Origin of the sequence: Paraburkholderia sp. EB58 (genome assembly GCF_050436665.1) — a bacterium.
In the GTDB taxonomy this organism is placed as follows: Bacteria; Pseudomonadota; Gammaproteobacteria; order Burkholderiales; family Burkholderiaceae; genus Paraburkholderia.
In genome coordinates this window covers 167,632-224,860 of sequence record NZ_JBNDMQ010000009.1, presented here as the reverse complement: position 1 = coordinate 224,860, position 57,229 = coordinate 167,632, and the positions used below count along the sequence as shown (strand labels likewise).

The following is a 57,229-nucleotide window of genomic DNA, read 5'->3' as shown; positions in this document are numbered from 1 at the left end:
CTCCAGACGCTCTACTCTTCGGTCACCGAGCGCGCAAGCACGCAGGCGCTCGTGCCGCTGCATTCGCCCGGCTCCGCCGCCAAAAAGACCGTCGACGGGAAAACATACACCTACTGGAGGGTGTATCTGGCGTCGGGAAAACACAAGGAAACCTCGCTGGGCCGCGCCGGAGAACCGGCTACCGAGGCTGCGCTCGAAGCGAAACTGCTCGAAAGCGCGGAGATGCGCACCTTGGGCGCGGATGTGCAGGTTCTGCGCAAGGCAGGTTTCGCGGCTGCCGACAATTCTTCGGCGCTCACCATCGCCACGCTCTTCAACGCTGGGATCTTCGGCCACGGCGGCGTGCTGGTCGGTTCCCATGCGTTTGGCTCGCTGCTGAATAGCCTCGGTGTCCGGCTACCTGCGAACTACCGCACAGAGGACATCGACATCGGCAGCGCGGGCACTATTTCCGTGGCAATCCCGGAAGAGCGCAGCTTTCTGGATATCCTGCGTGAGAGCAGCCTGCCCTTTCTCGAAGTACCGGAACTGGACTCGCGTAAGCCCTCCACCTCATTCAAGGCGCGTGGACAGCCCCTCAAGGTGGACTTGCTCGTGCCGGGCACGGAGGCGTACGAGACGAAGGCGCTGCCCCACTTGCGCGCTTATGCAACCGGGTTACCGCACTTCAGGTATTTAATGTCGAACCCTGCACCCGGCTTTGTGCTTGGCAAGGAACACGCGATCCCGGTGATGTTGCCAGACCCAGCGAGATTCGCCCTTCACAAGCTGATCGTCAGCACCCTGCGTACGGCGTCGCACGCGCTCAAGGCGGACAAGGACCGCCGGCAGGCCGCCGTGTTGATCGACGCGCTCGTCGAGAAGTTTCCGGAGTGGTTGTCGTCCGCTGTCGACGGACTGGAGAAGTCCGCGCGTCCGCGGGTCGCGATGGCCGCCACCCACGCGCTGAACTTGGTGCCCGACTTGTCGGAACGGGCTCAGGACTTCTTGGCGGATCTGGGCGCGGGCGCGTAGCCTGGGGCGAAATTCAAGTGCTTCACGTGGATGACGTGGGGCGCTCACGGCTCGCGGGTATCGCCCTTCCTCACTCCGCAAACGGCAACGTTTCCTGCCCTTGCGCCCGCATATCGAACACATTCAGCGTCATGGCGACGAGCGCGTAATAGCCGAGCAAGCCGACCAGATTGATGGTGACCTCATGCCCGAAGCGCGTCACGGCGGCCGCATAAGTCGCATCGGACACGCGCTTCGTGTCATATAGCTCGCTAGCAAAAGCGTAGATCAGCGCATCGTCGGAATTGGCGAAAGACGGCTGCCGCCCCAGACGAATTGCCTCGGCGTCAACCTGCGCGACACCCGCTTCGAGCGCGATCGGATAGTGGATATACCACTCGGCCTGGGCCTGCCAGCGCGCCGCCGTCACCAGAATCGCCAGTTCCGACAGGCGCAGCGGCAAGCCCGTGCGGTAGCGGCAGAACGCACCCAGTCGTTGGGCCTGCTGCGCAAGCTCGGGACTGTGAATCCAGCCCAGGAACGGGCCGTTGAGGTTGCCACGCGGACCGGACAGGATCTCGTCGAGTACGGCCTTCTGCTCTGGCGTGGCATTCGATGCGTCGAAACGCGGCGAACGGTCAGTCATGAAAACTCCCGCAAATAATGAAGCGCCCGTCGGCGATTACGCTGCAGCGCGCACGCCGGTTGAAACCAGCGCACCGTCGATCGCGTCGGTGAGACGGCTGACGATATTGTCGATATCGTGCGCCGTGCAGATAAACGGCGGCGCGAGCAAAACATGATCGCCGCTCTTGCCGTCGACCGTGCCGCCCATCGGATATACCATCAGGCCACGCGCAAACGCCTCACGCTTGATTGCGGCATGCAGTTTGAGCTTCGCATCGAATGGGATCTTGGACGCACGATCCTGAACCAGTTCAACGCCGACGAACAAACCACGCCCGCGCACATCGCCGATATACGGATGCTGCGCATAGTGCTCGCGAAGTTGTGCACGCAACTGTTCGCCACGCGCCTGAACGTTGTCCAGCAGCTTGTCTTCGGCAATCACGCGCTGCACTTCGAGTGCGGCGGCGCACGCCGTTGCATGCCCGATATACGTATGACCATGCTGGAAAAAGCCCGAGCCGCCGACGATCGTGTCGAAAACGCGCTTGCTGACCAGCGTCGCGCCAATCGGCTGATAACCGGCTCCAAGACCCTTGGCGATGGTCAGCAGATCGGGGGCCACGCCATCCTCTTCGCATGCGTACAGATAGCCGGTGCGCCCCATTCCCGACATGATCTCGTCGAGAATCAATAGCACACCATAGCGGTCGCAGACCGCGCGAATCTTGCGAAAATACTCGCGTACCGGCGGCACGGCGCCGGCGGTTGCGCCCACCACCGTCTCCGCGACGAAGGCCGCCACCGTGTCGGCGCCGAGTTCGAGGATCTTCTCTTCCAACTCATCGGCAAGCCGTTGCGCAAAGGCCTCTTCGGTTTCATCAGCGCGCTGTTCGCGATACGCGTAGCACGGGCTCACATGATGCGCTTCGATCAGGATGGGCAGGAACGGCTCGCGGCGCCATGCATTGCCGCCAATCGCCAGCGCACCCAACGTATTGCCGTGATAGCTCTGACGCCGCGCGATGAAATGACGGCGCTGCGGTTCACCCTTCTCGACGAAATACTGGCGCGCCAGCTTCAGCGCCGCCTCAATCGCCTCCGAGCCGCCCGACACAAAATACACGTGATCCAGGCCCTGCGGCGCGCTCGCCACCAGCCGGTCCGCGAGTTCTTCCGCCACTTGCGTCGTAAAGAACGAGGTGTGCGCGTAAGGCAATTGCTGGGACTGGCGCTTGATCGCATCGATCACGCGCTGGTTACTATGGCCGAGGCACGAGACCGCGGCCCCGCCGGATGCATCGATATAGCGCTTGCCGGTGGAATCGATAATTTCGATGCCGTCGCCCGCTACGGCGACCGGCAGTGTTTGCTTCGGTGCACGGTGAAACACGGTAGACATAGGATTCCTTATCGCGTGATCGCGGTCAAAAGGCGGCGTTCGAATGCGTCGCCAAGGGAATAAAAGTGTCGAAGGCACAATGCCCTTGGCGATAGACCTGCATCGCCACACCGTCTGTTTCGATGCGAAACAGTGCTGTGGCCAAGGTGTTTTCGTCGTCGGGATCGCGTGGATCGTCACGGTAAATAGGCAGGCCAGTGGGCGCCCGGTCTTGCAGTACGCGTAGCAACGCGTCATCTGCAACCGGCGTGCGAAGCGCCGGCAGCAGAGCGTCGACGCGTGTCTGGCGATCGCGCGACGAGTCGGTCACGATTTGCGCTTCGCTGTCGCAACCGTCGTGAATCAGGTGATTCGCGTGACCGAACCGCGGCGTATCGGCGACCAACGAGCAGCGTCGCACGGTTGCTTCGATACTCAACAGGCGGGTGTCGCCCACGCACCCGAGCGTGTGATGAAAGCCGCTGGCACGCGGCGCGTCGCTCAGCAGCTTGACGGCTTCGTCGAGTGAACGCGTGTCGAGCACGGCGCGTGCGAGGATCATGCGCGGCACACCCGCAGCAGGTGTGCGGATGCGCAGATTGTTGATAGCCTGCACGAGGCCGGCGCGGTTGGCGGCAAAAGTATGTCCGGGCAGCGAGCCCGGATAATAGAAACTCACGAAGCCTGGCTTGCCGACAGGCTGAACGTCCACGAGGAAGCACCGTTCGCGCAGATACGGATCGCCGTCTTCATTGTGCGCGATGAAACGTGCGTTGCCCGAAACCGCCGCGAGCGTCGTGCAGCCGTCCGGTGCGTTGTGGATCAGCTCGCCACGGCAATTCCACAGAAACACGTCTTCCATTGGCCATCCGAGGCCTGCCGCCATGCCCTCGAGTTCAGCGACCATCGCGGGGAAGTGCACTTCAGCCGCACGGCGCAGCGCCTCAACAAACGGGTGGCCGCGCCACCGGCTAACCCGTTGCCATGCGGCGCTTTGCTGCATGTACGGCGCCATGATTGGCCGCGCCAGCTCCCCCAACCTGTATCCGATGTCATCCGGACGGCCGGTGACACGAAAAAGACTCCATTCCTGCATTGACGGTTATGCCTCGCTAAAACCCTGTTTGTCCTCGCGCCGCATTGGCGTGCCAACCACAACCGCTCGCCTGTGCAGCAAAGTGAATGGATGCCGTCAGTACTCGTGGCATCCATTCACCATTCCATTCGAATATATACCTCTCAACAACATATGTTGTCAACCGACTTAAAAATGCATCGAATGAAGCGGAAGAGTTGGCGTTGGTGAGATTGGTGAGCATAGTGGGCCAGTCGCGGCAACTTGCGTGTGCTTACGGGTGGCCCGTGGTTTAGTCGAGCCTCCACCGCGCGGTGCCCCTCCGCAATTTGCGCCTAGCCGGTGTGCGCTGCGCTCATCCGTGACAGGTCTGCGCTGTGCGAGCGCAGCCACGCGTACCACGCGTCCATCCCCTCACCGGTCTGCGCCGACACCTGCAGGATTTCAATCGCCGGATTGACGCGGCGTGCGTATTCGATGCAACGTGCCACGTCGAAATTCAGATGCGGCAGCAGATCGATCTTGTTCAACAACAGCAGTCCACTGGCGCGGAACATGTGTGGATACTTCACCGGCTTATCCTCGCCCTCCGTCACCGAAAGAATCAGCACTTTCTGTTGCTCGCCGAGATCGAACAACGCCGGACACACCAGATTGCCCACGTTCTCGATCATCACAACCGAGCGTAGCGGCGGGTCAAGTTGAGTGAGGGCGCGGGACACCATCCCGGCGTCCAGATGACAGCCCGTGCCGGTGTTGATCTGGACTACCCGGGTCCCCGTCGCACGAATACGCTCGGCGTCGTTGAGCGTGGCCTGATCGCCTTCGATCACCGTCAGCGGCAGCGTATCGCCCAGGTCGCGGATTGTGCGTTCGAGCAGCGTGGTTTTGCCGGCACCGGGCGAACTCACGAGATTCAAGGCGAGGATCGAGCGTCCCGCGAGCCAGCCCCGATTGCGTTCGGCCAGCAACTGGTTTTTCGCCAGAATGTCCTGTTCCAGCGTGACCGAAGTTCCGTGTTCACGGGCATGGGCGTGGGCGGGTTCTAGTGCAAGTGCTTCGCTGGACGGGTGTGGGTGTGTATGCGGATGTTCGTGCTCGTGTATGTGGTCGTGTGTGTGCTGATGGTCGCGGGAGTGGGCATGGTCGTGCGTATTTTGGTGGTCATGAGCATGCTCATGGGGATGCGCATGATCGTGCATATGTTCATGGCCGTGCGAGTGTTCATGAATATGTTCGTGCTCGTGGACTTTGTCGTGCCCCTGTTCGTGCTCGTGGTCATGCGGATGAGCGTGCTCTGCATCCTGCTGCTGTTCGGCCACATCCGCTGGCCTTACCCGCCCCTGCTCCCGCTCGTCCAGATCGGTCACAGTCGCAGCTTGCGTCTCATTGCATCCACATGTCGTACACATCACATTACCTCCATCTGCCTGATCTTCAGTTGCTGCCCCGAAATCAGCTCGAGGTCGACACTGCCGCATTCGCACTGGCCGAACGGCTCCGCGAGGGCCAGCGTCGCGCCGCAAGCAAGACAACGCGCCTGCCCCGGTGTTTCGATAATCTCCAGCGTCGCACCTTCCACCAGCGTATCGCGTGCACACACGTCAAAGCAGAAGCGGATCGCATCGGGCATCACCGCCGACAGTTGGCCGATTTCAAGTGTCACGCGCATCACACGCGCGCCCTTCGCCTGTTCGGCGCAGATTTCGACGACGCTGCTGGCAATGCTCATCTCATGCACAACGCGCCTCCTCGAAGCCGCACTCGTGCGCGTTGGTGAATACCTCCAGACGCTAACAGATGCGCGGCAACTGCTCGCCAACCAGCATATCGACAATGCGCTGCCCACCGAACACCGTGTGCAACACGACCAGGCCGCCTGGCCCCTCTTCAACTTCACCGATCGCCGCTGCCTCGCGGCCCAGCGGATGCGTGCGCATTGCGGCCAGAACCCTGGCGGCAGCATGTGACGGCACGACCGCGACCAGTTTCCCTTCATTGGCAAGATAAAGCGGATCGAGCCCGAGAATCTCGCAAGCACCTTTCACTTCTTCGCGCAGCGGCACATCTGCCTCGCGAATCCGGATAGTCACGTTCGAACTCTGCGCGAATTCGTTGAGCACTGTCGCCACCCCGCCCCGTGTAGCATCGCGCAGGCAGTGGATCTGGGGGCAAGCATTCAGCATCACGGTAATCAGCCCGTTGAGCGGAGCGCAATCGCTTTCTACATCGGATTCGAGTGCAAGCTGCTGGCGCGCCACCAGAATCGCCGCACCATGATCGCCGAGATAGCCGTTGACGATCACGACGTCGCCGGGCCGCGCATAGCGCGCGGAGACCGACACGTCACGACGCACCACACCGATACCAGCGGTGTTGATAAAAAGCTTGTCCGCGCAACCACGCTCCACGACCTTGGTATCCCCCGTCACGACGGCGACGCCCGCGACGAGCGCAACGCGCTGCATACTGGCCGCGACCCGCCGCAAGCTTTCGACGGCAAAGCCCTCCTCGATCACCACGCTGCAGGACAGGAAAAGCGGCGTCGCGCCGGACACCGCGAGGTCATTGACCGTGCCGGACACCGCCAGCGTGCCGATATCGCCGCCCGGAAAAAACAGCGGATCGACGACGTAACTGTCGGTCGTGAAAGCGAGGCGGTCGCCGTATGCGGCGAGCTGCGCCAGCGGCACCACCGCCTGATCTTCCAGCGCCGCGAGCATAGGATTGTCGAAGGTCGAGACGAACACGTCCTCGATCAGATCGCGCATCGCCCGGCCGCCGCTGCCGTGGGCAAGATTGACCGATGCGTCGCGGATATGCGCGACGCGACGTGGCGTTGACACGGCGCCATCTGCAGATGCTGCGGGCGCGCTCGCAGGCGCAGTAGCATCGATAGCGTTGGTGGCACGTTCGTTCATCAACGGCCACCTCGTTCCATGGTTTCGGGCACCACCACGCTTGCGTGCGCGGCCGCGCCACGTCCCCCGCCCTTGCGCTCGAGCCGTGAGGTATCGATACGTCCATAGTTGTAATACGCGGCACAGGCACCCTCGCTCGACACCATCAACGAGCCGAGCGGCGATTCCGGCGTACAGGCAGTACCGAAGACCTTGCACTGATGCGGTTTGATCACACCCTTCAGCACCTCGCCACATTGGCAAGCCTTAGGATCGGCGATCTTGATGTTCGGTACATCGAACTTGCGTTCCGCATCGAAGGCCGCAAACGTATCGCGGATCCGCACACCGGAATGATCGATCGATCCTAGCCCACGCCACTCGAAAAATTCACGCAATTCAAAGACCTGCTGGATCGCCGACAGCGCCTGCGCATTGCCGTGCTCCGAGACGATGCGGCCGTACTGGTTCTCCACCTCGCAACGCCCTTCGGCAATCTGCCGCAGCACCATCCACATCGACTGCAGCACATCGAGCGGCTCGAAGCCCGCTACCGTAATCGGCTTGCGGTAGTGTTGCGCGATAAAGTCATATGGGCGTGTGCCGATGACCATACTCACGTGGCCTGGACCCAGGAACCCGTCGAGATGCAGGTCGGGCGAATCGAGAATCGCCTTGACGGTCGGGATGATCGTAATGTGATTGCAGAACAGCGAAAAATTCTTGAGGTTCTGCGCCTTCGCCTGCAATATGGTCATCGCCGTGCTGGGCATTGTGGTCTCGAAGCCGAGGCCGAAAAAAATCACCTCGCTCGCTGGATTGCTCTGTGCAATTTTCAACGCATCGAGCGGCGAGTACACCATGCGCACGTCTGCGCCATCCGCTTTGGCCTTCAGCAGGCTTTTCTTCGAACCCGGCACGCGCATCGCATCGCCGAAGGTGGTAAAGATCACCCCCGGGTGTTCGGCGAGCGCTACGCAATCGTCGACGCGGCCCATCGGCAGCACGCAAACGGGACAACCAGGCCCATGAACGAACTCCACGGCATCGGGCAAAAGCTGCTGGATGCCATAACGAAAAATCGTATGCGTGTGGCCGCCGCATACTTCCATGATTTGCAGCGGCCGCTGTTTGGCGCGCTCGATCCGCGCCACAATTGCGCGAATTTCCTTCGCCAACGCCTGAGCCTTATGCGGATCACGGAATTCGTCGACGTATTTCATCGCTGTGCTCCTTGCGCCAGACCACCGCGCTCGTCGGCCAGCAGCGTATGCACCAGGTCCCATAGGATGTGGTAAATCGCGACGTGCGTTTCCTGTACGCGATGGATGCTATCGCTCGGCACTACCAGGCAATGATCGAGGTCGGGGCTTGCGGCCATCTTCCCGCCATCATGTCCCGAGAGGCCAATCGTCAGCAGCCCCATTACGCGTGCCTTGGTAAAGGCCGCCAGCAGATTTTCGGAGTTGCCGCTCGTCGACACGCCGATCAGCGCATCGCCACGCCGCGCCTGCGCCACCAGTTGCCGGACGAAAATGTGCGAGAAGCCGACGTCGTTGCCCACTGCCGTCATCATCGCCGTATCTGCGACAAGATTGATCGCGGTCAGTGCCACCCGGCCCGTGGTGACAGGGTGCAGAAACTCGACGGCAATATGCGCGGCGTCGCAACTCGACCCGCCGTTGCCCATCGTAAAGAGCCGCCCGTCATGCCGATAAACGCTGGCGATTGCATGCGCCACCGCGACCACGGCGGGCCCGTTCGCCTCAAAAAAGCGCCGTTTGGTGTCGACGCTGTCCTGCGCCTTCAGATGGACCGATTCCAGCAGCGCAGCTTCGAGCTTGTCCGCGTCCTGCCTGCCTCCATGCAGGAAAGGATAGAGCCCTTGTAGTGATTCATGTTCGGGCATGATGTATCTCCGTGACTTGCTCCTCGTGCCTCCGAATGCTCTCAGCCTCTGCTGCGCCCGCCGCTCTTTTCCGTACTTACTGCGCATTCCTTCCAGGCTGTAGCTTCAAGACGCGCGCGCACACGGCTAAGCCACGCCGCGTAACTCATCGAATTCGGCTTGGGCCACGCCCAATTCATGCAGCAATGCCAGCGTGCGGGCCGCTTCATCTTCGTCAAGCCGGCTCATTGCGAAACCGACATGCACCAACACCCATTCGCCGACACACGCCTCCGCATCTCGCTCCTCATCGACGATAAACGCAATATTGATGACGCGCCGCACACCGCCGACATTGACAAGCGCCAGAAGGTTCGCAGCATCGGTAATCTCGACGATTTGTCCGGGAATGCCCAGGCACATGTTGCTCTCCATTGAGACTGCGTTGATCGCTGGGCTATCGCGCAAGCCGTCGTGCCGCAGCGACGACGGCCTGTCCGAGCGACAAACCGCCATCGTTGGGCGGCACCTGACGGTGAGACAGCACGCGCAAACCCACGGCGGCCAGCCGTCCGGCAACCTGCTCGAGCAAAATGCGGTTCTGGAACACGCCCCCAGATAGCGCGACCGCCGGGGCCGCAGCACGCACGCTCAGATGCGTGAAGGGAGCGTTATCGCCCTCGCTGCCGTGATCGATCAACTCGTCCGCCAGCAACTCGATCATCTGCACAATCGCGATTGCCAACCCCTTATGAAAGCGCGCAGCGATCACAGAAACCGGCGTGTCGCGCAGCAGGTCGTCAAGCAGGCCCTCCCACATTTGTTGCGGGTCGACGCAACGCAGACCCGCCTCCCCAGCATGCGCCAGTCCGAACGAATACGCCAGCGCGTCATCCTCCTCGCGTAACGTGCTTTCGTCGACGAGCGCCTCGAATTCCACTGCGGCCTGTCCTTCATACAGCACGCGCTCCCGGCACAGCCCTGCCGCAGCGGCCACCGCATCGAATAGCCTGCCCACGGAGCTCGCCAGTGGGCTATTGACGCCTTGTGCAATCATCGTGTCGAGCATGTCGCGCGGACGAGCGGCGAGAAAGCGCTGCAATTCCAACGTGGCATAGCGCTGTGCGAACTCATCCCAGCCGAACGCCGCCACCAGATGCGCATAGGTATTGCGCCACGGCTCATAGATTGCCCGCGCGCCACCTGGCATCGCCACAGGTTTGAACATTCCCAGCCGGATAAACTCGCGATAGCCCGCCAACATGAATTCGCCGCCCCAAAGCGTGCCGTCTGCGCCGTAGCCGAGGCCATCGAGCGCGACACCCAGCACCGGGCGCGCGTCGAGCGGAATACCGTTCTCCGCCATGCACGAGGCAATATGCGCGTGGTGATGCTGTACCTCTTCAAGCGGCCAATCTCGTGCTTCCGCCAGATCGAAGCCAATCTTGCGTGACAGATATTCGGGGTGCAGATCGAGTGCCACCGCGCGTGGCTCATGCTCGAACAGTGTCAGATATTGAGCGACGGAGCGACGGTAGTCGGCATACGTCAATGCATCTTCGAGATCGCCCATGTGGTGCGAGACGATTGCCTGACCATCGCGGCTCAGGCAAAAGGTGTTCTTCAGTTCGCCACCCATCGCGAGGATCGCCGGTGTTTCCTCGAAGCCCGGCGGCAAAACCAGTGGCGCGGGTGCATAACCTCGCGCACGGCGCAGCACACGCGGCGCACCGAGCACCACGCGCGTCACGGAATCGTCAACCCGCCGTGCAACATCGCGGTTGTGCATCAGGAAGACGTCGGCAATACGCCCAAGGCGTGCCCTCGCATCGGCATTGTCGATACATTGTGGTTCGTCGCTGGTGTTGCCGCTCGTCAGCACGAGGGGCCGGTCGAATGACGCAATCAGCAGATGATGCAAAGGCGTGGACGGCAGCATAAAACCGAGCGTGTTCACACCGGGCGCTACGCTGGGGGCGATATGGCAAGAAGCCTCGCCCATGGGCAGAACCACAATCGGTCCCGCGGCACTTTGCAGTAACGCGCGCTCGACATCATTCACCGCGCAATAGCGGCGAATCATCTCGAGATCCTGCGCCAGCAGCGCAAACGGCTTGCGTTCGCGGCGCTTCAGGCGCCGCAGACGCACAACGGCCGGCTCATTGCTGGCGTCGCAGGCAAGCTGAAACCCGCCTAGCCCTTTGATCGCCACAATCGAGCCAAGCTGCAAAGCAAGACTCGCGGCAGCACACGCATCGGATGGCGACTCCAGCACTGAACCATCCGGCGCCTCGAGCCACGCCCGAGGTCCGCATACGTCACATGCCACCGGCTGCGCATGAAAACGCCGGTCCGCCGGATTCTCGTATTCGCTACGGCAGGCTTCGCACATCGCGAATGCCGCCATCGTCGTATTCGCGCGATCGTAGGGGACCGCGTCGATAATCGACAGCCTCGGGCCGCAGTGCGTGCAATTCGTAAACGGATAGCGATAACGCCGGTTCGCCGGATCGACAATCTCCGCGAGGCAGTCCGCGCAAGTCACGGCATCGGCCACCACGCCCGTCTGCACCGGACCGCCAACGCTTGGCACGATACGGAAATCGTCAACTTCGGCAACCGACACCCATTCATGGCGCTCGATCGCATCGATCCGTGCAAGCGGCGGGCATTCGGCGCGCAAGCGGGCCAAAAACTGCTCCACCGTCCAGACATCGCCACAGGCGTGGATCAGCACGCCATCGCTGTCGTTACGGACATCGCCGCGCAACCCGCAGTCATGCGCGAGCCGCCACACTGTGGGCCGGAAGCCGACACCCTGTACCAGTCCGCGCACGCGGATCTCCTCACCAACCGGACGCACTGGGCCAGACCGGCCGCCAGACGGATGTACGCTAGTGCTCATCACGCTCTCCCCGTCGCAAGCCGCTACATGCTGCGGATGCGCAAATAACGCTTGATATCTTTCGCGTTAGCCAGCAAACCCAGCACAAGAGCCGGCAACACGAGATACTTCAGGAATCCTTTCATCACGCCTCCCTGATACGACACTGCGGCCAAACTTCGACAATACTGCGAAACACCGCAAAACACGGTACTCCGCCGTACAAGCCCCTAAGCCGTGCGCAAGCTCAGCCGCTCCATCGTTTGCGCGATCAGCGTTTCGACCATATCGGCCGCCTGATCGACAACCGCCCCAACCGCAGGGCTAAGGCCCATGCGGCCCTCCTCGCCATTATCGAAACCAAAATCGGCCGGCTCGCAGCCGAGCACCAGAATGTCTTCGCAACCACCACCCAGCATCCGCACCGTTTGCAGCACCTTGGCCGGATCCATTTCGTGAGGTGACATCAGGACCGGCGGTGCGTACGGATCGGCCGCCTCAGCGGTCCCGTCGTCATCTCTCGAAGGTTCGATCAGATAAAGCGTGCCCGGAACGCCGCCGCGCTGCGTTGCATCGATCAGGATCGCGGCATCCACGCCGTCGAGCAGCGCATAACACAGGTCGATCCCACGAATACCGAAGTCCACGATACGTACCTGCACCGCCAATTCGGGCTGCACCTGTACGCCCCCTCTTGCTTCGAGACGCCGCACCACTTCCACGCCGAAGCCGTCGTCGCCGAAAAACACGTTGCCGATACCGGCGACCAGAATGCCGCTCATGCGCGCCTCCCGCCGTCCTTCAAAGGCTCGATCTCGTCCGGTCCAAAGAAGAAGCGATGGCCGGGCATGCGCGCCATGCCGAGGTCCTTGCCGGGATCGTCGTCGATGGTCACGGCCACATGCACGCGATCGTCGAAATCGCGCTCGATCGATTCGATGGTCGCCACCATGCCGCTTAGCGCGATATCGAAGATGTCCGCCCGACACCGCGGATGCAGGCGCACCTGGTCGCCCACCTGAATTTCGACGCCAGCGACGCGCACGCAAGCGAGATGCGGACGCGCATCCAGTTCGGCCCACGGCGAAACCGGTTCGTAGTGCTCGTCCTGAACCGACGCCGCAAAAACATCCCGCCCGTCGACCGGACGGATCTGGCGCATGGTGCCGTGCAATTTCTGCATCTGCTGCGCGTCAAGGCTCTCGGTGCGCGCGAGCAAAGCCCGGGCGCGCTCGTCGGTGCCGACCATCTCGCGCTTTTCGTCGTCTGTCATGGTGAGAATGCGCAACGTCAGAATTTCGTCGATCTCGGTCGAGTCGAACAACTCGCCGGTACTTTCAGGCGCAATCTGCGGGTAGTCGTAGAGAATGATCGGCGACGCGAGCATCGTGTCGGGCCGCACTTCGTCGCCCACCAGCACCGGCCATGCACCGATGTTCTTGCATAAGGCGGCGGCGGCTTCGAGGCCGGCAGGCGGATCGATCGAGGACACGCACTCGCCACCCTTAACCGTCAAGACCGTATGACAGGACACCAACGCATACAGCGAAGCCGCATCGCGTTTGAGCGTTTTCGCCTCGCTCAGCGGGGTTTCGTTCAGGATGCGGTTCGTCACGCGATACACGCCTTCGACCACCCGCTCCGCGGCCAATTCGACCCGCCCCGTGAGTTGGCAGTGCGTGCGCCGTAGCGCGCCGCGTACGGCGCCAGTCTGATCGGTGAGGGTCTCGAGCTCACTGCCAGCGTCGAACGAGAACGCAGTCTCGCGCGGCGCACCAAGCAGTTCGCCAAGCACGATTTCCGGAATGCGGATATGCCGCTCGGCGGCTTCCTGCCAGGGATAATAGCGACGGTCGTCAATATCGAGCCTCAGCACCTCGCGTGAGATCTGCCCAACGGGCGCCGGCGCCCCGTCGTACGAGGCAACCGGCGCCTCCAGCACGACTCGTTCAATCACCTGAAGAAAACCCGGCCGCACGCCAATGCGGGTGCGCGCGTCGCCACGAATCAGAAACTCGCTCTGCATGAGCCAGGGATCGCTACCTGAGGCCTGCGAATAAGCCCTTGGATACACACCGCCAAAGGTCCAGCGCTGGCGGTTCTTCACCGAAGACGGCCGGTAGGGATACAGCATGTACCCCTCGTACAGCACGGCCTGTACCACACTCTCGACCGGAGTCATGAGATATCCTCCTCGATGCCATCGAGCAACCCCGCCACGGCCTGCTCCCAGCTCGCGAAGCCGCGTTGCGATTTGTAGCGCGCAAGCCGGTCGAACACATCTCGTTGCAGACACAACCACACGCCATTCGGGTAGTAGCGCTCCATCATGTCGCGCCATAGCGAGACCGGCAAACGGAACGGTGCTTCCTTGTGCCACGGGATCGGCGCGACCTGCAAGGCATCGTCGGCGTCGCGATAGAACACCGTGCCGCTGAACTGGAGCATCAGCGGAATCTCGCCTTCCTCCAGCGCGTAGAAATACTTGCTCACGGCGACGTTCAGATCGTAGCTGCACGGCACCGGCAGATCGATCGTGCATTCACTGTCGAATGGTGGCACGACGATAGTCGTGTGGGTCCATAGCATCGTGCGCAGAGTATCGCCCCAACGCTCAGGTGTGCCGAACAGATCCTGCAGGCCATCCTGCTCGGGCGCGGTATAGCGGCGTCGGGCTGCCTCGATCTGAATCTGGCATTGCAGCGTGATACTGGCAACCGCTTCGCTTGCGGGCGTCGTAGCCGCTTGGGTCGCCGTGGCCGTGGCCGTCGCCGTGGAAGCGGCAGAGGCAATATGCAGCTTGAACAACAGCAACGGCGCGGCGGCAAACGGCGCGACTTCGGCACGCTCGACAGTGAACGTGAGATCAGGCATGGAGCAAGCCCTCCGGCACACGGCCATGGCGTTTAAGCGCCGTAAAGAAGCCGCGGATTGCCTCCCATACCTGTGCGCCACCCGAAAGGCCACGCCACCGCGCACGGATGAGTCCGGTCAACGCATAGCACTGATCGATCGGCACCCGGTAATACTCGCGAGCGCCTTCGGTACGATTGACCAGCAACGCTTCGACGTCCGGCTGCAATTGCCCGAGCACCGGATTGTCGGCGACGAGTTCGTCCCATGCGGACAGATCGAGCGCCGACTGCGTACCGCCAGCAGGACCTGGGTAGAGGGCCACGACCCGCTTCGCGTCGCTGTCGTGAAAGAAGAACGCAATATCGATTGGAATGGCCAGCGCATCCCACTGCAGGTCCGTCATGCGAAAGCCATCCAGATAGCAGCTGTCTCGCGGTACGGGTCGGTAGTGCGCCCCTTGCTGACTGCCGAACAGCAGCGCGCACGCCCGGCAGCAGCAATACAACTGACGTTTGCTGACTTCGAACAGATGGGGATGATCGGGAAGGATCGGCAAGGCGCACAATCCGCACCGCACCTCCGGCGTTTGGCGCACGAATTGGCGCAACCGCGCCACCCAGCCACTCCCGGTAGCGCCGGCGGGATTCATCGCGCGCCGGCCTCAGTCCGGCTCGTTACATCGGAATGGTTCGGAACAAAGCGCAGCTCATGCACGTTCACCTCGGGCAACCCTGCAATCTCGATGCGCATCGCCTCAGGCGCGGCCTCGAAGATCGCGCGCTCGATTTCCTGCTGCAATTCCGCCACTGTGTTGTGCTTGCCCTGCAAGCGCCCGGACACCTGCACCGCCACCGCCTCTTCGGCGGCGTCGATCAGTTCGATCTGAATGCCTTGCGCACCGAGTAGCGGTCGCATCTTTTCGACGGCGCGCGCCACGCGGGTGGGCAAGTCCTGCGGGTGCAAGCCATGCAAAAGCAGCAGCGCCGACACCTGCGGATCCCGCTCCAGCGCCTCGACCAGCGCGTCATCCAGCGCGCCCGAACTCGCCACAATCTCCATCAACCGCGACAAGCCATTCGTATGCAGATCGAGCACCACCTGCAGCAGCTCTTTGGCGGGTTCCCTTGCGTGCGGATCGTCGAGCGTCTCCAGCGCCGCAATCAACTCTTCGATGCGGCGCTGTTGCGCTTCGCTCGTCCGGGCATCGCTCACTTGTGCGCTCCCTGCATGACGCCGAAGGTCGGCGAATGCGAGGTGTCGATCGTCTTGCCGTTACCGACATACATATGCACGCCGCACGGCAGGCAGGGATCGAAACTGCGCACCGCACGCATGATGTCGATTCCCTTGAACTTGTCCGGACCGTTCTCTTCGAAAATCGGCGTATTCTGCACCGCGTCCTCGTAGGGCCCAGGCGTGCCATAGATATCGCGCGGATTCGCATTCCACGGTGTGGGTGGATACGGGTGATAGTTGGCAATCTTGCCGTCACGAATCACCAGATGATGTGAGAGCACACCGCGCACCGCTTCATGGAAGCCGCAGCCAATCGCTTCCTGCGGCACATTAAACGGCGTGAACGTGCGAGTGCGGCCCGCGTGCAACTCGGCCAGCGCCTGCTCTGCGAAATACAGCGCGGCCGCCGCCGCATAGGCCTGAAAATAGGTGCGTGCGCGATCGCGTTCAATCGCGTTGCTCCACTTCGGAATCTTCCACTCGAACTCCACTTCGGGCTTCAACGCGGTCTTCGGCAAGTAGATCTTGACGCTGTGACCGGTGGCCTTGATATAGCCAATGTCGACCAGGCCCGCCAACGCCGTGGCCCACAGCCTTGCAATTGGACCGCCGCCGGTATCGAGCGCGAGGTGATCGCCGGTGCGTTTGTCGAGCCAGCGTGGCGACATCACCCAGGTGTAATTGCCGTCGAACTTGCGCTTCTGCGGACGCGGCAACGTTGTCTGGTTCCACGGGTGCTTGCGGTCTACCGGATTGCCAAGCGGGTCTGTCTTGACGAAGGTTTCTTCGTGGTCCCAATCGTCGTAATACGAACTGCCCAACAGGATGCGTATATTCAGGTTGATGTCCACCAGATCGGTAGTCACCAGTTCGCCGTCCACTACCACGCCTGGGGTGACGAACATACCGCGGCCCCATTGCGTCATCGTGTTGTAGTTGTAGTCGCACACATTCGGGTCCTGGAACGAACCCCAGCACCCTAGCAAAATGCGGCGGCGCCCCACTTCTTCGTAACCCGGCAGTGCCTCGTAGAAAAAGTCGAACAGGTCGTCGTGCAGCGGCACCACCTTCTTCATGAACTCGACATATTTCATCAGCCGGGTGATGTAATCGGTGAACAACTGAATGGTCGGCACCGTGCCCACGCCACCCGGATAAAGCGTCGATGGGTGAACGTGGCGCCCTTCCATCAGGCAGAACATCTCGCGCGTATAACGGCTCACCATCAGCGTTTCGCGGTAGAACTCGCCGGTAAACGGGTTGAGCGCCCGCATGATGTCGGCAATGGTTTTATAGCCATGTTCAGACGCGTGCGGCGCGGCGGTTTTCTGCGCTTTGTCCCATACGCTGGGGTTGGTCTCCTTGACCATCTGCTCGCAGAAATCCACACCCACCAGGTTGTCCTGGAAGATGTTGTGGTCGAACATATATTCGGCCGCTTCGCCGAGATTGACGATCCATTCGGCAATCACCGGCGGCTTCACGCCATACGCCATGTTTTGCGCGTATACAGAGCAGGTCGCGTGATTGTCGCCACAGATGCCGCAAATGCGGCTCGTAATAAAGTGCGCATCTCGTGGGTCTTTGCCCTTCATAAAGATGCTGTAGCCGCGAAAGATCGACGAGGTGCTGTAACACTCGGCCACCCGCCGGTTCGCAAAATCGATCTTGGTGTAAATACCCAGACTGCCGACAATCCGTGTAATCGGATCCCAATTCATCTCGACCAGTTTGCCCGGCGCCGCCTGGGTGCTCGCCGTGGCTTCGGGTGCGGTAATAGTGGCCATAAATTTCTCCCTGCTGACAAGTCGCATCCCGCCATTCAACGACGGTAACCGGTGGTGAGTTCCGAGCGGTTGTGCCGCCATTTCGGTTCGACGTTGAGCGTGTTGTTGGTCAACTTGCGCAAACTGCGAATCAGCGGACCATAGCTCTTGATCAGATTCGACGAGAGCACTGCCCCGGGAGGCTCGTCCATGAACGGCATGAACTTGTCGGGAAAGCCTGGCATGGTGCAGCCGATACAGATGCCGCCCACATTCGGGCAACCGCCTATACCGGCCATCCAGCCGCGCTTGGGGACATTACATTGCACCACCGGCCCCCAGCAGCCGAGCTTGACAATGCAATTCGGGCTGCCGTATTCGGTCGCGAAAACCGCCTGTTCGTAGGAGCCTGCGCGATCGCAGCCATCATGCACGGTACGTGTAAACAACCACTTGGGCCGTAGCGCATCGTCAAGCGGGATCATCGGCGCGAGACCCGCAAGCTGATACAGCAGATACAGCAGCGTCTCCATGAAGTTGTCCGGCTGCACGGGGCAGCCCGGCACGTTCACGATCGGCAAACCGGCTTTCGACTTCCATTTCCAGCCGAGATAATCGGCCAACCCCATGCAGCCGGTAGGATTGCCTTCCATCGCATGAATACCGCCGTAAGTTGCGCACGTGCCTGCGCCGACCACCGCCAGCGCGCGCGGCGCGAGACGGTCGAGCCATTGGGGAATGGTGATCGGTTCATGCGTATCCGGGTCAGTACCCAAGGCGGCCCAATATCCCTCACGATTAATACGTTCGTTTGGAATCGAGCCTTCCATTACCAGTACGAAGTTCTCCAGTTCACCGCGAGCGGCCTGATGAAAGGGCACGAGAAACTCGTCGCCGTTTTCATACGCCAGCACGGGATTGTGCAGATGAACCTTCGGCAAACCGGGAATCGCACCGAGAATGACATCCTCAATGCTGGGCTGGGTCGCGGCGGTAATGGAAACCGAATCACCGTCGCAGCCGAGGCCCGCGGTAATCCAGATAATGTGAACTTCCTTTAGAGCAGGCGCGTGCTGAGTCTTGCGCCCATACGGAACGCCATCTGCTTCTGCCATGATCGAGCCTCCACTCCTTACCGCGTATTTTTAGGCCGGCAAAGATACGTGGCGGTAACGCACGGAAGTCACGTGTCCAGCAATGGCGCGATTCTCCGCATCAAGCAGATTAAAAGGATCGCTTTTGCTGCATGTATTTTCTGAATTTTGCCCACCGTGATGGGCCGAAAAATCTTTTTCGAGTATAGGTCAGGGATGCCAAATAACCTATGAGGGGATTCGGAGGTAAAACGATGGCCCTGATTACAGGGTAATTGGTGCGGCGCGCCATTGCGGCGCCGAGGCTTGCTGCGCTCAGACATTGCGAGGTGCGCCGGCACCTCGCCCACCTTGCACGCCTCGCTCAAGGCACGTATGTGCCTTTTGCGTGCATTGAGCGCTCGGAAATCTCAAGTTGCTCGACCGCATCGGCACCCTCGAGCGCCAGCAGATGGGCCACCAGAGATTCCGCAATTGCCGTGGCCGCGACCAGCGACGGAAAGAACGAAGGGCTTTCGTGTGAAAAAATGAGTACCTTGTCGGCATTGAGCGCGATCGGCGACACAGCGCTGTCCGTAATGGCGATGAGCTTGCTGCCCTTCTCCAGGGCCGCTTCAGCGACGCGTGCGGCCTCCACCGAATAAGGCGCGAAGCTGATGACGACGGTCGCGCTATCGCGTTCGATGGTGCGCAGTTGCATTTCCAGCGTGCCAGCCTCACCCGTCAACAGCGACACCGATGAGCGGAACAACCGGTACCCGTAGACGAGACCGAACGCCACCGCATAGCACGAGCGAAAACCGGCCACATGGACATGCGGAGCGCGGCGCAACAGGCGTGCCGTTTCGACGATCGCACGCGCGCTGTGAGCGGCGGTGACGTCGAGATTATGTTGTTGAGCGACCAGCAGATCGTGCGCCAGCGCGTCTTTGGCGTTGGCCTTCACGAGCGAACGGGCGCGGCTCGCGAGCGGCTCCGGCCGCGTGCGCACGCGCGCTACAAACAGATTGCGTAGTTCGTTCCAGCCGGGAAAACCGAGTTGTTGCGAAAGCCGCACGAGCGATGCCGGTTGCACCTGGGCCCGTTCGGCGACCTTGCGCATCGAGGAAACGGCGACTTCGTCGGGATGATCCAGCAGGAAGGCGGCGCCCATCTGGAATTGCGGACTCAGTTCTGAGAAGCGCGCCCGGATCAGGGCGGCGAGCTGGTCGAAACTGTCGGGCATGCGGTGGACCGGGGAGTGAGTTGACAACAAATGTTACCACCCGGCACCACGCATGCCACGGACTTCTACAGCAAGGCGACAACCCGCACGTCACCCTGTTCGGCCGACGCGACCACCTTGCCCGCGACCCGCCGGAAAGTGATCGTCACCGTGGAATCGCCGACGCGCATATCGCCGATTTCGAGCCAATCGATGCCTTCAGGCAGCATCGGCTGTTCGATCAGCACTTCGCGCTTCGCTGCGTCGATAGTCACGCCCAGACACGCTTCCAGCATCATGAACGGCGAACCCGCCGCCCACGCCTGCGGCAGGCACGCCACCGGATAAGCGGTAGGCGGTTCACCGCGCCGCCGCGGGAAGCCGCAGAAGAGCTCCGGGAGACGCATGTCGAAATTGACCGCGGCCTGGAACAGCGCCTGCAGCAACTTCACAGCCGTTGCCTTACCGCCGTAGCGCGCCACGCCTCGTGCGCACAGCGCGTTGTCATGCGGCCAGACGGAACCGTTGTGATACGCCATCGGATTGAAGCGCGCCTGCCCTGCAGCCAGCGTGCGCACACCCCAACCGGTATGGAACAGCGTCGACTCCAGACCTCGCACGACCGCTTCGCCGCGCTCGCGCGACGGCAGGCCGAAGGCGAGCAGGTGGCCGGCATTCGAGGCCAGCACACGGCACAGTTCGCCATGGCCGTCGAGGGCGATGCCGTAGAAGCCCGAATCTTCCATCCAGTACTTCTCTTCCACGCATTCGCGGATGGCCTTGGCACGCTTGCTATAGGCGGCAGCATCGTCGGACAGACCGCGCAGCTCAGAAAAGTGCGCCATGGTGTCGAACGCGGCGCTCGCGTAAGCCTGCACTTCGACCAGCGCAATCGGGCCGTCGGGAAAGCGACCGTCGGCGTGAAAGACAGAATCGTGACTGTCCTTCCAGCCCTGATTCGCCAGCCCGCCGTCCGATTCGCGCTGATAGTCAAGCAGACCGAAGCGGTTCTTGTCGCACACGCCCGAGACCCAGGCCGCCGCGCGCTTGAGCGCCGGCCACAACTCGTCGATCAGGCTCACGTCGCCGGTACGCGCCACATAGGCGCCGGCCAGCACGATAAACAGCGGCGTGCTATCGACGCCGCCGTAATACAGCGCGAACGGCACTTCGCCGGTGGCGGCCATTTCGCCCTTGCGCATTTCATGCATGATCTTGCCAACCGCGGCGTCGCGGAAGGCCGAGTTCTCGAGCGCCTGATGCTCGGCAAGAAAGCGTAGAACCCCGCGCGCGAGGCCCGGCTGCAACCACAACGTCTGCAAGGACGTAATTAACGCATCGCGGCCAAAGGGGGTCGAAAACCATGGGATGCCGGCGTACGGATAGGGGCCGGTTTCCAGATCGGTGGTCAGCAGGCCGAGGTCGGCAAGCGAACGGTCGATCCACGCGTTAAAGAGCGGATTGCTCGAGCGCACCCGCGCGGTGGCACGACGCCGGTCGCGCATCACCAGGTGAGCCTCCACCAGCGCGGCGCGCACGGCCGCACGGCCGACTCGCGGACGCTCCGCATGGATCTGCGACAGATGCGCCTCGCTCTGCGTCTGGACCGGCATTGAGACGCCGGCGCTGACGACCGGCTTCTCGGCCCGTACCTTCACCGCCACAGCGAGATAGATCGACACGCACGCCTGCGCAGGCAGTTCCACCGTATAGTCGGCGCGATTGGCAAACAGCTTGTCCGGCGTCGGCGAAAAGGCGATCTGCACGTCACGTTCGACGTCATCGAGCCCCACGTAGCCCAACAGCACTTCGCCGTTCTCGACACGCGCCGGTTCGACGTTGCCCTTCTTGTCGCGTTTCAGGCCGCGCACTTCGAACATGTCGCGGAAGTCGCTGGCGAAAGAAATGGAAAGTGGCACGACTGCGTCTTTCGTGCCGTAGTTGGTCAATTCGATCGCTTCGTTGAGCACAGTGCCTGACAAGACACGCACGCGCTCGACGTGGATCACGCCTTCGGGCGTGCTGTCGCCACCGAGCGGCGGCAACGGACGGTTGGTCAGATGCGCCGTGAACGCCGCATTGTCGCTGCTGACGCTGCCCGATAGCAGCGACGGCGCGCGACCGCCGAAGGTCAGGCGCAGTTGCGACAACACGCGCGTATCGTTGACGAAGAGGCCATCATCGTGGCCGGTGATGTCGCCAAGCGCGTCGTTGACGATAAAGGTATCGCCCGACTTCAATACATACTGGTTGGCGCTGGCGACGTTGAGGTTTTCTGGAGGGATGAACGCGGTGTCCGCTTCATGTTCCGCGCGGTCCGCACCGCCTTTGTGCGTCAGTCCACCGAGTGCTTCTGGATCCTGCATCAGCTTGCTCCTGTGCTATGGGCTTCGTTCCGATTGTAGAGGGTCTGCGCCCGTCGAACGAACTTAACACAGGTGTGTGGTGGATTTGCGCACGCGTGCCTCGTCGAAGGCGTAACAAAACGCTACGGCGGCGTCCCCGCGCCCATGTGCGTATGCAATTGGCACGCGTCATGCAGTTTGTAAACAGACCGCGGGCGCTGCCCCCATAACAGGAGCAGCGCCCGCTTGCCTGTGCCCGGGCGAAGCTCAAGCACAAGTCACACTCATCGAGTGATCAAATCACCGTTGCGCGATCGGCTTCGCTTCACGTGCAGTAGCGCCGACGAACAACTGACGCGGACGGCCAATCTTCTGCTCCGGATCCGCAATCATTTCGTTCCACTGTGCAATCCAGCCGACCGTACGCGCCATCGCGAAGATACACGTGAACATGGCCGTCGGGATGCCCAGCGCGCGCTGCACGATGCCCGAGTAGAAGTCGACGTTCGGGTACAGCTTGCGCGACACGAAATAATCGTCTTCCAGCGCGATCTTTTCCAGTGCCATGGCCAGCTTGAACAGCGGGTCGTCATGCAGGCCCAGTTCTTCCAGCACTTCGTGGCAGGTTTCGCGCATCAGCTTCGCACGCGGATCGTAGTTCTTGTACACGCGGTGACCGAAGCCCATCAGCTTCACGCCCGAGTTCTTGTCCTTCACCTGCTTGATGAACTCAGGAATGTTGTCGACCGAGCCGATCTCTTCCAGCATGTTCAGTGCGGCTTCGTTCGCGCCGCCGTGTGCCGGGCCCCACAGGCAGGCGATACCGGCTGCGATACACGCAAACGGGTTCGCACCCGACGAACCGGCCAGACGCACCGTCGAAGTGGAAGCGTTCTGTTCGTGGTCCGCGTGCAGGATCAGGATACGGTCGAGGGCGCGCACCAGCACGTCGTTGACCTTGTACTCTTCTGCCGGATTCGCAAACATCATGCGCATGAAATTCGCGCTGTACGACAGGTCGTTCTTCGGATACACGAACGGCTGACCGACCGTGTACTTGTACGCCATGGCCACCAGCGTCGGCAGCTTCGCGATCATGCGAATGGCCGAGACTTCGCGGTGCTCAGGGTTATTGATGTCGAGCGAGTCGTGATAGAACGCCGATAGCGCGCCGACTGCCGCGACCAGAATTGCCATCGGGTGCGCGTCGCGACGGAAGCCGCGAAAGAAGAAGTGCATCTGCTCGTGCACCATCGTGTGCTGCGTGACGGTTTCGACGAATTCCTTCTTCTGCGCTGCGTTCGGCAGTTCGCCCTTCAGCAGCAGATAGCAGGATTCGAGAAAATCGGCATTCTGCGCGAGGTTGTCGATCGGATAGCCGCGATACAGCAGCTCACCCTTGTCACCGTCGATGTAGGTGATGGCCGAGTTACACGCCGCCGTCGACATAAAGCCTGGGTCGTACGTGAACTTGCCGGTCTGGCCGTACAACTTGCGGATGTCGATCACGTCAGGGCCAAGCGTGCCCTTGTAGATCGGCAGATCAATGGTCTGGTCGCTGTCAGAAAACTTCAGCGTTGCGTGTGTCTTAGAGTCGTTCATCTACGCTTTCCTTTTACTATCGCATGGCACACGTGCCGGACTACGAGTGCCTTAAAAGACCAGATTAATGGCGGGACCGCTGCTTTATGCGCTTATGACTCGCAACTGTGATCTGCAATTCCGGTCCAGCCATCCTGTCGTTGCTCGCCATGCTCCGGCTCAGGCGTGCATTTTACGGCTCCAGCGTCAATTGATTGCGACGATTGACCGCAACAATCCATCTCTACCTCAGCAACATTCGTTGTGAATTATTTTAAAACCCATTGCCTTGAAACCATTGCACGGCACACGCATATTGGTCAGATAGAACCCGCCAGCCAAATGAAAGACAGCGTTGAGAACGCAACAATGTATTGCAGTCAGCATGCAGCACAACGGCGCGTCCTCTGAGATACTCGTTGCGTGTGTTGCTTCCCCTGCAAAACACATCGCTGTTTTTGGCCCGCCGTTCGCGGCGGGCCTTTTTATCCAGTCAGAAGAACAGGACCATCAGATGAACGCCTCGCTCGAAACGCTGTTTCCGGACCTCAACCACACCGAAGACAGCATCGTCACCGCACTGAACCATCAGGACATCGTGGTGGCGTTGTCGGCGGCACTGAAGACGCAAAACGTCGCTGTGCTGCATATGTTGTATCCGCGTACCGACGCGCGCACGCACGCCAGCCTCGACGCCCTCGTTTCCAAGCTGCAAAGCCATGGCCTGCACAAAGTCGCCGGACTGGTTGCCAATGAAGCGCACTACCTGGTGTTCAAGGAACCGGTGAAGGCATGGAAAGCCTTCCAGGAAATCCGCAACGACTCGCTCGCGATCGGCGTGCACCTGTACTACCACGGCCTCGTCGGCGAAGCAGCCGAACTCGCGCTCGACGCCGACGCGCACCGCAAGGCCGAACGGTAAGCCACAGACCCACCACCGCCCAAACCGCAGCCGCAGCGCGAATTCGCTACTAGCGCGCGCCCTCTGCGGCGGCAAGCCTGCGTGTCACGCCGAATCAGCCCTGATTTGCAGCACTCATGCTGCGGATAAATTCGTCGATATATCGATTGAACGCTGAGGGGTGCGCAAGATTCATCCCGTGCGAGGCGCCGCGCACCGTCTCGCGCCGCGCATCCGGCAACCACGAAGCGAGCGCAGTCGCGGTACGCCTGAACATCTCGGGACTCTTTTCGCCGTCGATCAGCAATATTGGGCAGCGCACGTGTGCGGCGTCTTCCGGCGTATAGGCCGGGAGCGGATCACGGAATTGACGGGCGAGCGTGTGGGCGTTATCGGTCGCCATCGTGCGGAACGCGTGGGTGCTTCTCGCCCAGAAACCGGGGCGGCTCACTGAATCGACGAACAGTTGCAGGCCCGCTTCCACATTGCCCTCTTCGATCAGCTGTGCGGCTCGCGCCCGCAGCGCATTGACCGTTTCCGGCAAGCGTGCGGCCGGCCTTCCAGCGATTTGCAACGGCCCGCCTGGGTCAGCGAGCGTCAACGTGCGTAGATGCTGAGGATGGCACCGCGCAAAATGAAACGCCACGCAGCCACCACGCGAATGGCCCACGACGTGTGCGGGTCCCGCGCCGAAGCGCTCGATAAATTCGGCCACCTCGTCGGCGTGATTGCTCCAGCTAAACGGCATGTCAGGCGGCGTATCGGTCATCGGCCAGTAGTGCGTGAGGCTCACGGCAACGCAGCGATAATGCTTCGCCATCCCGTCGAGTTGCGGCTGCCAGTAGCGGTAGTCGCACAACGAACCGTGCACGAACAGCAGCAAATCGCCCTCGCCTTTGACGACATAGGGCATGCGCAAGCCGTTCGATAACTCGAGAAACGACGTGGATAAAACGGGATCAGGATGAGTCACGGGTCGATTCGGGGACAACGCAGCGAGCGCCTGTCAGGCGTGCTGGTTCTTCAAAGGTGAAGTGAAACGGATTGCGCCTGCGAGTCCGTTCGGGCCGCAGGGTCAGCGAAATAAGGCGGTATTGTCACACAGGTTGTTGACACTCGCGCAGGCAATCAAAGCCTGAGGCGGCGGCTATGCGTCGGGCGGCGGAATGTACTGCAGCAAGAACGGCTTTATGGATGCCGGGGCGTATAACTATGGGCACACATGAGTCGCCGCAAACGCCTGCACGCCTGAAGTGCGGGTAATTTCGGCTTATTGCGGGTTATTCGTACACCAGTTCGTCGAGCAAACCAGCTTCCGCTGCTGCCCCCGCGCCGCGCACTGCACAGGTCAGCGGCTCATCTGCCACGCGCACCGCGAGGCCGAGCTCAGCGGTCAGGCGCCGTCCGAGGTTGGCGAGCAACGCGCCGCCGCCGGTCAGCACGATTCCGGTGTCGGCGATATCCGTTATCAGTTCGGCCGGCGCGCTTTCGAGCGCCGTCTTTACGGCGCCGATCACCTGGCGCAGCGGCCCGTCGATCGCATCGGCGATATCGTGATTATTGAGCTCGACTGTCCGCGGCAGACCGTCGTCGACGCTGCGGCCGGTCGCGTTCATGCGCTCCATCGGCACGTCGCGCATCGCCGAACCGATGGTCTTTTTCACGTGTTCCGCGGTTTGCTCACCGAGCACCACGCCGTACACATTGCGTACATAGTTGATGATGGCCGAGTCGAACTGGTCGCCCCCGACGCGAACCGAGCCGTTGTAGGCCATGCCGCCCAGCGCGATTACGCCGACTTCCGTCGTGCCGCCGCCAATATCGACCACCATCGAGCCGGTTGCCGACGAGACCGGCAAGCCCGCACCGACCGCCGACGCCAACGACTCGCCGATCAGGCTCACTTTCCATGCACCCGCCGCCACCGCGGCTTCCTTGATGGCCCGGCGTTCGACCTCGGTCGCCCCCGCCGGCACACAGATCGTGAACGCCGCCCGGCGGCCGAAGAACTGCCGCGGCCGCGCCATATCGACGAACTGCCGGATCATGTGCTCTGCGGCGGAGAAATTGGCGATCACGCCATGCCGCATGGGCCGTACCGTCTCGAGATTATTGGGCGCCCGGCCGAGCAGTTGCTTGGCCTCGCTGCCGACCGCCGCCACCCGCCTGCGCCCCGCCTCGGCATGCCTCTGGAAACACACCACGGACGGCTGATTCAGCACGATCCCGCCGTCGTCGGTATAGATAAGCGTATTGGCCGTGCCGAGGTCGACCGCCACCGTGTGACGAAACAGTCCCCTGAACAACGAATGGTGCGGCTTCGGTCTGGCCATAGATAGGCTCTGCGTATGTCGTTATCGCCCTTTTGGGGCGCTGCGATGATTCCCCGTTCCGCTCATCTCGCCTCACCCCTTGACGGGGCATTGCGAGACATTTATGCGGCGCGCGTGATTTTCACGCTTATGAACCATTAACGGCAAGCAGATCAAATTCTTTAGGCCGACTTATATATTTCGATATTTTTCAGGGGCGTTGAGTCCCGAATGCGCGAATAAGCGCATCGCGGCCCAGCACGAGGCCTTCGGTGGAAATCGTATGAGCAATCCCAGGCAGCGCAAACGCACCGACCGCGAAACCCGCATCGCTGAACGCGTTGGCCGCGCGCTCCAGTTCAAGCACCGGAATCACCGGATCTTCGACGCCATGTACGAGCGTCAACGGCGTGCGGGCTTCAGTGGTGATGCGGGAAGCAAGCCGGCCTGAATACGCCACGACCGCCGCAGGCGCGTCGTCACTCGTGGCGGCGTGATGAAGCGCCATCATCGAGCCCTGCGAAAAGCCCACCAGCGCAAGCTGATCGAAAGAAAGCTGCCAATATGCCAGCTCGGCGTCCAGCATCCGGCGCAGTGCGGGGTAGGCGCCGGCGACGCGGCCGATGCGGTTGGCCTCGTTCACGTCGCGCAGGCTGAACCATTGCCGTCCGCCGAAGCCACCGTCGAAGCGTTCGCTGCCGTCGAGTGACGTAAAGGCGACCTCGGGCAGTGCGTTGCGCCAGCTATCGGCGAGCGGCAACAGGTCTTGCGCATTGCTGCCGACGCCATGCAGCAGCACAACCAGCGCGCGCGCCGGCGCGTTGACCGGCGTCAGGCGCCAGCCATGATCGAATTGTTCCCAGGCCATTGCGATTCCTCTTTCTTCTGATTGCGTATCTGTATCCCTGCTCACAGCCGCGAGCATACGCTTTCAGTTATCTTTTTGCCGCCTTTGCCGAGCTGACCCCTGCCCGCGCCGATAACCCTTCTGCGGGAATACAGGTATGCTTTTGACTGCCTTCGACCGGCGCTATGTGCCAGCCTGCTTTGCACCTGCTGCCTTGCACGCACAGCCAGCAGGCAATTTACAACGCACGAACACCTACACGCCGCCGGGCATCTGCCACGGCGCGGCATCATCACCGATCATTTTGCTCCGGAGAATCGATTGAGCCAGCCCGCCCCTGCGCCCGCATCGCCCCCGCCGGCACCGCCACCACCGCTCAAGGGCGGCCAGCTCGTCCTTGCGACGATCGCCGTAGCGCTCGCCACCTTCATGAACGTGCTGGACACGTCGATCGCGAATGTCGCGATTCCGACCATCTCGGGCAATCTCGGCGTATCGGTGGATGAAGGAACCTGGGTGATTACTGTGTTCGCCGCCGCCAACGCCGTGTCGATTCCGCTGACCGGGTGGCTCACGCAACGCATCGGCCAGGTGAAGCTGTTCGTCGGCGCGATCCTGATGTTCGTGGTGTCGTCGTGGCTGTGCGGCATCGCGCCGACGCTGCCCATCCTGCTGATTGCACGGGTGTTGCAGGGTGCGGTGGCCGGCCCGCTGATCCCGCTCTCGCAAGCCATTCTGCTCGGCTCGTATCCAAAGGAGAAATCGTCGACGGCGCTGGCGTTATGGGCTATGACCGCCACCGTCGGCCCGATTGCCGGACCGGCACTGGGCGGCTGGATCACCGATAGCTACAGCTGGTCGTGGATTTTCTACATCAATATCCCAGTGGGTATTTTTGCGGCCGGGGTCACGTGGATGATCTACCGCACCCGCGAAACGGCCACCCGCAAACCGCCTATCGATGTGGTCGGACTCGGCCTGCTGATCACCTGGGTTGCCTCACTCCAGGTGATGCTCGACAAAGGCAAGGACCTCGACTGGTTCTCGTCGCCGGTGATCGTCATTCTCGGTATCACGGCGATCATCAGTTTTGCGTTCTTCCTCGTCTGGGAGCTGACTGAAGACAATCCGATCGTCGATCTGCGTCTGTTCACGCAGCGCAATTTTCTGGGCGGCACGATTGCCATTTCGGTGGCCTACGGTGTGTTCTTCGGCAACCTCGTGCTACTGCCGCAATGGATGCAGGAATACCTGAATTACCGCTCCGTCGACGCGGGCCTCGTGACCGCGCCGCTCGGGATATTTGCGGTGATTCTCGCGCCCGTTATGGGCCGCGTCCTGCCGCGCTCGGATGCACGGATCATCGCGACGCTCGCCTTTATCGGCTTTGCAATCGTGTTCTACATGCGCTCCAGATACGTGATCGAAATCGACACCTGGCATCTGGTGCTGCCCACGCTGCTGCAGGGCATCCCAATGGCGATGTTCTTCGTGCCGCTGACGGCGATCATCCTGTCCGGACAGCCGCCGAATAAAATCCCGGCAGCCGCGGGCCTGTCGAATTTTGCGCGGGTGTTCTGCGGCGCGGTGGGCACTTCCATTGCCGGCAACGAGTGGAATAACCGCACCGTGCTGCACCACGCCCGGTTGACGGAGCAAGCCACGATCGATAATCCGCTGTTCAATCAGCAGATGGATTCGACGCAGTCGCTGCTGCATCTGAACACCCAGTCCTCGCACGCGCTGTTCGACTTCACGGTCAATACACAGGCCGCAATGATGGGGCTGAACGATATCTTCTTCATCTCGGCGGTCATCTTTATTCTGATCATTCCGCTAATCTGGATCACGCGGCCTTCCAAGGGCGGTGGCGGAGCGGACGCGGCCGGTGCGCATTGAGGGTGTGAGAGCGCGTGAGTTGAGGGGGTGAGGCGCAGCAGCGCCCCACCCGGCTAGCCATATGCCGTGGCTAGCCAGTAAAATCGCGGCTTCTATGCTCGTCCATGCTCATGAACTACCAAGGCATCCTCGAACAGATTCACCAGGATCTGCAGCCCTATCTGGGAACCGGCCGCGTTGCCGACTACATTCCCGAACTGGCAAAAATCCCGGCCGACAGCTTCGGCATGGCCATCGTCACGCCGACCGGCGAGGTCTTCCGCACGGGCCAGGCCGATACCCGTTTCTCGATCCAGAGTATCTCCAAGCTATTCGCCTGCACGATGGCTTTCCGGCTGCTCGGTGACGAACTGTGGAAGCGCGTCGGCCGCGAGCCGTCTGGTACACCGTTCAATTCGCTGGTGCAGCTCGAAGCCGAGCAAGGCAAACCGCGCAATCCATTTATCAACGCCGGGGCTCTGGTTGTCACGGACGTGCTATGCCGCCGCTTCGTGCGGGCGGAGACTGCGCTGGTGGAGTTTATGCGGCGGCTGACCGGCGAGGTCACGATCGACTACGATTTGCGCGTCGCGCAGTCGGAAATGCAACATGCGGATCGCAACCAGGCGATGGCGCATTTCATCGCGAGCTTCGGCAACATGGAAATGCCCGTCCACGCGGTGGTCGACGCGTATTGCCGGCAATGCGCGATCTCGATGAGCTGCGTCGAGCTGGCCAAGGCTGCGTTGTTTCTGAGTAATGGCGGCGTCGTGCCGTCGACCGGCGAGCGCATTCTTGATAGCAGTTCGGCCAAGCGGGTGTCGGCTCTCATGCTGACCTGCGGTACCTATGATGCGGCGGGGGATTTTGCTTACCGCGTGGGATTGCCGGCTAAAAGCGGCGTCGGCGGCGGCATCGTCGCGGTGTTGCCGGGGGAAATGGCGGTCTGCGTGTGGTCGCCGGGGCTGGATACGAATGGGAATTCGCTTGCAGGCGTGCTGGCTCTGGAGTGGTTGACGACGGAGACGGGGCGGTCGATTTTCTAATAGCACTCGCAGCAGACACCCCCGAACCTTTCTTTCCACTGAGCGCGGGCGTAACCAGTCTCACGCTATGTTGCTACGCTAGCCGGCCCCGCCAGACGTTCGCGCATCGCCTCGACAAAGACCCGCACCTTCGGCAAAACCTGGCGTCTCGTTGGGTACACGGCCCAAATTTCCAGTTCCTTGGGAGTAGCGTCCTTAAGATCGATCTGCACCAGCTTGCCAGATGCGATATCCGCGTCTGCATGCCAGGTTGAGAGAACAGCAAGCCCCGCACCGGCCACGCACGCATCGGCAACGCCGTCAATGCTGCTGGTCGTGACGCGGCCGGAAACGCGGATCGCGCGCTCCTCTCCGTTCACATTGAATTGCCAATGCAATGTGCCGGTTGGCGTAATGCAATCGTGATCGGCAAGGTCACTGAGGCGGCTGGGGCTTCCACGCCGGGAAAGATACGTTGGGGACGCGCAGAGTATCCGCCTGTTGACGCCAAGCGAGGTGGCAATCAGATTTGAATCCCGCAACTCTCCGATCCGAACCGCGATGTCCACGCCAGTCGATACGATATCGACCACCGTATCGGTAAGCAGCATATCAACCCGCAAGCCGGGATTTTTATCCAGCAATGTGGTGATCAGCGGCATGATTACCGCCCCGCCGATTGACCCGCATGCCGTGACGCGCAGCAAACCCGCGGCCCCGTTTTGCGATGGCGAAATGACAGCGCGTCCCGCTTCCGCAGCTTCAACCATGGTGGACGCGAACGGAAGGAATGCCTCGCCCTCAGCAGTCAAGGACACCGACCGCGTGGTGCGCTGCATGAGGCGCACACCCAATCCCTCTTCCAGAGCTGCGAGCCGTCGCGTTGCGGCCATAGGTGCGATACCCATGCGTCTCGCTGCAGCCGAAAGACTGCCTGCCGCAGCGGCGTTCAAAAACACAGCGACGCCACCAAGGTCGATTTTCTCGGCATCCATATTTGTTTCCTTCGCGAATACTGTTAGCCGTGTACTGCGGCGGCATAGGACGAATTGTATCGAAAAACGATATACAAGATGATTACGGATGCCATCTACCCTATCATTGATATAATTGATAGCCTTGCGTTTCGAGACCTTCTGGAACGCAACTATGCAACCCGATCCGCTGTTTACTCCGCTTAAGCTTGGTGCGCTGGAACTGAAGCACCGCGTCGTCATGGCTCCGATGACCCGAATGCGTTCGGCTCAACCGGGCAATATTCCCCACGCACTGAACGCCGAATATTACGGACAACGCGCGAGCGAAGGCGGCCTGCTGATTACCGAGGCGACCGATATTACGCCGCAGGCGCAGGGCTACCGGGCGACGCCTGGCCTGTACACCGGCGAGCAGATAGCCGGCTGGCGCGCGGTGACAGACGCAGTCCACGGGAAAGGTGGCTTCATCTTCAATCAGATCTGGCACGTGGGTCGCATTTCGCATTCTTCGCTGCAACCCGATGGAGCGCTGCCCGTTGCGCCGTCCGCCGTTCGGCCAGCCGGCGATCACACCGACGCATCCGGTCAGTCCGTGCCTTTCGAAACGCCGCGTGCCCTGGAAGAAAAGGAACTTGCCGGACTGGTTAGGGACTTCGTCACGGCAGCACGCAATGCGCACGAGGCGGGCTTCGACGGAGTTGAGGTACATGGCGCAAACGGCTATCTGCTCGACCAGTTCCTGCGCAACGGATCAAACAAACGCACGGACCGATATGGGGGCTCGATTGAGAATCGAGCGCGCCTGCTACTCGAAGCGGTCGATGGCGTGACCACTGCACTAGGTGCGCAGCGAGTGGGTGTCCGACTGTCGCCTTGGAACGGATTTAATGACATGTCCGATAGCGACGGATGGGCACTGTGGGATTACGTCGCTTCCGAGCTCAACAAGCGTGACCTGGCCTACCTGCATGTCGTCGAACCGCGCGCTGACTTCACTACCGATTTGCCGCCCGACGCGAACGCTCCGGATGCGGCTGCTCACTTTAGGTCCGTCTTCACAGGTCCACTTATCTCTACAGGCGGATACGTCGCTGAAACGGCCCGTGCCGCGGTGACGGATGCGCGTGCCGACGCTATCGCATTCGGGCGTCCCTTTATCAGCAATCCCGACCTGCCTGAGCGGGTACGCATCGGGGCAGCCATGACCCGGCACGACCGCGCCACGTTCTATGGCGGGGACCATCGTGGCTACACCGATTACGCATCCCTCGAGAACGCCAGCCAGTCCTGCGGCGTCTGAACGCCAGTTCCCGCGCAATTCTGAGAAAGTGCCGGGTGGGCTACGCCCACCCGGTGCCAATCCGCCCGTCATTACACCCGCTTAGCCAGCTCCGCCAATCCACTCCACGCGGCGTCTTACCGATCGCCCGTTCGTTGACGCCTGCCCCGTCAAACTCAATCCAACCACGATTAAACCCAGCGATCATCTCGATCCGTGGCACGGGTCAAGCCGTGCCTTGCGACTGAAACAGCGCCTCCGCTGCTCAGGCGGAACGCCCTGCGCCTGTACCTTCAAAATCTCCAAGCAGCCTCGCTCAAACCGCCAATCTCGCGCCGGCGAAGACTCGTCGCATCTCATCCACCCCCACATTTTCTCTTTGACAAACCATCTTTAGATATATATCTTACGACACATCTTAAGACATAACGGAGCACACACATGCGCCATTCCCACCACACCCGCCGTCACCACGACACTGACGGCATGTATTCCCCCAACGGTTTCTCCCTGCACGCGCTATGGCACGCCATTGGCCGCGAGCGCTATCGCGAGGGCCGTGACGGCCGCGGTGGACGCGGTGATGGCCGTGGCTACGATCGTGCAGACGACCGCGCCCACGGCCGCGCCGAGCGCGGCTTCGAAGACTTCGCCGGCGCCGGCCGCGGTTCTCCCTACCCCGACCGTTTTTCGCTGCATGCCCTATGGCACGCCATCGGCCATCATCATCGTGGTGGCGAGCGCGGCGGTGACCGCGGCGGCCGCTTTGGTGGCCCCGGCGGCTTCGGCGGGGGCGACGGCGATGGTTTCCCGCGCGGCCGCAAGTTCAGCTCGGACGACCTGCAACTGCTGTTGCTGGCCTTGCTGGATGCCCAACCAAGTCACGGCTACGAGCTGATCAAGGCGCTCGAAACCCGCTCGAACGGCTTCTATAGCCCGAGCCCCGGCATGGTCTACCCCGCGTTGACCTACCTCGAAGAACTCGGTTATGTGACCGTCCAGCTGGAAGGCAACCGCAAGCGCTACGAGCTGGCTGAACCCGGCCGGCAGCACCTCGCGAACAACCGCGAGCGCGTCGAACTGATGCTCGCCAAACTGACCCATATTGCTCGCAAGATGGATTCGGTGCGCCGCGCCTTCGCTGGCGAAGAGCAACTGGATCCGGCCGAAGGCGGCTGGCTGCCGGAGCTGATCGAAGCCCGTCGCGCGCTCAAACATGCGCTGCTGCGCCGTGACAACGTGCCGGCCGCCGAACAGCGCCGCATCGCCGCGATCCTCGCGCGCGCCACTGCGGAAATTGAAGGCAACCCGGGCGCCGCGACCGGCGCCGACACAGGCGCTGGCGATATCTGAGCCCGCGTGGCCGATATCCCGAGCGCTGCCCGACACAACAACTGGAGAGAACACTTATGCTGACCAGGTCCGATCTCGCGGTCACCCGCGTACGTCATTCCTTGAAATTCCGTCTGCTGCAAGTCAAGCGGGTTCAACCGCTGACGCCTCACCTGATTCGCGTGACTTTTACCGGCGACGATCTGCACGACTTCGAATCGGCGTCGTTCGACGATCACATCAAGGTTTTCTTTCCGGCGCCGGGTGCCGACAAGCCGGTGCTGCCGAGCGCGGGGCCGAACGGCCCGGTGTTCCCGGAAGACCAGCCGCGGCCGGTGGCGCGCGACTTCACGCCACGCCGCTACGACCGCGCAGCGCGCGAACTGGATATCGAATTCGCCATGCACGAGGCCGGGCGGGCTGCGAGCTGGGCCGCCCAGGCCAAGGTCGGACAGTATCTGGGCATCGGCGGCCCGCGCGGTTCGCTGTTGATTCCGACCGGCTTCGACTGGCATCTGCTGATCGGCGACGAAACCGCGCTGCCCGCTATTGCGCGCCGCCTGAAGGAACTGCCAGCGGGTACACGTGTGGCGGCCATTCTGGAAGTTGCCGATCCGTCGGCGCGCATGGACTTCGACACCGAGGCCGAGCTGCATGCCGTGTGGCGCTACCGCAGCGAATCGCCGTATCGCGGCGACGCGCTGCTGCAGGCGGTACGCGAGACGTATCTGCCGGAGGGCGAAGGCTACGTCTGGGCCGCGGGCGAATCCGCCACCATGCGCGCGGTGCGGTACCACCTGTGCACTGAACGGGGCGTCGACAAATCGCGCATCCGTGCGGCGAGCTACTGGAAAGAGGGTGCCGTAGCGGTCCACGAAAACCTCGACGACTGAACCCGCGCGGTGCCCGTTGCCAGCCAGCCGGCTGGCCTTACTTTATCAAGGACACCTACCGATGTACTCCATCAGCACCCGGCACGAACGCCGCCTCTTATGGCTGCTCGCGCTAACGCAGTTCACCATCATCATGGACTTCATGATCATGATGCCGTTGGGCCCGCAGATCATGCATAGCTTCGGCATTGCGCCGGCCGCCTTCGCGACCGCGGTGTCGGCCTATTCGTGGTGCTCGGGACTCTCGGGCCTGTTCGCCGCCACCTACATTGACCGTTTCGACCGGCGCAAGCTGCTGCTGACAATCTATGCGCTGTTCGCGCTGTCCAATCTGGGATGTGCGCTGGCCAGCAGCTATCCGCTGCTGCTCGCGGCGCGCGCGTTTGCGGGCATCAGCGGCGGCGTGCTGGGCTCGGTGATCATGGCAATCGTCGGCGACGTGATTCCGGTCCAGCGGCGCGGTGCGGCCACCGGCACCATCATGACCGCGTTCTCGCTGGCCGCGATTGCCGGCGTGCCAGCCGGTGTGATGCTCGGGGCACACTTCAACTGGGCTGCACCATTCGTGCTGCTGGTGGTGCTCTCCGTGCTGATCTGGTTTGGCGGCTCGCTGATCGTACCGTCGCTCGCCGAGCATCTGAGCCGCCGGCCGCCGCCGTTGCGCCAGGTGTTGCCCGACCTCATGCGCCTGCTTGGCAATCCGCGCCACCTGAATGCGTTTGCGCTCACCTTCATGATCATGGTGTCGCATATGCTGGTGATTCCGTTTATCGCGCCGATGCTGGTCCTCAACCATGGTGTGCCGCCCGCGCATCTGTCGTGGATGTATATGGGCGGAGGCTTCGCGACGTTCTTCACCTCGCGCGCGGTCGGGCGCCTCGCCGACCGCTACGGCAAGCACCGGGTGTTTCGCATCGCCGCCCTGCTGTCGATGCTGCCGGTGCTGTTCGTGACTCATCTGCCCGACCTGCCGTTCGTGGCCGTCGTGCTGTTCTTTCCGTTCTTTATGGTGGCGATGTCCGGACGGATGGTGCCGATGCAGGCTTTGCTCACCACGGTTCCGGAGCCCTCGCGGCGCGGCGCGTTTCTCAGCGCCAACAGCGCGCTGCAGGCACTCGGAACCGGTTGTGGCGCATGGCTTGGCGGCCTGATGCTGACCAATACGCCGAGCGGGCAAATTGCCGGCTACGGCACCGTCGGCTGGGTGGCCGTAGCGATGACGATGGTGGGCGTGCTGTGGGTCGGTCGCGTGAAGGCTGCGGCAGATAAGACGCCGGCGCCTGCCGCTGCGGAACTCGGCCCGGAGTCGCTTGGCGAGGCCTGAACGCCGTTTGGTGAATGCTTAAGCAGACCGTGACGTGGCGCCAAGCATCCCTAAGGGCTGGCAGATTTATCCCGGCGACGAAGGCTATTCTCGGCGTCCCGCTGCATCCTCAACGGGAAATGGCAACTCTTGCTGAATGACCACACGTTCGTGCGGCTCGTTGCTGGCAACAGTCAGGGCACTCACGCGAACGCCGATCAGACGCAGCCTTCGATCGAGGACGATACGTTTGAGACACTCGGTGGCTGCGTGCCGTATCGACGCTGCATCAGCGGTTGAGACAGGCAGTGTCACGTCTCTCGTGACCGTCTTGAAATCCGCGAACTTGATCTTGATACCGACGGTGCGCCCGACGTAGCCCTTACGAGTCAAATCGTCAGCAACGCGGGTACACAATCCAGTGAATGCAACAGACAGTGTGGGGCGATCCTGACGCGGATGCATGTCGCGTTCGAAGGTTGTCTCGCGGCTCATTGACTTCGGTTCTGAACTTACCACGACGGGCCGCTCATCGAAGCCTTGTGCGACCTCCGCAAGCCACGCCGAATAGCTTCGCCCAAAGTGTTCCTGAAGCAGACCGAGGTCCGCTTTCGCCAACTCGCCGACCGTCGAAATACCCACCGCCGCGAGCCGCTCCGTTGCCTTTGGACCGATACCGTTGACTTTCTTCACCGGCAACGGCCAGACGCGCAGTGGCACGTCTTGAGGCGTCAGGATCGTCAGGCCGTCCGGCTTGTCGAGTTCCGAGCCGATCTTGGCGAGGAGCTTATTGGGCGCGACGCAGATCGAGCACGTCAGCCCTGTGGCCTCATTCACGGCACGCTTGATGCGCGCGGCGATGTCGCGCGGCTCGCCGGGGAGATCAGTCAGATCGATATAGATTTCGTCGATGCCGCGGTCTTCGATTCGTTGCGTGAACGCGGCGACCGCTGATTTGAACAGTCGCGAATAGTGGCGATACGAATCGAAGTCTGTGGGTAGCAACACTGCGTCAGGCGCAAGCTGAGCCGCCTTCATCATCCCCATCGCAGAGAACACACCGAGCGCCCTTGCTTCGTAGGTCGAGGTTGTGACGACGCCGCGACCGGCGTAATCGCGAAGCCGTGCGAACCTCCGGCTGCCGTCGGGCAGAAGCTCTGGCGCTGCATTCCTACCCCCGCCGATCACCACGGGCCGCCCGCGCAACTCCGGGTATCGCAACAATTCAACGGATGCGTAGAACGCGTCCATGTCCAGGTGCGCGATGCGGCGGGCTTCAGAAATCATGGGCTGCTGAAAGGGAACCTGTGCGACTAAAGGGTGGCCGCGCCTCCGTGCATAAGGGCAAGGATGGAAGGCAGTGGCCGAGCTTGGCTGATACCGATTATACCTGTTCATCCATACAGTATGCAGCCGGCTCGGATGAACAACAAATCGTCGACTCCCGTACCTCGCCTGCGCTGCAGTGAGGCTTCGCACGCTACGAAGTGAATGGCATTGCCCGTTCAGCGGCCTTTGCGGTCGCTCAATCTATGAGCGCCGCTGTGGCATAGACTGCTGTGTGCCGCCGGATCAAAAGTTGCTTTTCCCGTGAAATTCCGTGGGAAAGATGGCTTGCGACTGGAACATCCCGTGTCCTTGAAAGCGGCATTCCATCCACCCGTTGTTTAGGTTCGTCGAAGAGTTCTCACCATGGAATATGTCGAAAGCCTGCGTGTTTTCCGCTCGGTGGTCGAGTTGAGGAGCTTCACCCGAGCGGCGGATATTCATGGGCTGGCCCGGCCAGCGGTGTCGCGCGCAATAGCGGGGCTTGAAGAGCGGATGGGGTGCCGGCTATTGAACCGGACCACCCGGCAGATCTCGCTCACCGAAGCGGCGGAGCGATTCTACGAAGGCTGCGTGCGCATCCTGGATGACCTGGATGCACTCGAGGCGGACGTAGCAAACCAGACACGCAAAGCAAGCGGCGTTTTACGCCTTGTCTCCCATACAACCGCGACGCTCACCCGGCTGGTTCCCTTGATCGCCGGATTCAAACGGGCTCATCCGGATGTCACGCTGGATGTCACGCTGACAGAGCGGCCCGTCGACCTGGTTGCCGACGGATACGACCTTGGCATCGTCGTTCCGTACATGGTGACGAGCGAAACAACGGTCGTACGCCTGCTCGAGCGAATTCCGGTTGTCATCGTCGCAACACCAGCGTATCTGCAAGCCTCGTCAATACCGCAACACCCATCGGGCCTGGCCAATCATCTTTTTGTGGCAATGTCGCCATCGATTCGTCGCGCCTGCATCAACTTCCGCAATGGTGAGCATGACCTGAGCGTGCCCTTTCGCTTCGACGTTTCGTCGAACAGTCCCACCTTCAACCGCGAAATGGTGTTGCAAGGCTTCGGCATTGGCGTCGTGCCCGCCGACCTTGCAGAGAATGAATTGACATCGGGAAAGCTCATCCGCCTGCTCACCGATTTCCAGCTCGTCGAGGAGAGCATCGAAATTCGCCTGGCTTACAGTAACCGTACGCTGCTGCCCGCCAAGGTGCGCGCGTTTATCGACTATGCGGCCGCCTCTTTTGCGGCGGCGGCGCCATCGCGGTAACCGGGTAAAAAGACCTGCGAAACACGTCATTGGTACGCGGAACGGCAACAAACTGATACCCCTGCCCGTATCGCTTCGCGGCGACCGTTCCACTAATCTGTGCACATGCACTCAAACGATCTTACCGACGACGACTGTTTCGCCCTTCGGCAGGCCTCTCGACACATTTCGAAGCTTTACGAGCACCACCTGTCCGAGGCCGGCATCACGCCCACGCAGTTCAGCATTCTCAGGACATTGGGCCGTTGTCCGAATCTGACCATGGCCGAACTGGCCAAGGCGATGATGATGGACAGAACGACTCTCGTCCGGGCGCTTAAGCCCCTGCTCCGGCGTGCCCTGGTGGCCACACCGGCTGAAGGGCAAAGCAACCGGCGACTGCGCGTCGTACTCACCAGGAAAGGGTCTGCGAAGCATGAGGAAGCGGCGCCTCACTGGGCAGCTGCGCAGGCCAGCTTCGAACGTAGCTTTGGCCAGCAGCAAGCAGCTTATCTGCGAAATGAACTGTTCCGCATGACGAGCGACCTGTCCGAAAGCTAAGCACAAAGCAACAAACTGATGCACTTCCGCGCATTGATACGTGAATATCCGAACACCATCGTGTGCATATGCACTATCAACCGTGCGAAGACATGTTCCCCAGATAAGCAAAGGAAATCGAAACCATGATGAATCACTACCGACCCCAGTTGCGGGCGAGCGCATGGGCGGCCTCAATAGCCGCGGCGGTAGCGGCGCTCAGCCTCGCCGGATGCGTCAACTACTCCGGCATCAAGAGCGACAAGCAGATCGAGCCTCCTGCAAAGCTCGAGACGCAACAGAGTTTGCCCGCCGAGGGCGGACAGTGGCCTGCAATGGATTGGGCCAAACAGTTCGGCGATCCACAACTGCCGGCATTGATCGAAGAGGCCTTACAGGCTAATCCAACCATCGACCAGGCACGCGCCCGCATTGAGAAAGCATCGTCCTATGTCGGCAGCGCCAACTCGACCCTCTACCCGAATGTGACAGGCAGCTATGCATGGACGCGTCAGCTTTATACCGGCAACGGCATCGTTCCGCCTCCGTACAACGGCACGTGGCAGAGCGAGAACAACGTGCTCGCCAGTGCTTCGTTTGACCTCGACCTGTGGGGCAAGAATCGCGAGAAGCTTCGTCAGGCCGTGTCGCAGGAAAAGGTAGCCGACGCCGAAGCCGAGGAGGTGCGCATCTCACTGGCCGCTTCGGTGGCAAGCACGTACAACCATCTTGCGCAACTCTATGCGTTGCGTGATATCGAGGTCCGCGAAGTCAAGAATCGCGAGGATATCGGGCATATCACGGATGGACGCGTTGGCGCGGGACTCGACACCAACGTGGAACGGCAGACGGCAACTGGCGAAACCGCGACGAGCCGCTCCAGCGTCAGCGACCTCGACGGACAGATCACGACCGTACGCTACCAGTTGGGCGCCCTGCTCGGCCAGGGGCCCGACCGCGGCCTCAGGATTGCCAATCCGTCGCTTGGAGAGGGCGCCAGCGTCGCACTTCCCGACAACCTTCCCGCCGACCTGCTTTCGCGTCGCCCCGACATCGTTGCGGCCTTCTGGCAGGTGGATGCCGCCACTCACGACATGAAGGAAGCGAAGGCTGAGTTTTATCCAGACGTCAATCTTTCCGCAGCGGCAGGACTCGATGCGTTTGGCTGGGGCCGGCTGCTTACGGCCGGAAGCCGGACGATTCAGGCAGGACCGGCGATTCATCTTCCCATCTTCGATGCCGGGGCCCTGCGCTCGCAACTCAAGGGCCGCTATGCAGATTTCGATTACGACATCGCTACGTACAACCAAACGTTGATTAACGCGTTATCCGACGTTGCCACGCAGGTCACGCAGATTCACTCGACCGACCGTCAACTGGTCGACGCACGGCAGGCGCTCGATGCGCAGACCAAGGCGTATCAGCTCGCCATCGTTCGATACAAGGCGGGTTTGACCCAGCAACTTCAGGTGCTGAACGCGGACGACAACCGGCTGGCAGCCGAAACGGCCGTCGTCAATCTCGAGATGGGTCGCCGCAACATGCAGATCGGACTGGTCAAGGCACTGGGCGGCGGATTCGATGCCTCGCGCGCAGGCCTTGCGGCGAGTGCAGAGACACCGATTCCTACGCCTTCCGATGGCGCGGCAACTAACTGAACGATCCGATCGGCCTTCAGGCACAACGGCCTGATGGAGTACATCAAACTTTATTGGAGCTACAAATGAACGCACCTCAGTCACCTTCCGGTAAAGAGCCGGAAAAAAAGCCCGGCAAACGCAAACTCCTGCTCTCGCTGCTTGTCGCTTCCCTTGCAATCGCAGGCGCTGCGTACGGCGCCTATTATTTCCTCGACGCCCGTTTCCACGTGGATACCGACGATGCATACGTCAACGGCAACGTCGTACAAATCACACCTCAGGTCACGGGCACCGTCATCGCGGTGAATGCCGACAACACGCAGGTCGTGAAAAAGGGCGAACCGGTCGTCCAGATCGACCCGGCCGATGCAAAGATCGCACTGCAACAGGCGGAGGCCAATCTGGGGCAGACCGTGCGCCAGATACATGGCCTGTATGTCGACGATGACAAATATCGCGCCGATATCGCGCAACGTCAGTCGGATCTCTCGAAGGCACAGGACGATCTGCGGCGCCGGCTTTCCACCGGCATGACCGGGGCCGTGTCGGACGAAGAAATCTCGCATGCCCGCGACGCCGTCAGGTCGGCTCAAGCCGCGCTCGACGCGGCCCGGCAGCAGCTTGGTGCCAATCGCGCACTGACGGCCAACACGTCGGTCGAGAAGCATCCCGATGTCATGGCAAGCGCCGCCCACGTTCGCGATGCGTACCTGGCTTACGCCCGCACCACGTTGCCGGCGCCCGTGACCGGCTATATCGCGCAGCGTACGGTTCAGGTCGGGCAACGCGTGTCTCCCGGCACGCCGCTGATGTCCGTCGTGCCGCTCGAACAGGTGTGGGTCGATGCGAACTTCAAGGAGTGGCAGCTTCGTCATATCCGGGTAGGACAACCCGTTGATCTGACGGCTGACGTCTACGGTTCCACTGTCGTCTATCACGGCAAGGTGGTGGGCTTTACGCCGGGCACCGGATCGGCACTGGCGCTGTTGCCGGCGCAGAACGCGACTGGTAACTGGATCAAGGTGGTGCAGCGGCTGCCGGCGCGCATCGAGATTCCACCTGCCGAGCTGGAAAAGCACCCGTTGCGCGTGGGTCTTTCGATGAACGTGGATGTCGACGTCAAGGACCCCGATGGCGCGCAGCTCGGTACGGGGTCTCCCTCGACCTATGAGACTGACGTCTTCGCAAAGTATGGAGACGATGCGGATGCTGCGATCGCACGCATCATTGCCGAAAACGAATGATCGTCCCCCCACTGGCCAGGGGCGCGCGAAAGACGCCGTACCCCCGCCGTGCCCCTTTCGCCAGACACACAATCGCCGGATCTTCACCATGACCACCAACCATACGAATCATCCCCCGCTTACGGGGACGACACTCGCCTTGGGCTCGCTAAGCGTGGGCCTCGCGGGCTTCATGACCGTGCTTGACTCATCAATCGCCAACGTCGCTATTCCGACCATCTCGGGAAACCTGGGCGTATCGGTTGATGAAGGCACCTGGGTTATCACTGTATTTGCGGCCGCGAATGCAATCGCGATCCCGTTGACCGGCTGGTTGACCCAGCGACTGGGTCAGGTTCGCCTGTTCGTCGGTTCGATCCTGCTGTTCGTAGTCGCGTCGTGGTTGTGCGGCATTGCGCCCACATTGCCGATCCTGCTTCTTGCACGCGTGCTGCAGGGCGCTGTGGCCGGACCGCTGATTCCGATGTCCCAGGCACTGCTGCTCAGTTCATGGCCAAAGGCGAAATCCTCGCTGGCACTATCGCTATTCTCAATGATTGTGGTGACCGGGCCGATTGTGGGACCGGCGCTCGGCGGTTGGGTGACGGACAGCTACAGCTGGTCATGGATCTTCTATATCAACATCCCGGTCGGGCTATTCGCTGCCGCGATGGTCTGGATTCTCTACCGCAAGCGCGATACACCGGCCAAAAAGTTGCCAATCGACGTTGTCGGGCTGGTCCTGCTGATCGTCTGGGTAGCATCGCTCCAGGTGATGCTGGACAAGGGCAAGGATCTCGACTGGTTCTCTTCGAACACGATTATCGTTCTGACTATCGTTGCCGCAGTCGGCCTTGCGCTCTTCATTGTCTGGGAGCTAACGGAGAAAAACCCTATCGTCGACCTTACCCTCTTCAAGCAGCGCAACTTCCTTGGAGGCACGGTTTCGATTGCTGTCGCGTATGGCATCTTCTTCGGAACGCTGGTTTTGCTTCCGCAGTGGATGCAGGAGTACTTAGGATATCGGGCAGTCGATGCGGGGCTTGCGACGGCGCCGCTGGGCATTTTTGCGGTAATCGGCGCACCGATCATGGGTAAGATCCTGCCGCGCTCCGATGCACGCATCATTGGCACGTGCGCGTTCATCGGCTTCGCGATCGTCTACTACATGCGCTCGCATTTCTACACGGATCTCAGCGAAGGGTACATTATTCTGCCGACCCTGCTGCAGGGCATTCCGATGGCGCTGTTCTTCGCCCCGCTGACCGTGATCATCCTGTCAGGGCAACCGCCGGAAAAGGTGCCAGCCGCTGCCGGCCTGTCCACCTTCGGACGCATGTTCTTCGGCGGTATCGGCACGTCGCTGGCGGGCGTCGTGTGGAACAACCGGACGATCATGCACCATGAAATCCTGACTCAACAGTCGAGTTCGACTAACCCTCTGTTCAATGCGCAGATGAACTCCTACCACTCGGTGCTTGGCCTGGGCCAGCAGGCATCGTATGCGTTGTTCGATCATACCGTGCAGACGCAGGCCGCCATGTTAGGGCTGAATGACGTGTTCTATGGGGCAGCGATCATCATGATCATCATTATCCCGCTCATCTGGATCACGAAACCAGGCAAGGCTGGCGGTTCGAGCGACGCGGCCGCAGGCGCGCACTGAAACATGGCCGGGACACCTGCCGGAAACGGCAACGGTTGTCCCGGCCACGCAGGATCAAATTTGAACTTTGTGCGGTACATCGATGCGCGGGTGCGCGGCCACCGCCTTCTCCGTTGCTTCGACACGACCCGGTTCGAGACCCAAGGCTTTCGCCGTAAATACGGTGGTCCAGGTTTTTCTGTCGATGCTCCATGCTCCGCTCGGAATTTCCTCCACGATGCAAAACACCCGTGGTCCGCTGCCATCGCCACCCGTCCCGTCGGCATCCAGAATCGCGCTGGTCAAATCCGCGGCCAGGTTATCGATGCGCTCCTGATCCATGAAACCGAGCATCACCCTGACGTTGACCCGATAAATGTTTTGAGTCGCGGGATGACCAGCGACTGACACGTGGTGCTTCGGACGTTCGTCAAGATAAACCCAGGCAACGGACGCAGAGGTTTCGTTAAGCTCGATTCCTTCCCAGCGTAGCGCTGTAGACCACAGATTCTTCGTCAGCTTCTGTTGCGCTTCACTGTTCAGTGAACCTTGTGCATAGATAACGTCGATTAACGGCATGTTTGTACTCCTTACTTCAGTTGAACGATGAACCAATGGATAAAAGGTAACAGGTAACAGGGAGGAGAAAGCACTCGTTCGCCGTACGTGCAAAATGAATTGCACCACAGCGCAATCGCGACCTATCCAGTAACGAAATCAGCCCACTTGAGATTTCAACTTGTCAGCCGCCGATTTGAGAATCGCTCGGGAGAGTTTTTCCTCGCTCACCGCACGGGCCATTGGCCGTGCGCCAACTAGCGTCGCCAGCGCGGCAATCGCCTTGGTCCTTTTTGATTTCTGATTTTCGCCAGCGACCAACCTGGCGAGCAACTCCACATACACCTCGACCTGCCGCGTATAGGCAAGCCGGCTTCGGTCGTTGCTCATCGCGACATCGCCAGCTGAGGTCGTGTGCCCTCAGTTCAGGATAAGCTTTGGGTAGCGACGCGGTTCGCGCCCTTCGAGAACATCTCGCCCCCGCGCGGTATCCGCGTAAATGCGGCCATAAGAGATTTTGCCGTCGCGTACCTTGAAGAGAAAAAGATGTTCGTTCTCCATGGAGAAGCCCGTTTTGGTTTTCGCGCGGGCAACCACGGGCACGAAAATATAGCCGTCAGACTCAACAACCGCCTTCAGGTCATAGTTGAAATATTCGTACTCTTTGTATACATGCGCCCAGAAGGCCAGAAATTCCTCTTTTCCGTTGTACGTTCCACCGTACGGCAAGGAATCAGAAAATTCGAACACGACATCGTCCGCCAGAGCGGCGACCAGGTCGGCCCTGTCGTTGGCTTCGAATCCGGTGAATGCCTTCTTGCAGGCTTCCACAAGGTGTTGGTTGCTCATCTTCGTCTCCATGAATATACGTTGATATACGCCTATTAATTTGAACAAAGAACTGATTGCCGACCACACCTGATGATATGTCGGGTGTCGCCCGACATATCCGTTCCTGCCGACGTGTCCCTGCTATGCGTCAGCATCGGCGACACTGTCCGCCCACGGGTCAAAACCACTGTCCAGCACGGCCCTCAGGGCGTCCCGAAGCCGCGCGGCCGGCGACTTGCCATAAGCACCTTCGAACGTCGACTGGACTTCACTCCACAAGGGAAGCGCCTTTTTGTACCTGGCGAGCCCCGCCTTCGTGATAACCGCCTGCTTCGCGCGTCTGTCCTCTTTGGACGGAACGATATCGATCAATCCGTCTCGCTCCAACGGCTTCAGATTCGACGTCAGCGTTGTCCGGTCCATGGCTATTGCCCCGGCCAGCTCACCCATGGTGATCGACCCGCTCCTTACGAGCTTGTGAAGAATGGAAAACTGCGTGATTCGAAGGTCGACGGGACTCAATGCCTTGTCGTACACCGCGGTGAGATAACGCGATGCCTGCCTCGCAGCGAGACAATTGCATAGTCCGTCGATGTTGGGAAGCGTGTCTTCGTTCCGTTTCATGTGCGTCTGCTCGATATTCCCCGATAGCCGGAATATACGCTCATATCCGCTTATTGCAACTGGACGCCATCAGGGGGGCCATCTGAGGGAACGGCAAGGCGCATTCGGAGAGAAAGGCCTCGATGGCGGCCAGTTCGGCGATCTGGCCGCCCATGCTGTGCCCCACAAGCACCACCCGCGCCATCTGGTGTTTCTCGATCAGGCGCTCAACGTCGGCCGCCGCCTGGGCCAGGGTGTAGGGACCGCCATCCTCCCGCAACGTGCCCGCTCCTCGCAAGTCGAGCGTGTAGTGCACATACGACGTTGATTCGAACTGCTCCATGAGCGGCGACCAAACCGTACGATTGTCGAGAAAACCATGTACGAACACCAAAGAAAGCGGTGTCCGACTCGTTTCGCTTGCTGATGTGACAGCTGACATTTGACCCTCCTTGTGCAGCGAACCTGAATCTTGCCAAGTCACGCTATGGAGCCTATTATGCGCATATCAACCTATTATTGCTCTCGTGGTAAACACGAAACCTTACTTCGCGGAGACATCATGCCTGTTTTTCACGCCCACATTCCCGCTGGTCGCTTCTCGAAGGACCAGAAAAAAGCCATTGGTAATTCGCTGAACCGCTCGCTTGTGGAGGGACTCGGGATTCCGCCTGGCGACCGTTTCATCATGATTAGCGAGCACGAAGAGGACGAGTTGTTCATCGACCCCACCTTCATGGAAATGAATCGGACCGCTAACGCAATGATTGTCACCGTGCTTATCGGTGCGCACCGTCCGCTCGACGACAAGCAGAAACTTCTCGCGGCAATCACCCGACTGCTCCACGAGAACGTTGGAATTTCTCCCGACGATGTATTTATCGCCTTGGTTCCAGTACCAAATGAGAATTTCTCTTTCGGCCGTGGCGTAGCCCAACTGGCAGAAGTTTCGCCCCGCTGGTGAGTACCTCGGTACGCGATCGTTCGTCGTCCTTTGCATTTCTAAAAAATAGATTGTTCGCGAGGCGCCGCTACCCATGGCTAAGCGATCGATTCGAATCGATCCACACTGATACACCTGATTCTGTAACGCACAAGGAACGAAGATGACAACGCGGTTGGATGTGGAGTTTGAGGTTGAAGGCAATGAGCGGCTGCGCGCATGGCTATTTATGCCAGACGGGGCCGCTGGCCCTAGGCCAGCTATCTCGATGGCGCATGGATATGCCGGCGTAAGGGAACATGGTCTGGAGCCGTTCGCGCGTGCTTTTGCAGAAGCGGGCTTCGTCGTGCTGTTGCACGATCATCGTAATTTTGGGGCGAGCGATGGCGCGGTTCGGCAAGACGTGGATCCGTGGCGTCAGATCGCCGACTGGCGCCGGGCAATTTCCTATCTGGAAGAGCGGCCAGAGGTCGATGCATCGCGCATCGGCGTGTGGGGAACAAGCTACGCCGGTGGCCACGTTATCGTTCTCGGCGCGACGGACCGCAGAATACGCGCCGTTGTCTCTCAGGTTCCGACCATCAGCGGTTATGAACAGGGGCTGCGACGTATCCCTCCGGAAGGAATCCCCGCGCTCGAAAACGCACTTTCGGAAGACGAACGCGCGCAAGCTCGAGGCGAGCCGCCGCGTCGTCAAGCTGTTGTGAGTGCGGATCCTACGGTCCCCGCGTCATATCGCGCACAGGACGCCATCGATTTCTATCTGCAGCCTATGCCCCCCGGCATCTGGGAAAACAATGTGACGATTCGTTCGACACGTGGGGCGCGCATGTACGAACCTGGGGTATGGGTCTCCCGCGTGTCGCCAACCCCTCTGTTAATGGTCGTCGCGCTGAACGACACGATTACTGTGACGGATCTCGCGCTCAAGGCCTATGAACAGGCTCTGCAGCCAAAGCGACTGGTCACCATTCCGGGCGGACACTTCGACCCTTATCTGGGGCAGTTCCCTGCCGCGAGTTCGGCGGCCGTTGCCTGGTTCGAAGAGCACCTTTCCTGAGCGAGGAAGAATTTCATGTCACATCTGACGCACTCGATCAAAGACGGTATTGCCGTCATCACCCTGGGCAATCCGCCGCAAAATCGCCTTACGCCGCAATTGTTCGACGAGTTGGACGCGGCGCTGACAGCAATCGGTGAAAGCGATGCGCGGGCATTGCTCGTGCACGCCGAAGGCCCAGATTTCAGTTTCGGTGGCGATATCGTTGACTGGCCGGACATGACTGCACGCGAACTTCGCACGCTGTTCGAACGGTATATGAATTGCTTCAATCGCTTCGAGCGGCTGTCGATTCCCACGGTCGCGGCAGTTCAGGGGCTATGCTTCGGCGGCGGGCTGGAGCTGGCTGTACGCGCAGATGTCATTTTTGCCGCTGAAACGGCTCGTTTTGGTCACCCGGAGCAATCGCTCGCCATCGTGACCGTGCTAGGCGGGGTTTATCGGGTTGCAGAGAGAGCCGGTCGCTCGAAAGCAGTCGAATGGGCCTTGACGTCGGAGCAGGTGCCAGCGGCGGTCATGGAGCGTCACGGTGTGGTGAATAGGGTCGTGCCTGACGCAGAGCTGCTCGACCAAGCGACAGCGTTCGTGGTCAGGCTCGCTGCCGGGCCCACTCGCGCTCATGCAGCTCACAAGGCGCTTTTGAGAATCTGGGCGACAGGCGGTGTTACTGCGGCCGACGAAGCCATGTTTGATATTGCTATGCCGCTCTTCGACAGCAAGGACGCCAAGCTGGCGCTGCCAGCATCCGTCGAAGCCTTCCTGGCAAAGCAACCACGTCCCGTCTTTCCGTTCACTGGCGAGTAGTCCCCTCCCCCGGAGTCATCCAGGTTCGTACTGCCGTCGATTTTCCACTGCACGGGCAGGCAAGTCAGATTGCACTGAAGTGCAATCATCCCCCTATCCACTGCGATATTCTTGTTTCACCCACAGACCTTGCCGAACGGGACAGTGGCCCGACACATGCTAGGAGACGACGATGGACATCAAGCCAAAGGTTAAGGAAGAAGCAGTTCAACTCAACGACATTCCGTGGAAGGCTTTCCCTGACGCGCTTTCGAAAGGGGCATCCGCTGGAAGATGTTGCACGCCTCGCCGGAAATGGACGCGTGGACCGCAATTTTCGACTGCCCTGCGGGCTCGTCGTTCAATGCGCATTTTCACGTCGGCCCAGGCGAATATCTGCTGACGAAGGGCCGAATGGATGTCCGCGGCGGTCACGAACATGGAGGGGACACCGTAATCGCTCCAGCGTACGGCTACGAGTCTGCCAACGCACGACACGATAAAACCTTCTTCCCGGTCGACAGCGAGTTCTACATGACCTTCCTGGGGCCGCTGTCGTTCATCAAGGAGGATGGCACACCCATCGTTGTTGTCACATGGGATGAGGCCCAGCGCGCATACGCCGGCTAAACAGGCGATGCCTTTGCCAGACGCCGGCAATGTTCCGCGTTGCCGGTTCTCCATTTGACTCTTCACGGACGCTTACCATGTCAGCTTCTTCTCAACAGTCTGAAGAGACAACCAAGCAGGTCCTCGACCATCATCTCGGCGCGTTTGCAAAGGGTATCGATGAGATCCTCAAGGACTACGACGATAGCTCCACGCTCATCACACCCGACAAGACTTTTCGTGGTCTTGGCGAAAAAGCCGGTTTCTTTAAGGCATTCCTTGACGGCGCCGCCCCTGAATTCTGGGCGGCGTTCAAGATCACGAGTCTCAGCACCACATCTGAAATCGCCTACCTCGCGTGGGAGGCAAAGCCCTGGGTCACACTCGCAACGGACACGCTTTTCGTCAAGAACGGGAGGATTTCCGTTCAGACGTTCACGTCGCTCGCGGCATGAGCGCCGCCGAGATGTCCTTTTATTCAGGATCCCGACGGTTACAAGATTGAGGGTCTGCAACGCTCTGGGCACTATGTCTAGCAGGACGCTTTACGCTCAATGGTAGTGCCGCTTTTTCCGCTTCGGCTCAGGCGCCTCTGCAATCAGGGGCCCAACTGTTGCCGTGCACCGACGCTTCTAGGAGCGGAACTCCATTGTCCTGCGCACCTCCCCCGGGGACGCACCGTACTTCTCCTTAAATGCGCGGCAAAAATGGCTTGTCGAGTTGAAACCCCGGCGAAATGCGATTTCAGATATCCGTTGCCGGTTATACGCCGGGTCTGTCAGCGCCTCTTTGCAGGCATTCAAACGTCTATCCAGAATCCATCCAGAAACAGTCATGTCGCCGCGCTGAAAAAGCATATGCAGGTAACGCAGCGAAATTCGATTTGCCTCCGCAATGCGGGTCGGGCTAAGGTCGTCTTCATGCAGGTGCTGCAAAATATAATCCTGCACGCGTCTCAGCATGGCCGCGCTCGCGTCGAACATCGCTGACGGCTGCTGTCCCGATAGCGCAATGCCGAGTAGCTCGAGCGTCGACCTGCTGACAGAACCTTGAACGCTCTCGTCGAGTGTCGCGATTTCATTCGAAAGAGCCAGGAGGTGTACAGCCAGCAGTGAACCCACGCCGGTGCGACTTTCGATTTTTCCACCTGTAGGAGGTTGCTTTCGCTCCGGCAAGCGCTCCCGCATCACCGACCACGGAATCATGAGCGTTACTTTGTGCAGGCGCTCAAGAACTTCAAATTCGATCACCTGGTCAGTCGTCCAGACGACAACATCGCCCGACGCAACCTCAACCCCAGAGTCGCCAATCTTGAAGCGTTCCCGCCCACCCGTCGTGAGCTGCACGCCCACGAAAAGCTCGTCATCGTGGCGCACATGGCCATGGGTGCGCTGTCCCGTGCAGGGGTCACACACAGTCTCGACAATGCCGGCTCCGGCGAAGTCGTGATGTTTGACGTGGGCATAGAACGTCGCGGGAAGGCGGTGTGGTACTTGCCAGTCGCGATAGCTGGCACTGAGCACCGACTGCCAGGCGTCCGTGCGGTCGCCCAGCGCAACGTCGTTGCTTGACCATTCCGTTGATAGATTTCGCACGTCGAATCTCCTTTCGCCCCGGCCTCACGGTCCGGTCCGGCGCCGGATTTTCATGCTAGATGCCACCTTAAAAGATAGAATGCAGGCGGGGATTCGACCAGTAGGACGTACCCTATTCGGGCTCGCAGCCAACGAGTCAGGGAATTGTCAACTTGCGGGCAACCTGTGCTTCCGCGGCCCGCACGTGGGCGGAGGAAACCAGGCAGACCTCGAGAAACATCCGAGACACGAAGTAACGGCAACTACGAGGAGATCTTGATGGTTGGCCTCGATATTGAGAACGTCGAGCAACGGTCGATATGATATGGATTGCTTATTTTCTATAAGGATAGACAGTAGCGAGTGCACGCCCTGCCATCGAACCCGCCGCTCAGCGCTGAGTTCGCTTTGTCTTGCCGACACCAGGCAAATCATGAACATGCCTCATGACCTCTTCGAGGCTTGACGCGCCTGCTGCAACCGCACTGAGGAACATGCTGATTGAGAACTCCACCACCTGATCGATTGAAAGCGCGAGATCGGGGCGAGGCATGCGATCTGACAGGATCAGGGTTGCCAGTCCATGCTCCATGCTCCACGCAGCATGTGTGACGAGACCCAGCGATTGCTCTTCCCAGTGCTTTTCCAACGCAAATTGCTCGACAGACGAAGCGAAAAGCCCGAACGACTTCGTGGTCTCCATGTTGAGTTCCGGGTAAGAGTCGCGTGCGACGATACGAGGACCGACCATCAATTCGAATAAGCCCTTATAGCGCTGCGCGAACTCGACATAGACCTTCATCATGCGATATGCCTTCGAAAGCGCCGTTTCATCCGACACCGCTATTGCGGCGCGCAGCGCCGCAAGATCGCGAAAGCCATCTGCCGCAATGGCAGCCAGCAGACCTTCCTTGCCGGCGAAATGATGAGAAGGCGCAGCCTCCGACACGCCGGCTCTACGTGCGAGGTACCGCAGACTGAGTTCGTGGACGCCTATCTCCTCCAAAGCGCGTCGCCCCTCCGCAATCAGAGTATTTCGCAGATTTCCGTGGTGATATGGCGCGGATACGGCAGAAGATGCTTTTGAACTCACGATGGCACCATGAAGAGTGTTCAGTCTGTTGAAAAGTACAAATCTGGCTTCGCGACACGCCTCGCGCGTCGCTTACAGAGATCCCGGCGCACATGCTAATCGCAGTCCGCGCATCCCATTTCCCGGGAATACCCTAATTCTAATCGAACTTATCAGTGTTAGGATCATGCCATAGATTCACCCGATATGAGGCATGAACAGTTTTAGCGCAGCGTAGGCGCGCGACGCACAGTCAGGCCGTTGAAAACAGCAAGCTTGCCTGACGCCCTTTGTTGGGTCGACAGACATCTTATATTTCGCATTCCTATATTTGTTGTAATTTCATAAACAATTCGTCCGGCAACCCATCGGACAAACATGCAGGATAGGACATGAGCCTCGTTCTCTTTGAAAAAGATGGCGCCGTCGGCGTCGTCACCATGGCAAAGCCGCCGCACAACCTCCTTGACGACATCTTCATTCGGGACCTGCTCGCAGCGTACAGCAGCGCTGTCGAGGCAGGGTGCCGGTCGATTCTCCTGCGCAGCGGCATGCGCCACTTCTGCGCTGGCGCGGACGTGACAGCTTTCGCAGCAGGCGGCCGACGCCGCGACCAGGCTAACCTCGAGGCCCTGCTTGATGCCCTTGAGAATGTCCGCATCCCGGTTGTAGCGGCCGTGCATGGCGGCGCGCTCGGCGGTGGTTTCGAACTGGCGTTGACCTGCGACATGATCCTGGCGGCCGACACGGCTTTCTTCGGCATGGCTGAAGCGTCTCTCGGTCTGTTGCCGCTGCTCGGCGGCGTCCAGCGAGTCGTGCAGCGTGTGGGCGTGGCACGCGCCAAGGAAATGGCCATGTTCGGCCGACGCCACGATCCGGTAGCACTCGAACGCTGGGGTGCTATCAACCTCGTCGTCGCAGAAGCCGAATTGCCGAACGTATCGATGTCATGGGCCCGCCAGCTTGCGGCCGGCCCCACGGTCGCCCTGGGCGGCATCAAAAAGCTGGCTAATCTCTCAGCACGCCGTGGCATCGAAGGTGCCGATGCACAGCAGACCGAAGTGAACAACACGATGTGGGCAAGCGCCGACCAGAAGCGCGGTCTGCAGGCCTTCGCGAAGACCGGTCCGGGCTCCGCCGTATTCGAGGGGAACTGAGCATGAACGCACCACTCGACGGGCTGAAAGTCATCGACTTCACACGCGTGCTCGCGGGCCCGCTGTGTACCAAAACACTGCGCGATCTCGGCGCGGACGTAACCAAGATCGAACCGCCCGGTGGCGACTCAGGTCGCGGAGGCGTGCCGCACATCGACGGCATGTCGGTCTACTATGCGCAGCAGAATGCGGGCAAGCGCAACCTCAGCATCGACCTGAACTGGCCTGAAGCACGCGAAATCGTGACCAACATGTGCCGCGACGCAGACGTGATCGTTGAGAATTTCCGCCCCGGTACGCTCAACCGCTTTGGTCTTGGGTATGAGCAGGTTCGCCAGTTCAATCCGGGGGTAGTCTACGTCTCCATCAGCGGTTATGGACAGACAGGCCCATGGCGCAATCGACCCGCGTTCGCCCCGACGGTTCAAGCGGAAACGGGTCTGACCGACATTCTGCAACAGCACTACGGCGACTCGCTCACCGAGTTGAAGAACGATGCCTGCAGCCATGCGGACGTCTACACTGGCCTGCATGCCGCCATTGCGGTGCTCGCCGCAGTCCAGCATCGCAACCGCACCGGTAAAGGACAGCACGTCGACGTCGCGATGGCCGCGACAATGCTGGCAGTGAACGAGCGCGCCGGCGCACAACTTTCCGGGATCGACACGCAAGGCGAACCGCCAGCGTTAAGCGCACCTGAATCCCACATCTTCAGGCTGCCGGACGGACGCCTGTTGACCATCGCCGCGAGTCCCATCTACTCGCCGATGTTCGTCCGCTTCTGCTCGATGATGCGTCGAACCGATCTGCTGCAGGACCCACGCTTTGCGTCCGCGCCGCTGCGCCGCCAGAATCTCGAAGCGCTGTTGAACGAAGTCCGCGCATGGATTCTCACATTCACCGATCTGGAGGAACTCCAGGCGCAGGTGAGCGAAGCGGGCCTCGCAGTCGGTGTGGTCCGCAGCACGAATGAGCTCGCGGAATCCGAATGGGCGCAGGACTGGGGCGCGATTGTCCAGGTGGATGACCGTTCGGGAGGCACGATGCGCATGCCGGGTGTGCCATGGCGCTTCAGTAGCGCAACCTTGCCGCCGCCTGGCATCCCTGCTTTCCAGGGCGAACACAACGTCGAGTTGCTCGCCGAGCGCAACGTCGATCCGGCTTTGATCGAGGAACTGCGTCAACGCCGAGTGCTGCTCAGCCGCCGGAGTCTACGGGGTGAATTCGATGAACCTTGATCGCACGCACGATGCGGGTATCAAGAGTTGGCTTGCCTCTGCCAATGCGCCTGAGTGCGACTTTCCGCTGCAGAATCTCCCCTACGCGATCTTTCGCCGCAAGGGAGATGCTGAGGAGTTTCGCGCAGGCATCGCGTTGGGGGACCAGGTCATCGACCTGGCTGCCCTCTTTCGCGAACGCTGCCTCATCGGCGTTGCCATGCAGGCAGCCGAGGCATGCACGCAAGCTTCGCTCAACCAGTTCTTCGCCATGGGCCCGGACGCATGGCGAGCCTTGCGGCACGCCGTCTTCGCCCTTTTCGAAGCACCAGCGGGAAACGTGCCGGCGATGCAGGATAGCGACGTGCTGCTCCGGTGTCTCGTCCCGCAGGCTTTGGTCGAATACAGCTTGCCAGCTCGCATCGGCGACTACACCGATTTCTATACGTCGATCGACCATGCCCGCAACATCGTCAAGCTGTTGCGTCCTGACCCGGTACTGTCGCCAAACTTTCAGTGGATGCCAGTCGCCTATCACGGACGGGTCTCGAGCATTGGAATATCCGGTCAGCAAGTCCGGCGGCCGCTTGGACAACGACTTGCTGCGGGACAGAGCGTGCCCGAGGTATCGGCGTGCGCGCGGTTGGACTACGAGCTCGAACTCGGAATCTTCATCGGCGTTGGCAACGAGCAGGGAGAGCCTATTCCCGTCGCGCGTGCCGAACAGCACGTGTTCGGCCTTTGCCTGCTAAACGACTGGTCCGCTCGCGACATCCAGGTATGGGAATCGACACCCTTGGGGCCGTTTCTCGCGAAGAATTTCGCTACGACAATCTCTCCGTGGATCGTCACCATGGAGGCGCTGGCGCCGTTTCGTCATGCGTGGGAGCGGGCAGCCGACGAGCCGCAACCGTTAGCGTATCTCGACGCACCCGCCAACCGAAGCGAAGGTGGCATTGACATCCAGCTCGAGGTATGGCTGGAATCCGAGCGGCAGCGTACCCGTCAAGCTCCCGCTACGCGGTTGTCGCGCACGAGCTTCCGTCACCAGTACTGGACGGTCGCACAAATGGTCGCGCATCACACCATTGGCGGCTGCAACCTGCAAAGCGGGGACCTGCTCGGCAGTGGCACGATCTCGGGACCTACGCCCGCCGAAGCGGGTGCCTTGATCGAGCTCACCGCCGCAGGAAAGACACCCGTCGCCCTGGGCAATGGTGAAGCGCGCAGCTTTCTGGAGGACGGCGATGCGGTGGTCATGAAGGGTTGGTGTGAGCGGCCCGGATTTGCGCGCATCGGCTTCGGACAGAACCGCGGGGAAGTTCTGCCCGCGCGAACCGTTATGTAAAAGCCATTGTTGCACCGTCGCGGGAACGCGGGCGACAGCGCCCCGCTCCCGCACTGAAACTGTCATGACACGGGCCAAACCGATCCGGGCATGTCATCAAGGAGACACTTCATGAACTCGCTCTATGACGCCGATACGAACGCCTCGAGCGACGCATCCGAAACCACTCTGCGACGCGCCTATTCGGCTTCGGAATGGAGAATCATTCCGCTTCTCTTCCTGCTGTGGTTGCTTGCGTGGGTCGATCGTGCCAATGTCGCGTTTGCCAAATTGCAGATGCTGTCCGATCTGCACTTCAGTGAGACCGTGTACGGCCTCGGTGCGGGACTGTTCTTCCTCGGTTACGTGGTGTTCGGCATACCCAGTACGATGGCTCAGCAACGACTCGGCGCAAGACGCACGATTTCCGTGATTGCCATCGGTTGGGGGCTCACCAGCATCGCAATGACGTTCGTCCGCGGCGTGCCTCTCTTCTATCTTCTGCGGTTCCTGCTAGGCGCTTTCGAAGCCGGTTTTTACCCGGGCGTGATTCTCTACCTGAACCTATGGTTTCCGACGAAACGGAGAACCCGAAACTTCAGTATTTTCCATTCGGCCGCCATCTGTTCGACCGTAGCCGTAGGTCTATCCGGCGGTTTCGTGCTGCAACATATGAGCGGCATGTTCTCCCTCGCGGGATGGCGGTGGATGTTTCTGGTGCAGGCGGCCCCGACCTTGCTGCTGGGTTGCCTCGTACTATTTGTCCTCTCCGATGGACCTGCGACGGCTTCGTGGCTGTCCCCTGAAGAACGGCTGCTCATCCAGGCCGACCTCGCTCGCGACCGCAAACGCTCCTCTGCGGAAGTGAGCCAGCAGCAGCCGCTGCTTGCCAATCCGGTCGTCTGGGTGCTGCTCGCCGTCTATTTTTGCATCCTCAGCGCCAATACAGCACTGAGCTTCTTCATTCCGACCATTCTGCGAGATGCGGGTTTTGGCGGCTACACAGCGATCGGCAACGCTATCGCGGCCATCTGTATTCTTGGCGCTATCGGCAACATTGCGTTCTGCACTTACGCAAGCCGTCATGGCGACCTCCGCTATCACTGCTCGATTGCCTCTTTGGTGAGCGTCGCAAGCCTGATTCTGCTGGTCCTCGTATGGCACAGCAGCCGCACCGCTACCTTTGTGACACTCGCCCTCGCCCTCGCAGGCACAGGTGCGGGCATCTCCCTGTTCTGGCAGATTCCCATGCGATACCTGAAGGCCAGTGGGGCCGCGGTTGGCGTAGCC

Annotated in this window: 55 protein-coding genes (2 of these 55 running past the window's edge); 22 read left to right on the top strand and 33 right to left on the bottom strand. The window is 60.7% G+C overall.

Annotated features, from left to right (window positions below):
- A protein-coding gene (locus P3T40_RS15885) for a GSU2403 family nucleotidyltransferase fold protein (RefSeq protein WP_429268663.1) crosses the window boundary here: on the top strand, window positions 1-1,014 show its 3' portion. Its footprint begins 24 nt before the window's first position; only the last 1,014 of its 1,038 coding nucleotides appear in the window; its start codon lies off the left edge, out of view; its stop codon occupies window positions 1,012-1,014.
- Window positions 1,015-1,084: 70 nt separating this feature from the next.
- Here P3T40_RS15885 and P3T40_RS15880 read toward each other — a convergent pair whose 3' ends face one another.
- The 21 genes from P3T40_RS15880 to gltA all read right to left on the bottom strand — a co-directional run bounded on the left by P3T40_RS15880 (window position 1,085) and on the right by gltA (window position 23,851).
- Window positions 1,085-1,639 carry a carboxymuconolactone decarboxylase family protein gene (locus P3T40_RS15880; protein ID WP_429268662.1) on the bottom strand — a complete coding sequence of 185 codons (555 nt, stop codon included), beginning with the start codon at window positions 1,637-1,639 and terminating at the stop codon, window positions 1,085-1,087.
- A 36-nt stretch (window positions 1,640-1,675) separates the two neighbouring features.
- Window positions 1,676-3,022, bottom strand: a complete 1,347-nt coding sequence (locus P3T40_RS15875) for an aspartate aminotransferase family protein (protein WP_429268661.1) — start codon at window positions 3,020-3,022, stop codon at window positions 1,676-1,678.
- Between the two features lie 25 nt (window positions 3,023-3,047).
- Entirely contained in the window at window positions 3,048-4,097 is a 1,050-nt protein-coding gene (locus P3T40_RS15870; RefSeq protein ID WP_429268660.1) for a C45 family autoproteolytic acyltransferase/hydolase, read from the bottom strand.
- Between the two features lie 314 nt (window positions 4,098-4,411).
- Window positions 4,412-5,488, bottom strand: a complete 1,077-nt coding sequence (hypB, locus tag P3T40_RS15865) for a hydrogenase nickel incorporation protein HypB (protein WP_429268659.1) — start codon at window positions 5,486-5,488, stop codon at window positions 4,412-4,414.
- Window positions 5,488-5,808, bottom strand: a complete 321-nt coding sequence (locus tag P3T40_RS15860) for a hydrogenase maturation nickel metallochaperone HypA (RefSeq protein ID WP_429268732.1) — start codon at window positions 5,806-5,808, stop codon at window positions 5,488-5,490. The genes hypB and P3T40_RS15860 overlap by 1 nt, the downstream gene beginning before the upstream one ends.
- A 61-nt stretch (window positions 5,809-5,869) precedes the next feature.
- Window positions 5,870-6,997 carry a hydrogenase expression/formation protein HypE gene (gene hypE, locus P3T40_RS15855; protein WP_429268658.1) on the bottom strand — a complete coding sequence of 376 codons (1,128 nt, stop codon included), beginning with the start codon at window positions 6,995-6,997 and terminating at the stop codon, window positions 5,870-5,872.
- On the bottom strand, window positions 6,997-8,199 hold the full coding sequence (gene hypD, locus P3T40_RS15850; RefSeq protein ID WP_429268657.1) for a hydrogenase formation protein HypD: 1,203 nt from the start codon (window positions 8,197-8,199) through the stop codon (window positions 6,997-6,999). Before hypD ends, hypE begins: the two co-directional genes overlap by 1 nt.
- Window positions 8,196-8,885, bottom strand: a complete 690-nt coding sequence (locus P3T40_RS15845; protein ID WP_429268656.1) for a D-sedoheptulose-7-phosphate isomerase — start codon at window positions 8,883-8,885, stop codon at window positions 8,196-8,198. The genes hypD and P3T40_RS15845 overlap by 4 nt, the downstream gene beginning before the upstream one ends.
- A 126-nt stretch (window positions 8,886-9,011) precedes the next feature.
- Window positions 9,012-9,287, bottom strand: coding sequence for a HypC/HybG/HupF family hydrogenase formation chaperone (locus tag P3T40_RS15840; protein ID WP_429268655.1), 276 nt, complete (start codon window positions 9,285-9,287; stop codon window positions 9,012-9,014).
- 34 nt (window positions 9,288-9,321) lie between these two features.
- Window positions 9,322-11,769, bottom strand: a complete 2,448-nt coding sequence (hypF, locus tag P3T40_RS15835; protein ID WP_429268654.1) for a carbamoyltransferase HypF — start codon at window positions 11,767-11,769, stop codon at window positions 9,322-9,324.
- Between the two features lie 23 nt (window positions 11,770-11,792).
- A complete protein-coding gene (locus P3T40_RS15830; protein WP_429268653.1) occupies window positions 11,793-11,894 on the bottom strand; it encodes a DUF6893 family small protein in 102 nt (33 codons plus the stop codon).
- A gap of 84 nt (window positions 11,895-11,978) precedes the next feature.
- Window positions 11,979-12,530 (bottom strand): hydrogenase maturation protease, encoded by a 552-nt coding sequence (locus P3T40_RS15825; RefSeq protein ID WP_429268652.1) that lies wholly within the window; start codon window positions 12,528-12,530, stop codon window positions 11,979-11,981.
- Window positions 12,527-13,930 carry a hypothetical protein gene (locus tag P3T40_RS15820; RefSeq protein WP_429268651.1) on the bottom strand — a complete coding sequence of 468 codons (1,404 nt, stop codon included), beginning with the start codon at window positions 13,928-13,930 and terminating at the stop codon, window positions 12,527-12,529. The genes P3T40_RS15825 and P3T40_RS15820 overlap by 4 nt, the downstream gene beginning before the upstream one ends.
- Entirely contained in the window at window positions 13,927-14,622 is a 696-nt protein-coding gene (locus P3T40_RS15815) for a DUF6084 family protein (protein ID WP_429268650.1), read from the bottom strand. The genes P3T40_RS15820 and P3T40_RS15815 overlap by 4 nt, the downstream gene beginning before the upstream one ends.
- Window positions 14,615-15,253: a DUF5947 family protein gene (locus tag P3T40_RS15810; RefSeq protein ID WP_429268649.1), complete on the bottom strand. Its 639-nt coding sequence runs from the start codon at window positions 15,251-15,253 to the stop codon at window positions 14,615-14,617. Before P3T40_RS15810 ends, P3T40_RS15815 begins: the two co-directional genes overlap by 8 nt.
- The gene (locus P3T40_RS15805; protein WP_429268648.1) at window positions 15,250-15,816 is read right to left on the bottom strand and encodes a NifU family protein; all 567 of its coding nucleotides are present in this window, start codon (window positions 15,814-15,816) and stop codon (window positions 15,250-15,252) included. The genes P3T40_RS15810 and P3T40_RS15805 overlap by 4 nt, the downstream gene beginning before the upstream one ends.
- Entirely contained in the window at window positions 15,813-17,627 is a 1,815-nt protein-coding gene (locus P3T40_RS15800) for a nickel-dependent hydrogenase large subunit (RefSeq protein WP_429268647.1), read from the bottom strand. Before P3T40_RS15800 ends, P3T40_RS15805 begins: the two co-directional genes overlap by 4 nt.
- A 35-nt stretch (window positions 17,628-17,662) precedes the next feature.
- The gene (locus P3T40_RS15795) at window positions 17,663-18,721 is read right to left on the bottom strand and encodes a hypothetical protein (protein WP_429268646.1); all 1,059 of its coding nucleotides are present in this window, start codon (window positions 18,719-18,721) and stop codon (window positions 17,663-17,665) included.
- 343 nt (window positions 18,722-19,064) lie between these two features.
- Window positions 19,065-19,925 (bottom strand): MurR/RpiR family transcriptional regulator, encoded by an 861-nt coding sequence (locus tag P3T40_RS15790; RefSeq protein WP_429268645.1) that lies wholly within the window; start codon window positions 19,923-19,925, stop codon window positions 19,065-19,067.
- A 65-nt stretch (window positions 19,926-19,990) separates the two neighbouring features.
- Window positions 19,991-22,270 carry an amylo-alpha-1,6-glucosidase gene (locus P3T40_RS15785; RefSeq protein WP_429268644.1) on the bottom strand — a complete coding sequence of 760 codons (2,280 nt, stop codon included), beginning with the start codon at window positions 22,268-22,270 and terminating at the stop codon, window positions 19,991-19,993.
- A gap of 279 nt (window positions 22,271-22,549) precedes the next feature.
- Window positions 22,550-23,851 (bottom strand): citrate synthase, encoded by a 1,302-nt coding sequence (gene gltA / locus P3T40_RS15780; RefSeq protein WP_429268643.1) that lies wholly within the window; start codon window positions 23,849-23,851, stop codon window positions 22,550-22,552.
- Window positions 23,852-24,344: 493 nt separating this feature from the next.
- Between gltA and P3T40_RS15775 the strand changes: the two genes are divergently transcribed.
- Entirely contained in the window at window positions 24,345-24,752 is a 408-nt protein-coding gene (locus P3T40_RS15775; RefSeq protein ID WP_429268642.1) for a hypothetical protein, read from the top strand.
- 94 nt (window positions 24,753-24,846) lie between these two features.
- Here the strand turns inward: P3T40_RS15775 and P3T40_RS15770 are convergent, their stop codons facing one another.
- From P3T40_RS15770 to P3T40_RS15760, 3 genes are all read right to left on the bottom strand, one after another.
- Complete coding sequence (locus P3T40_RS15770) at window positions 24,847-25,644, bottom strand: alpha/beta fold hydrolase (protein WP_429268731.1); 798 nt, start codon at window positions 25,642-25,644, stop codon at window positions 24,847-24,849.
- Between the two features lie 367 nt (window positions 25,645-26,011).
- Window positions 26,012-27,064, bottom strand: coding sequence for a rod shape-determining protein (locus tag P3T40_RS15765; protein ID WP_429268641.1), 1,053 nt, complete (start codon window positions 27,062-27,064; stop codon window positions 26,012-26,014).
- Between the two features lie 190 nt (window positions 27,065-27,254).
- Entirely contained in the window at window positions 27,255-27,911 is a 657-nt protein-coding gene (locus P3T40_RS15760; protein ID WP_429268640.1) for an alpha/beta hydrolase, read from the bottom strand.
- A gap of 300 nt (window positions 27,912-28,211) precedes the next feature.
- Here P3T40_RS15760 and P3T40_RS15755 point away from each other — a divergent pair, with 300 nt between their 5' ends.
- Together P3T40_RS15755 and P3T40_RS15750 are read left to right on the top strand one after the other, a co-directional pair.
- Entirely contained in the window at window positions 28,212-29,789 is a 1,578-nt protein-coding gene (locus tag P3T40_RS15755; RefSeq protein ID WP_429268639.1) for a DHA2 family efflux MFS transporter permease subunit, read from the top strand.
- 110 nt (window positions 29,790-29,899) lie between these two features.
- Complete coding sequence (locus tag P3T40_RS15750) at window positions 29,900-30,814, top strand: glutaminase (protein WP_429268638.1); 915 nt, start codon at window positions 29,900-29,902, stop codon at window positions 30,812-30,814.
- A 65-nt stretch (window positions 30,815-30,879) separates the two neighbouring features.
- On the opposite strand, the gene P3T40_RS15745 is transcribed toward P3T40_RS15750, so the two are convergent.
- Window positions 30,880-32,010, bottom strand: a complete 1,131-nt coding sequence (locus tag P3T40_RS15745) for a LysR family transcriptional regulator (protein WP_429268637.1) — start codon at window positions 32,008-32,010, stop codon at window positions 30,880-30,882.
- Here P3T40_RS15745 and P3T40_RS15740 point away from each other — a divergent pair.
- From P3T40_RS15740 to P3T40_RS15725, 4 genes are all read left to right on the top strand, one after another.
- Window positions 31,943-33,070: an alkene reductase gene (locus P3T40_RS15740; RefSeq protein ID WP_429268636.1), complete on the top strand. Its 1,128-nt coding sequence runs from the start codon at window positions 31,943-31,945 to the stop codon at window positions 33,068-33,070. The genes P3T40_RS15745 and P3T40_RS15740 overlap by 68 nt on opposite strands.
- 420 nt (window positions 33,071-33,490) lie before the next feature.
- Window positions 33,491-34,402, top strand: a complete 912-nt coding sequence (locus tag P3T40_RS15735; protein WP_429268635.1) for a PadR family transcriptional regulator — start codon at window positions 33,491-33,493, stop codon at window positions 34,400-34,402.
- Window positions 34,403-34,458: 56 nt separating this feature from the next.
- Window positions 34,459-35,274, top strand: a complete 816-nt coding sequence (locus tag P3T40_RS15730; protein ID WP_429268634.1) for a siderophore-interacting protein — start codon at window positions 34,459-34,461, stop codon at window positions 35,272-35,274.
- Between the two features lie 61 nt (window positions 35,275-35,335).
- Window positions 35,336-36,598, top strand: coding sequence for an MFS transporter (locus tag P3T40_RS15725; protein ID WP_429268633.1), 1,263 nt, complete (start codon window positions 35,336-35,338; stop codon window positions 36,596-36,598).
- A gap of 84 nt (window positions 36,599-36,682) precedes the next feature.
- Here the strand turns inward: P3T40_RS15725 and dinB are convergent, their stop codons facing one another.
- Window positions 36,683-37,864 carry a DNA polymerase IV gene (gene dinB, locus P3T40_RS15720; protein WP_429268632.1) on the bottom strand — a complete coding sequence of 394 codons (1,182 nt, stop codon included), beginning with the start codon at window positions 37,862-37,864 and terminating at the stop codon, window positions 36,683-36,685.
- Between the two features lie 405 nt (window positions 37,865-38,269).
- Between dinB and P3T40_RS15715 the strand changes: the two genes are divergently transcribed.
- The 5 genes from P3T40_RS15715 (at window position 38,270) to P3T40_RS15695 (ending at window position 44,226) form a co-directional block, all read left to right on the top strand.
- A complete protein-coding gene (locus P3T40_RS15715; RefSeq protein WP_429268631.1) occupies window positions 38,270-39,178 on the top strand; it encodes a LysR family transcriptional regulator in 909 nt (302 codons plus the stop codon).
- Between the two features lie 105 nt (window positions 39,179-39,283).
- Window positions 39,284-39,718, top strand: coding sequence for a MarR family winged helix-turn-helix transcriptional regulator (locus tag P3T40_RS15710; protein ID WP_429268630.1), 435 nt, complete (start codon window positions 39,284-39,286; stop codon window positions 39,716-39,718).
- 128 nt (window positions 39,719-39,846) lie between these two features.
- On the top strand, window positions 39,847-41,355 hold the full coding sequence (locus tag P3T40_RS15705; protein ID WP_429268730.1) for an efflux transporter outer membrane subunit: 1,509 nt from the start codon (window positions 39,847-39,849) through the stop codon (window positions 41,353-41,355).
- Between the two features lie 65 nt (window positions 41,356-41,420).
- Entirely contained in the window at window positions 41,421-42,581 is a 1,161-nt protein-coding gene (locus P3T40_RS15700; RefSeq protein WP_429268629.1) for an HlyD family efflux transporter periplasmic adaptor subunit, read from the top strand.
- A gap of 88 nt (window positions 42,582-42,669) precedes the next feature.
- Window positions 42,670-44,226 carry a DHA2 family efflux MFS transporter permease subunit gene (locus tag P3T40_RS15695; protein ID WP_429268628.1) on the top strand — a complete coding sequence of 519 codons (1,557 nt, stop codon included), beginning with the start codon at window positions 42,670-42,672 and terminating at the stop codon, window positions 44,224-44,226.
- 54 nt (window positions 44,227-44,280) lie between these two features.
- Here the strand turns inward: P3T40_RS15695 and P3T40_RS15690 are convergent, their stop codons facing one another.
- The 5 genes from P3T40_RS15690 to P3T40_RS15670 all read right to left on the bottom strand — a co-directional run bounded on the left by P3T40_RS15690 (window position 44,281) and on the right by P3T40_RS15670 (window position 46,639).
- Window positions 44,281-44,784, bottom strand: a complete 504-nt coding sequence (locus P3T40_RS15690) for a hypothetical protein (protein WP_429268627.1) — start codon at window positions 44,782-44,784, stop codon at window positions 44,281-44,283.
- A gap of 138 nt (window positions 44,785-44,922) precedes the next feature.
- Entirely contained in the window at window positions 44,923-45,153 is a 231-nt protein-coding gene (locus tag P3T40_RS15685) for a hypothetical protein (protein ID WP_429268626.1), read from the bottom strand.
- Window positions 45,154-45,183: 30 nt separating this feature from the next.
- Entirely contained in the window at window positions 45,184-45,612 is a 429-nt protein-coding gene (locus P3T40_RS15680; RefSeq protein ID WP_429268625.1) for a nuclear transport factor 2 family protein, read from the bottom strand.
- A gap of 123 nt (window positions 45,613-45,735) precedes the next feature.
- Complete coding sequence (locus tag P3T40_RS15675) at window positions 45,736-46,218, bottom strand: MarR family winged helix-turn-helix transcriptional regulator (protein ID WP_429268624.1); 483 nt, start codon at window positions 46,216-46,218, stop codon at window positions 45,736-45,738.
- Between the two features lie 40 nt (window positions 46,219-46,258).
- The gene (locus P3T40_RS15670; protein ID WP_429268623.1) at window positions 46,259-46,639 is read right to left on the bottom strand and encodes an alpha/beta fold hydrolase; all 381 of its coding nucleotides are present in this window, start codon (window positions 46,637-46,639) and stop codon (window positions 46,259-46,261) included.
- A 120-nt stretch (window positions 46,640-46,759) separates the two neighbouring features.
- On the opposite strand from P3T40_RS15670, the gene P3T40_RS15665 reads away from it, so the two are divergent.
- From P3T40_RS15665 to P3T40_RS15645, 5 genes are all read left to right on the top strand, one after another.
- Window positions 46,760-47,161, top strand: a complete 402-nt coding sequence (locus P3T40_RS15665) for a tautomerase family protein (RefSeq protein WP_429268622.1) — start codon at window positions 46,760-46,762, stop codon at window positions 47,159-47,161.
- Between the two features lie 142 nt (window positions 47,162-47,303).
- Window positions 47,304-48,200, top strand: a complete 897-nt coding sequence (locus P3T40_RS15660; protein ID WP_429268621.1) for an alpha/beta hydrolase — start codon at window positions 47,304-47,306, stop codon at window positions 48,198-48,200.
- Window positions 48,201-48,215: 15 nt separating this feature from the next.
- Entirely contained in the window at window positions 48,216-49,004 is a 789-nt protein-coding gene (locus P3T40_RS15655; RefSeq protein WP_429268620.1) for an enoyl-CoA hydratase/isomerase family protein, read from the top strand.
- A 273-nt stretch (window positions 49,005-49,277) separates the two neighbouring features.
- Window positions 49,278-49,613, top strand: coding sequence for a cupin domain-containing protein (locus P3T40_RS15650; protein WP_429268619.1), 336 nt, complete (start codon window positions 49,278-49,280; stop codon window positions 49,611-49,613).
- Window positions 49,614-49,690: 77 nt separating this feature from the next.
- On the top strand, window positions 49,691-50,047 hold the full coding sequence (locus P3T40_RS15645) for a nuclear transport factor 2 family protein (protein WP_429268618.1): 357 nt from the start codon (window positions 49,691-49,693) through the stop codon (window positions 50,045-50,047).
- A 177-nt stretch (window positions 50,048-50,224) separates the two neighbouring features.
- On the opposite strand, the gene P3T40_RS15640 is transcribed toward P3T40_RS15645, so the two are convergent.
- Entirely contained in the window at window positions 50,225-51,187 is a 963-nt protein-coding gene (locus P3T40_RS15640; protein WP_429268617.1) for a helix-turn-helix domain-containing protein, read from the bottom strand.
- 370 nt (window positions 51,188-51,557) lie between these two features.
- Window positions 51,558-52,259 (bottom strand): TetR/AcrR family transcriptional regulator, encoded by a 702-nt coding sequence (locus tag P3T40_RS15635; RefSeq protein ID WP_429268616.1) that lies wholly within the window; start codon window positions 52,257-52,259, stop codon window positions 51,558-51,560.
- Window positions 52,260-52,630: 371 nt separating this feature from the next.
- Between P3T40_RS15635 and P3T40_RS15630 the strand changes: the two genes are divergently transcribed.
- From P3T40_RS15630 to P3T40_RS15615, 4 genes are all read left to right on the top strand, one after another.
- Entirely contained in the window at window positions 52,631-53,395 is a 765-nt protein-coding gene (locus P3T40_RS15630; RefSeq protein ID WP_429268615.1) for an enoyl-CoA hydratase/isomerase family protein, read from the top strand.
- 2 nt (window positions 53,396-53,397) lie between these two features.
- The gene (locus P3T40_RS15625) at window positions 53,398-54,633 is read left to right on the top strand and encodes a CaiB/BaiF CoA transferase family protein (RefSeq protein ID WP_429268614.1); all 1,236 of its coding nucleotides are present in this window, start codon (window positions 53,398-53,400) and stop codon (window positions 54,631-54,633) included.
- A complete protein-coding gene (fahA, locus tag P3T40_RS15620) occupies window positions 54,623-55,960 on the top strand; it encodes a fumarylacetoacetase (protein WP_429268613.1) in 1,338 nt (445 codons plus the stop codon). The genes P3T40_RS15625 and fahA overlap by 11 nt, the downstream gene beginning before the upstream one ends.
- A 111-nt stretch (window positions 55,961-56,071) precedes the next feature.
- Window positions 56,072-57,229, top strand: the 5' portion of a protein-coding gene (locus P3T40_RS15615) for an MFS transporter (RefSeq protein WP_429268612.1). Its footprint extends 195 nt past the window's final position; 1,158 of the gene's 1,353 nt are visible here — the first part of the coding sequence; it begins with the start codon at window positions 56,072-56,074; its stop codon lies off the right edge, out of view.

Bases quoted from the DNA above. Each gene is read 5' to 3' on its own strand.
- P3T40_RS15880 (WP_429268662.1), bottom strand. From the start codon at position 1,639: ATGACTGACCGTTCGCCGCGTTTCGACGCATCGAATGCCACGCCAGAG.
- P3T40_RS15875 (WP_429268661.1), bottom strand. From the start codon at position 3,022: ATGTCTACCGTGTTTCACCGTGCACCGAAGCAAACACTGCCGGTCGCC.
- P3T40_RS15870 (WP_429268660.1), bottom strand. From the start codon at position 4,097: ATGCAGGAATGGAGTCTTTTTCGTGTCACCGGCCGTCCGGATGACATC.
- hypB (WP_429268659.1), bottom strand. From the start codon at position 5,488: ATGTGTACGACATGTGGATGCAATGAGACGCAAGCTGCGACTGTGACC.
- P3T40_RS15860 (WP_429268732.1), bottom strand. From the start codon at position 5,808: ATGAGCATTGCCAGCAGCGTCGTCGAAATCTGCGCCGAACAGGCGAAG.
- hypE (WP_429268658.1), bottom strand. From the start codon at position 6,997: ATGAACGAACGTGCCACCAACGCTATCGATGCTACTGCGCCTGCGAGC.
- hypD (WP_429268657.1), bottom strand. From the start codon at position 8,199: ATGAAATACGTCGACGAATTCCGTGATCCGCATAAGGCTCAGGCGTTG.
- P3T40_RS15845 (WP_429268656.1), bottom strand. From the start codon at position 8,885: ATGCCCGAACATGAATCACTACAAGGGCTCTATCCTTTCCTGCATGGA.
- P3T40_RS15840 (WP_429268655.1), bottom strand. From the start codon at position 9,287: ATGTGCCTGGGCATTCCCGGACAAATCGTCGAGATTACCGATGCTGCG.
- hypF (WP_429268654.1), bottom strand. From the start codon at position 11,769: ATGAGCACTAGCGTACATCCGTCTGGCGGCCGGTCTGGCCCAGTGCGT.
- P3T40_RS15830 (WP_429268653.1), bottom strand. From the start codon at position 11,894: ATGAAAGGATTCCTGAAGTATCTCGTGTTGCCGGCTCTTGTGCTGGGT.
- P3T40_RS15825 (WP_429268652.1), bottom strand. From the start codon at position 12,530: ATGAGCGGCATTCTGGTCGCCGGTATCGGCAACGTGTTTTTCGGCGAC.
- P3T40_RS15820 (WP_429268651.1), bottom strand. From the start codon at position 13,930: ATGACTCCGGTCGAGAGTGTGGTACAGGCCGTGCTGTACGAGGGGTAC.
- P3T40_RS15815 (WP_429268650.1), bottom strand. From the start codon at position 14,622: ATGCCTGATCTCACGTTCACTGTCGAGCGTGCCGAAGTCGCGCCGTTT.
- P3T40_RS15810 (WP_429268649.1), bottom strand. From the start codon at position 15,253: ATGAATCCCGCCGGCGCTACCGGGAGTGGCTGGGTGGCGCGGTTGCGC.
- P3T40_RS15800 (WP_429268647.1), bottom strand. From the start codon at position 17,627: ATGGCCACTATTACCGCACCCGAAGCCACGGCGAGCACCCAGGCGGCG.
- P3T40_RS15795 (WP_429268646.1), bottom strand. From the start codon at position 18,721: ATGGCAGAAGCAGATGGCGTTCCGTATGGGCGCAAGACTCAGCACGCG.
- P3T40_RS15790 (WP_429268645.1), bottom strand. From the start codon at position 19,925: ATGCCCGACAGTTTCGACCAGCTCGCCGCCCTGATCCGGGCGCGCTTC.
- P3T40_RS15785 (WP_429268644.1), bottom strand. From the start codon at position 22,270: ATGCAGGATCCAGAAGCACTCGGTGGACTGACGCACAAAGGCGGTGCG.
- gltA (WP_429268643.1), bottom strand. From the start codon at position 23,851: ATGAACGACTCTAAGACACACGCAACGCTGAAGTTTTCTGACAGCGAC.
- P3T40_RS15775 (WP_429268642.1), top strand. From the start codon at position 24,345: ATGAACGCCTCGCTCGAAACGCTGTTTCCGGACCTCAACCACACCGAA.
- P3T40_RS15770 (WP_429268731.1), bottom strand. From the start codon at position 25,644: ATGCCCTATGTCGTCAAAGGCGAGGGCGATTTGCTGCTGTTCGTGCAC.
- P3T40_RS15765 (WP_429268641.1), bottom strand. From the start codon at position 27,064: ATGGCCAGACCGAAGCCGCACCATTCGTTGTTCAGGGGACTGTTTCGT.
- P3T40_RS15760 (WP_429268640.1), bottom strand. From the start codon at position 27,911: ATGGCCTGGGAACAATTCGATCATGGCTGGCGCCTGACGCCGGTCAAC.
- P3T40_RS15750 (WP_429268638.1), top strand. From the start codon at position 29,900: ATGAACTACCAAGGCATCCTCGAACAGATTCACCAGGATCTGCAGCCC.
- P3T40_RS15740 (WP_429268636.1), top strand. From the start codon at position 31,943: ATGCAACCCGATCCGCTGTTTACTCCGCTTAAGCTTGGTGCGCTGGAA.
- P3T40_RS15745 (WP_429268637.1), bottom strand. From the start codon at position 32,010: ATGACGACGCGGTGCTTCAGTTCCAGCGCACCAAGCTTAAGCGGAGTA.
- P3T40_RS15735 (WP_429268635.1), top strand. From the start codon at position 33,491: ATGCGCCATTCCCACCACACCCGCCGTCACCACGACACTGACGGCATG.
- P3T40_RS15730 (WP_429268634.1), top strand. From the start codon at position 34,459: ATGCTGACCAGGTCCGATCTCGCGGTCACCCGCGTACGTCATTCCTTG.
- P3T40_RS15725 (WP_429268633.1), top strand. From the start codon at position 35,336: ATGTACTCCATCAGCACCCGGCACGAACGCCGCCTCTTATGGCTGCTC.
- dinB (WP_429268632.1), bottom strand. From the start codon at position 37,864: ATGATTTCTGAAGCCCGCCGCATCGCGCACCTGGACATGGACGCGTTC.
- P3T40_RS15715 (WP_429268631.1), top strand. From the start codon at position 38,270: ATGGAATATGTCGAAAGCCTGCGTGTTTTCCGCTCGGTGGTCGAGTTG.
- P3T40_RS15710 (WP_429268630.1), top strand. From the start codon at position 39,284: ATGCACTCAAACGATCTTACCGACGACGACTGTTTCGCCCTTCGGCAG.
- P3T40_RS15705 (WP_429268730.1), top strand. From the start codon at position 39,847: ATGAATCACTACCGACCCCAGTTGCGGGCGAGCGCATGGGCGGCCTCA.
- P3T40_RS15700 (WP_429268629.1), top strand. From the start codon at position 41,421: ATGAACGCACCTCAGTCACCTTCCGGTAAAGAGCCGGAAAAAAAGCCC.
- P3T40_RS15695 (WP_429268628.1), top strand. From the start codon at position 42,670: ATGACCACCAACCATACGAATCATCCCCCGCTTACGGGGACGACACTC.
- P3T40_RS15690 (WP_429268627.1), bottom strand. From the start codon at position 44,784: ATGCCGTTAATCGACGTTATCTATGCACAAGGTTCACTGAACAGTGAA.
- P3T40_RS15685 (WP_429268626.1), bottom strand. From the start codon at position 45,153: ATGAGCAACGACCGAAGCCGGCTTGCCTATACGCGGCAGGTCGAGGTG.
- P3T40_RS15680 (WP_429268625.1), bottom strand. From the start codon at position 45,612: ATGAGCAACCAACACCTTGTGGAAGCCTGCAAGAAGGCATTCACCGGA.
- P3T40_RS15675 (WP_429268624.1), bottom strand. From the start codon at position 46,218: ATGAAACGGAACGAAGACACGCTTCCCAACATCGACGGACTATGCAAT.
- P3T40_RS15670 (WP_429268623.1), bottom strand. From the start codon at position 46,639: ATGTCAGCTGTCACATCAGCAAGCGAAACGAGTCGGACACCGCTTTCT.
- P3T40_RS15665 (WP_429268622.1), top strand. From the start codon at position 46,760: ATGCCTGTTTTTCACGCCCACATTCCCGCTGGTCGCTTCTCGAAGGAC.
- P3T40_RS15660 (WP_429268621.1), top strand. From the start codon at position 47,304: ATGACAACGCGGTTGGATGTGGAGTTTGAGGTTGAAGGCAATGAGCGG.
- P3T40_RS15655 (WP_429268620.1), top strand. From the start codon at position 48,216: ATGTCACATCTGACGCACTCGATCAAAGACGGTATTGCCGTCATCACC.
- P3T40_RS15650 (WP_429268619.1), top strand. From the start codon at position 49,278: ATGTTGCACGCCTCGCCGGAAATGGACGCGTGGACCGCAATTTTCGAC.
- P3T40_RS15645 (WP_429268618.1), top strand. From the start codon at position 49,691: ATGTCAGCTTCTTCTCAACAGTCTGAAGAGACAACCAAGCAGGTCCTC.
- P3T40_RS15630 (WP_429268615.1), top strand. From the start codon at position 52,631: ATGAGCCTCGTTCTCTTTGAAAAAGATGGCGCCGTCGGCGTCGTCACC.
- P3T40_RS15625 (WP_429268614.1), top strand. From the start codon at position 53,398: ATGAACGCACCACTCGACGGGCTGAAAGTCATCGACTTCACACGCGTG.
- fahA (WP_429268613.1), top strand. From the start codon at position 54,623: ATGAACCTTGATCGCACGCACGATGCGGGTATCAAGAGTTGGCTTGCC.